Here is a 56,185-nt window from a genome sequence, read left to right as displayed (position 1 = left end):
CGCGGTAGGCATCGGGCCAATCCGCCTCCGCGGCGACAGCGCAGAAACCCTTCTCCTCGATCAGCCATTTCGTGATCTCGGCCCGCGCTTCGTAGAACTCGTGCGTCCCGTGCGAGCTCTCGCCGATCAGCACGACCCGCGCGTCCCCGATCAGTTCCTCCAGCGTCTCGCGCGGCGGAATACCGCCCGGGGCCTCGATAGCCACACTGGCGACCACTTCGGCTGCCGTCCGCGCCGCGGGTCGGCTGGTCGAGACCCCCGTCGTCGGAGTGGCGAGCAGCTGACGAACCTCGTCGTCGGAAACCTGTCGGAAGTCCCAGAACGACTCCCCGACCGCGAAAAATGGAGTGGGCATGCTCGCGCAGACAACGTCGTCGACAAGGCCGGCGAATTCCCGACAGGTGGATTCCGGAGCGGCCGGCACCGCGATCACGATCTGTGCGGGCTCGGCTTCGCGTAACGCCTGCACCGCCGCGAACATGCTCGCCCCGGTGGCCAACCCGTCGTCGACGAGAATGACCGTCTTGCCGGTCACGTCGAGCGGTGGATGTTTGCCGCGATACGCGGCCTCGCGCCGCACCAGCTCCCGACCTTCACGCTCGGCGATGGCGCGCAGCTCCTGCGGTTTAATCCGCAAGCCCCGCACCACATCGTCGTTGACCACGACGCGGCCCCCGCTGGCCAACGCTCCAACGGCGAACTCTTCGTGGCCGGGGGCGCCGAGTTTGCGCACGATGAAGGCGTCCAGCGGGGCGTGCAGCGCGGCTGCCACCTCCCACGCGACGGGTACGCCGCCCCGCGCCAAGCCGAGGACGACCACCTCGGGCCGGTCGCGGTAGGCGGTGAGGAGATTTGCCAGCACCTGGCCGGCCTCCCGGCGATCGCGGAACACGCGCCGCGGCGAGCGCCGGGTGATATCAACTGCTCTGGTCATTAGGCACCTCGGTTGGGGTCAGTTGGGCGGACTGGACCTGAATACGCCGTTTGGCAGGCTTAGGCTCGGAGACCGCCACCGAAACGGTGAGAATGCCGTGGTCGTAGGTGGCATTGATGTCGTCTTCGTCAGCGCCCGCCGGCAGCGATACGGTGCGAACGAATGAGCCGTACGAGAATTCCGACCGCCCGTTGAAGTCTTTCTTCTCGCTACGCTCGGCTTTGATGGTCAGTTGTCCGTCGCGCACCGTGATGTCGACATCCTTCGCAGGGTCGACACCCGGCATTTCCGCACGCACTACGTAGCGGCCATCGTCCAGCTCGTCCACGAGCCGCATCACGCGAGTATCGAAGGCAGGACGGAGTCTGGCCATCGAGGGGAAGCCGGCGAACAGCTCCGCGAGCTCCGGAAAGAGCGACCTTGATTGACGTTGACCGGCAAGCGTGCTCATGGATATCTCCTAGATCTCGAGATTTGCCACATTGACGATGTCCATCCGATCAGTCGGCCGCAATCGGCGGTAGGGACCGAAGTCACCGGCCTTCAGGGCCGTTCGTATGAGGTATCGGCGCGGACCGCCCGTGGTCTGGGATGATCGGGCGGCGTTTCACCAACCGACGGCGAGTCAGGCACCTCAATACATCAGTTGCAGCCACAAACTGGCAGTTAGTACCAGACCGACGCGAGGTAGGTGCCGCGCGGTTCCGAATACAGCCCAATCGTCATGAGATTCAAGACCACAAACACGCGCAAGCCGTGTGCCAGACACCAGCGCACCAACTCGGTGTTGCGCATCGGAACAAGGAACCCCGGACCCGCGAATCCCGCAGCGGCCCCGATCAAGGCCTTCAGGTCGTCGTTGGTCTCTGCCACCGCGTGCCCATAAAACCCAATTCCGCCCGTATACCCGGTGATTAGCCCATCACGCTCAACCACCCTGGCCGTCCCTTGAGCGAGCGCATCCCGCAGCCCGCCACCCCGGCCGTGGCCGTGCACGCGTACACACAGTGCGTCGCATGCGGGCAGATCGTCGGAGGTGGCTGCCCGCACCGTGTATCCCGGAGTGTGGAGAGCCAGCGGATTGCCTTGCATCGCGGCGAACGGCTCACGCACGTCGAAGCCCAGCTTGGCGTAAAGGCTCATTGAGCGGTAGTTATAGGCAGCCTGTAAGAGCCGGACGCCGGGCACCCCACGCTGTGCGCACCGCTGCAGCATCGTCTCCATCAGCGCCCGGCCGATACGACGGTCTTGGACAGCGGGATCCACCGTGACATGGCCGACTCCGGAAATCATCGCGCGCTCGTCAAGGAAGCCGCTTCCCGCGATCTGCCCGTCGGTCTCGGCGACCAGAGAAAAGAAGCCGGGATGTTCGATCAGTCCGGACAGCAACTCGGTCGCCACCTCGACTGAGGCGAAATCCGGCGAAAAGCCATGGCGCGCAGCGACATCGGCGAACGCGTCGTAACATATGTTACCACACTTGGACGCATCCGCTGCGGTCGCCTGACGGATCGTCAGAGCCGTCGACGTCATCCCGACCTCCCAGTCGCAGCAGGGCTCCGTGTACTCATGTCGTCGCGTTGGCGTTCGCCAACACCGAGCGGACCAGCGCCTGCGGTGCATTGGGATTGTGCGGCAGCCACCTCTCCAAGCCGTCACGATCTTGCGGTAACCAGCCGGCTAGGCGCCGCACGTCGGCACTATCGGGAAGCGTGGTCACAACGCCCAAACCTAACAGGAGCTGATCGGGAGTCCATTGTCGCTTGTGCGGAGGGCGAATGGCCCTATCTCAGACACCATGGCTGTCCATACATTGGCGCCAAGGGCAAAAGACGACTAGGGACAAAACCATGTACCGGACCACAAGCGTCGCGGTGGTAGGAGCCAGCGGCTATGCGGGCGGAGAAATCCTGCGGCTGCTGCTAGGCCATCCGGCCTACACCGCCGGACGTTTGACGATCGGCGTGTTGACGGCGGCCGCCAGCGCGGGCAGCCCGCTCGGCGAGCACCACCCGCATTTGCCGCCGCTCGGGCTCCGGGTGTTGCAGCCCACCGACGCAGGCCTGCTGGCCGGTCACGACGTTGTGTTCACAGCGTTGCCGCCCGGCCATTCTGCGCCGCTGGCAGAACAGCTCGACCCCGGCACGGTGATCATCGACTGCGGTGGCGATTTCCGGCTGCGCGATGCGGCGGTGTGGGAGCGGTTCTACGGTTCTCCGCATGCGGGTACCTGGCCTTACGGGCTACCCGAACTTCCCGGCGCCCGCGACCGCCTGCGTGGCGCCACCAGGGTCGCGGTCCCGGGGTGTTACCCCACCGCGACGCTGCTGGGGCTGGTGCCCGCCATCGCCGAAGGCCTCGCTGAACCGTCCGTGACCGTAGTCGCCGTCAGCGGCACCTCGGGCGCCGGACGCGAGGCTAAGACCGAGTTGCTCGGATCGGAGATCATCGGGTCGGCGCGGGCTTACAACATCGCCGGCGCGCACCGTCACACCCCCGAGATTGCCCAGGGACTACAGGCGGTCACCGAGCGCGCCGTTTCGGTGTCGTTCACCCCGGTGCTCATCCCGACGACCCGCGGCATCCTGGCCACCTGCACCGCACCCTGCACAGCACCGCTGGCCCAGGTGCGCGCGGCGTACGAAAAGCACTACAGCGGTGAGCCATTCGTTCTTCTGTTGCCGGAAGGAAAGCTGCCTCGCACCGGTTCGGTGGTCGGCAGCAACACCGCGCAGCTGGCGGTCGCAGTCGACAGGGACGCCGGAAAGCTCGTGGCGGTCTGTGCGATCGACAACCTGGTCAAGGGCGCCGCCGGAGCAGCCGTGCAGTCGATGAACTTGGCGTTGGGCTGGCCGGAGACCGAGGGCCTGTCGGTGGTTGGGATGGCGCCGTGACCGCAGTCGGTGACGTCAAAGATGTCAAAGATGTCAAAGCCCCCGCCATCACCCGCGATGTCCGGGCCACCGTGCTCGCCGAAGCGTTGCCGTGGCTCAAGCACCTGCATCACAAGGTCGTCGTGGTCAAATACGGCGGGCACGCGATGCTCGACGACAATTTGCGCCGCGCCTTCGCCGCCGACATGGTGTTCTTGCGCAACTGCGGAATCTATCCCGTCGTCGTGCACGGAGGGGGTCCACAAGTCAGCGCCATGCTCAAACGGCTTGGGATCCCCAGTGAATTCAAGGGCGGTTTCCGGGTGGTGACCCCAGAGGTGCTCGATGTGGCGCGGATGGTGCTGTTCGGTCATGTCGGCCGCGAACTGGTGAACCTTATCAACGCGCACGGCCCGTACGCGGTCGGCATCACCGGCGAGGACGCGCAATTGTTCACCGCAGTCCGCCGTAGCGTCATGGTCGACGGGGCGCCCACCGACATCGGGTTGGTCGGCAATATCCAAAACGTCAACACCGCGGCGGTCCGCGACCTTATCGCCCAACGCATCCCAGTGGTCTCGTCGATCGGCCCGGACGCCGACGGCGTGGTCTATGACATCAACGCCGACACCGCCGCGGCCGCGTTGGCGCAGGCGCTGGAGGCCGAGAAGCTACTGATGCTGACCGACGTGGAAGGGCTCTACACCAACTGGCCTGACCCGGATTCGCTCGTCAGCGAGATCGACACCGTGAAGCTGGCCGCGCTCCTGCCGTCGATGCAGTCGGGAATGAGGCCCAAGACCGAGGCCTGCCTACGCGCGGTCGAGGGCGGGGTGCGCAGCGCGCACATCATCGACGGCCGGGTCGAGCACAGCGTGCTTGTCGAGTTGCTCACGAACGACGGCGCCGGCACCACGGTAGTGCGCGCGTGACTTACACCGAAGCGCTACAGAAACGCTGGGACGCGGTAATGATGCCCAACTATGGCACCCCACCGATCGCTCTGGCCTCCGGGCAGGGAGCGGTGGTTACCGACGTCAATGGCAAGACCTACCTGGACCTGCTCGCCGGGATAGCGGTCAACATCTTGGGACACTGTCATCCCGCAGTGACCGAAGCAGCTAGACGGCAGCTGACCACGCTGGGCCACACCTCCAACCTGTACGCCCACGAACCGGGCGTCGCGCTGGCCGAAGCCCTGGTCACCCAATGGGGCGTGGCAAACGCGCGCGTGTTCTTCTGCAACTCCGGCGCCGAAGCCAACGAGTTGGCGTTCAAACTGTCCAGACTCACCGGCCGCACGAAACTCGTTGCCACCCGCCGCGCATTTCACGGCCGCACGATGGGATCGTTGGCCCTCACCGGTCAGCCCGATAAGCAGGCTCCCTTCGCTCCGCTGCCGGGCGAGGTCACACACGTGCCCTACGGGGACGTCGACGCGCTGGCGGCTGCCGTAACCGCCAAAACCGCCGCCGTTTTCCTCGAGCCGATCATGGGTGAAGCCGGCGTGGTCGTGCCGCCGCCGGGTTATCTAACCGCAGCGAGGAAGATCACCGCCCAGCATGGCGCGCTATTGGTCATCGATGAGGTACAGACCGGGATGGGCCGCACCGGAGCGTTTTTCGCCCACCAGCACGAAGCGATCACGCCCGACGTGGTGACAATGGCCAAGGGGTTGGGCGGCGGGCTGCCGATCGGGGCATGTCTTGCGGTCGGGCCGGTCGCCGCGCTGCTCAAGCCCGGCCTGCACGGCAGCACCTTCGGCGGCAACCCGATCTGCGCGGCAGCTGCGCTGGCCGTGCTGCGCACCCTGAACGACGGCGGACTGGTTGAACGTGCAGAGGTGCTCGGCGCATCGCTGCGCAGTGGCATCGAATCGCTGAACCACCGCTTGGTGGACCATGCGCGGGGCCGCGGCCTGCTGTGCGGCATGGTGTTGACTCAGCCGTCGGCCAAGGCGGTCGAAGCTGCGGCACGCGACGCGGGTTTCCTTGTCAATGCCGCCGCGCCCGACGTTATCCGGCTGGCGCCGCCGCTGGTGATCACCGACGCGCAGGTCGACCGGTTCGTGGCAAGCTTGCCAGATGTGCTGGACCGGGCCGCAGAATGATGCGGTCTCCAACCGGGTGAACATGGCTCACGCCGCCACCGACAGACCCTCGTCGGTTTCCACCAAGATGCCACTCTGAATGAGCCTTCGCACGTCAATTCCGTAGTCCGTCACATCGCCGCGCTGCGTGGCGGTGCCACCCCACTGATCGGCGAGAACCTTTGAGACTGCGTTTCTTTCCGCAACCGTAAGCGAACGCGACACCGCGGCGAGCTTATGCAACAGATTCAGTGCGCGAGTCAAACCCGTGACAGTATCGCGCCTGACAAAGGCTACTGCGGTAGCCGCGGCATTTTCGGCGAGATTCCATTCCGAGCGGCGCAACGTTAAATGCACGCGGTGTGTGGTCACGTGTGCCGCTGCCGCAGTGTGGGTCGTTTCGGTCATGTCGTCGATTTCGAGATACCCTTCGTCGAAGCAGACGACTAGGTCGCCAACCGCTTGTTCCAGCCGGTCGAGCCCGACCAAGGGCACGTCTTCAACGGATAGCTCTACCGGTTGTGGATTTACCCGGGATGCAAGTCCATGCGTCAGCGCACGCAGCGACGACTTTCGATCGTCTTGCTGGACGATCCATTCGGTGGTTTCCCACCCATCGGCCCCATTGTTCTGGATCATCACAATTCCCTCAAAGCCGCTCGCGGACGAGAGTTGTCATCAACCCGTGCATCAGGTTCATCAGGTTCCGGCAGCCGGTTCCTACCCGACGGATGACGGCGCATCGACTCGCTGCGCTCACGTGCGCGCCGTTGAGCCGCAACCCAGGCCGGGTGTGATTGCAGGACAATCACATTAGCCCCTAAAGCAGGTGCCGTCATCGGACACTCCCCTCACAGCGAAAGCCCACGAGCGGATCGGAGACACAGGGGGGAGAGTCCAGATGCCCCTGAACGGGGAGTGTTTCCATTGAATCACCCTTACGGCCAAAAGTGAGTCATTTACCACCTTTATCTCAGCAGTTGCCTGCGCTCGCCGATAGGGACTGAAGTCCCTCAAGTGGAGGCCGTTAGTTTGCTCTGCCGCTGCGATCAGAGATACACCAGCACGACCACATCCGTGTGGTATTAGCGGCCCGGCCGCGCAAAACCGACGACGAGCAGGGAGAACTCGCTGCCGCGCAAGGCGTGAGCACCAGCGGCACCGAGCAGCTGCTGCACGTCGCCGGTCCGGGTAGCACCGATCATCACCAGCTGGATAGACGCGGCATGCTCGGCGAGATGGTCGAGGAAGGAGCCCTCCAAACGGACTGTCTCGATTTCGACCTCGGGATGGTTGTCCATGCAGCGCTTTAGATGAGAATCACCGGTTATGGGACCCCGCTTCTTGTCCTCGTCGAGGTCACCGGATCGCGATTGCGCTGCTATCAGCACCCGCAAGGGAGCGCCCCTGTGCCTGGCCTCGTGGATCGCCATATCGAGAACGTCGATGCCATCGGGCGACTCATCTACCAGAGCAACGATCCAACCGCCGCTCGTCGCGTGCGTTTCGCAGCGGTCGCCCCGGACGACGACGACCGAGCAATGGCCGGATTGCGCCAGTTCCTTTGCGGTGGAACCTAACCAGGCATCCGGGTGCTGAGCGGCTCCCGTGTCTCCGACACACAGCAATGTGGTGGAACGTGAAGCAGCAATCAGCTCAGGCACCGGGTCCCCGTGGAGGACTTCCGTCTCAACCTTGAGTGGCTTGCCCATTTCATCAACAGCGTGGTACGCGTCGTGCACAACCTCCTCAGCCATCGTTAGGGCTGCCCGCGCTTCGCTCGTGCCGGCGCTCGGGTTCGCCTTGGCGATATGGAGCAGACGCAGCGGAATGTCGGTGCCGGCTACCTCGTCGACGGCCCACCGCGCAGCGCGAATTGCCGCCTGCGATCCGTCGACACCGACCACTACTGACTTCGGCGGATACCTGTCAAACATCGTGAACCCCTGGCAGTGAAAGACGTTTAGGAGAAGCTATGCAGAACCGTACGGATTACGCCGGTTCTTGATCAGAGGCCTTGGTCCTCACCTCTAGATCCCTAATTCCCACCTCCCGATCCCAAGGACGAGCCGGCAAGCCCCCCGTCTCAGGGGCGAATCTCCAACACCTCGCTCAAGGGTCGTCGCGGCGTCGGTGGCCGAACCAAGTCGCCCTCGGGTTCGATGCCGACTCGAATCAGAACCTGAGGTACCACCGCGGAATCGCTCATGAGATCCCGAATGATGTCTCGGCTGGCTTCCAGCTCGGTGATGTGCGTTATCGGGCAAGTCGCCAGTCCAGCCATCGTGCACTCGAGCAGAATCGCTGAAAGCGCCTCGCCGCATCTCAGGGCATCCCCTCGCGTGTCGCCGGGTGTGGATAGCACAAGGATTTTCGCTTGGTCGTCAGTGCCCGCAGAACTCCACTCATCCGGGTCGGTGGGGAACCGACGATTCACGTCGACTCTGCGGGCGTCCGCCTCTGACACCAGTGCGCTTTCGGGTATCCCCTCTGACTGTCTTGATGGTGCTGTCCACCAAACTAATTCTTGGTGATAGTCATCGTCGTAACGACGCATGGCTTCGGTCAGTCGAGACGCTTCCGCCAACCGCGGTCGCGCATCGGCGCCGAGCACGTCAAGGGTGACCGAATCGCTTTCGAACGAGCTCTGCACTACAGGTTCGAGCTCCGCCCAGTGCTTCGGCGGACGGAATGGCAGACGGTTGGTCCGGCGACGCGATATCGCGTCGGCGCGGTCGCGCCGGGCCTGCGGGACGTAGTCGACGGACACGAAGTCGGTCGAGGCGAGGTGGTCGAGATTGTTCGGGTTGGGAAACCGTTCGACGTTCGTGTCCCAACCGACCGCGGCCATCGCGATCCGGAAGTGATCGAGCGCGGCACCACAGCTGATGATCGCTTCGCGACCCGACCTGTCGGTCGATGTGACTGTTCGGTGTGGGTCAACGAACAGCTCGACGCTCGCGCTGCCGGCAACCCACTGCCATGGTTGGCTGTTGTGCAGCGACGGAGCGCGGCACGCTAACTTGACCGCCGTCGTGATCACCGTGGTGTCCGCCATCATTCGGGTCATCACTTTCACTTGCCTCCTGTTTGGCTACGACCCTCGCGCACGAGCAGATCTGACGCCAGAGTCCTTGGTCCCCAGCGCCAGGTCATTTGACCCTGCTGGGACACCACGTGCCGCGCCGCCGAGACAGCATGCGCAAGCGCTTCGACCCAAGGACGAAACGCGTCTTGACTGATGACTTTCTTCTCTATTGCGGGCTGGAGGGGTGGGCAAACGATAATGACGACCAAGCAACCGGTATGGAATAGGCCACATCACTAGGACGCCTTATGGATGTCATCCGCAAAACACCTAACGACTGGGGCATCCGGCCCAACCTTTCGGACTACGAGCAGACACGGGCGCAATTTCGCTGGTCTGATCTGCCGGCGCTTTGCGAAGGCATGGGGCCCGGCAAGTGCAACATCGCCTACGCCGCCCTCGACCGCCATGCCGCGGGTCCGGTCGCGCGACGCACAGCGTTACGGTTTGTCACCGATACAGGCTGGGATGGTGCGATCGCCACGCGAGATCTCAGCTACGCAGAGCTCGGCGGGCTGGCCCAACGATTCTCCGGAACGCTGCGTGCGCTCGGCATCAACAAGGGCAACCGCGTGTTCACGATCATGGGCCGCATCCCTGAGCTCTACATCGCGATGCTAGGTGCGCTCCGCAACGGCAGCATAGTTTCGCCGTTGTTTTCGGCCTTCGGGCCGGAGCCCATCGCCACCAGAGTCAACATCGGACAAGCCGATGTGTTGGTGACCACCAGGGCGATTTACCAGCGCAAGATCGCCAAGATTCGTGATCGGCTGCCGTCGGTGCGGCATATCTTTGTAGTCGACGAAGACCCAGCCGGCGCGCAGCTGCCCGCAACACTCGACTTCTGGCATTACATGAACGCAGCCGACGAGAATACGCCGATCGAGCCCACTAACCCTGACGACCCGGCGCTGCTGCACTTCACCAGCGGTACCACCGGCACACCCAAAGGTGCTATCCACGTGCACGGCGCCGTCGCCATGCACTATGTCACCGGCTTGTATGCGCTTGATCTACATCCCGACGACATCTATTGGTGCACAGCCGATCCCGGCTGGGTAACCGGAACATCCTACGGTATCATCAGTCCGCTGCTGCACGGGGTCACCTCCATCGTCGACGAGGCGGAATTCGACGCCGAGCGGTGGTATCGGATTCTGCAGGACCAGGGTGTGTCGGTGTGGTACACCGCACCGACCGCAATAAGGATGCTGATCAAAGCGGGCCCCGAACTGCCCGCGCAATACCATTTTCCGCGGCTTCGTTTCATCGCAAGTGTGGGTGAGCCGCTGAACCCCGAAGCGGTCTGGTGGGGGAAACGGGTGCTGGGCTTACCGATTCACGATAATTGTTGGCAGACCGAGACGGGCGGCATCATGATCGCGAACACCCCCGCGTTCGACATCAAGCCCGGCTCGATGGGTCGCCCGCTGCCCGGCGTGGACGCATACATAGTGCGCCACAACGACGATGGCACGACCACAGTCATCGACGAACCCGAGGTCGAGGGTGAGCTCGCGCTCAAGCCCGGCTGGCCATCGATGTTCCGCGGCTATCTGAACGCCGAGGAGCGATACCGGAACTGCTTCACGGACAAGTTCTACCTGACCGGAGATCTCGCGAAGAAAGATAGCGACGGCTACTTCTGGTTCGTCGGACGTAAAGACGACGTGATCAAGTCCGCGGGGCACCTGATCGGTCCGTTCGAGGTGGAAAGCGCGCTGACCGATCATCCGGCGGTGGCCGAAGCGGCAGTCATCGGCAAGCCCGACCCAATGCTCGGCGAAATGATCAAAGCCTTTGTCACGGTTAAGAATGGTGTGGTCGGCGACGAAGACCTGCGCCTGGAATTGATAGGCCACGCGCGCAAACGGCTTGGGGCCGCCGTGGCGCCCAAAGAGCTCGAGTTCGTCGACACGTTGCCACACACAAGCAGCGGCAAGATCATGCGCCGGCTGCTGAAGGCCCGCGAACTCGGGCTACCCGAAGGCGATACCTCCACCATCGAACAACACCATGACCACCACGCCGAGGAGGTTCCATCATGACCGATACGAAGCTGGCGCATGAACTCTTATCAGATATGGTTCGCGTGCGTCGCATGGAAGAGAAATGCGCGGAACTCTACAGCGCAGCCAAGATTCGTGGATTCCTTCATCTCTATGTCGGGGAAGAAGCCGTCGCGGCCGGTTCACTGCGCGCATTGGCCGACGATGACGCGGTCGTCGCGACCTACCGCGAGCATGCGCACGCACTGTTGCGCGGCATCCCCATGACCTCGATCATGGCCGAGATGTTCGGCAAGCAGGAAGGCTGCTCGCGTGGCCGCGGCGGGTCTATGCACCTGTTCGATGCGTCCAAGCGGTTCTACGGCGGCAACGCGATCGTCGCCGGCGGCCTGCCACTCGCGGTAGGCATCGCGCTCGCCGATGCGATGTTGCAGCAAAAGCGGGTAACTGCTTGCTATTTCGGTGACGGCGCCGTGGCCGAGGGCGCGTTTCACGAGTCGTTGAATATGGCCGTGCTGTGGAACTTGCCGGTGTTGTTCTGTTGCGAAAACAACCTCTACGCGATGGGCACCGCATTGGAGCGGGCGCAGTCGCAGACCGATCTCACCGTCAAAGCGGCGTCGTACCGCGTTCCCACGCTGGCCGTCGATGGGATGGATGTCGAGGCATGCCACGCCGCCGCGCAACAGGGCGTGAATCACGTCCGCGACACGGGTGGGCCCTTCTTCATCGAGTTCCGCACGTATCGCTTCCGGGCGCATTCGATGTTCGACCCGGAACTGTACCGGGACAAGGCCGAAGTCGAGCGATGGCGGGAGCGTGATCCTATCCGGTTATTCACCGAGCAGTGCCTGCTCGACCGCAGGCTCTCCGAGGCTGACGTGCGTGACATCGAAGATTCTGCAGCAGCCGAAATCGAGGCCGCGGTGGCATTTGCTGAGGCGGGAACATGGGAGGACGCAGCGGATCTCGAGCGTGACGTGTTGACTCCGGAGTCGGCACGATGAAGACCAGTTACCGGACGGCCGTTCACGACGCGCTTCGCGATGCTTTGCGCGACGACCCGCGCGTTGTGCTGATGGGAGAAGACGTCGGGCGGTACGGCGGAACCTACGCGGCGTCCAAAGGTCTGCTAGCGGAATTCGGGCCTGATCGGGTGCGTGACACTCCACTGTCGGAGTTGGGTTTCGTTGGTATCGGAATCGGTGCCGCCCTGAACGGACTACGCCCAATAGTCGAAGTCATGACGGTGAATTTCAGCCTGTTGGCACTGGATCAGCTCGTCAATACCGCTGCGGCCCTTCGCCATATGTCCGGTGGGCAGTTCTCTGTCCCGCTCGTTGTCAGAATGGCGACCGGGGCCGGACGCCAGCTCGCCGCCCAGCACTCGCATAGCCTGGAACCCTGGTACGCACACATTCCGGGCATCAAGGTGGTAGCTCCGGCCACTGTCGAAGATGCCTACGGCATGCTCGGGCCGGCCTTGGCGGACCCTGACCCGGTGGTGATCTTCGAGCACGTTCAGCTTTACAACACCTCGGCCGACGTCGAGGCCCTTACCCCTACTGATATCTCCCGGGCAGCGATCCGCCGCAGCGGGACCGACGTCACCCTGGTGACCTACGGCGGCTCCCTTTGGAAGGCGCTCGACGCCGCGAATGAGTTGTCACTTGCCGGAATCGATTGCGAAGTGGTCGATCTGCGGGTCTTGCGACCACTTGACGATGACACCATGCTCGAATCTGTTCGCAAGACACATCGTGCCGTCGTAATCGACGAGGCGTGGCGCACTGGCAGCCTGGCGGCAGAGGTCATCGCACGAGTGATGGAGGGAGCCTTCTACGACCTCGACGCCCCAGTTGCTCGAGTGTGCAGCGCCGAAGTTCCCATGCCGTACGCAAAGCACCTCGAACAGGCTGCCCTGCCCCAAACTGCCACGATCGTCGCCGCCGTACAACGCCTATTCGGCGAGCAACAATGATCGAGTTCAAGATGCCCGCCCTGGGCGCCGATATGGACGAAGGCACCCTGGACGAATGGTTGGTGAAGCCCGGCGACAAGGTCACTCGGGGGCAAATCGTGGCGGTCGTCGAAACCACCAACGCCGCAGTCGAAATCGAATGCTGGCAGGAGGGCACCGTCAGCGAGCTAGTCGTTCCCGTCGGTGAAACCGTCCAAGTGGGATCGGTATTGGCCACCCTCCTGGCGCCGGGTGAGCGTGCAGAACGGCGGCCTCGCACAGGGGCCCGGCCGTCGAAGAAAGCCGCCACAAAGCCGGCGGCGGCGCCGTCGAGGGGGCCGTCCGGTGCCGTCACTCCCCCGACGGTCCCGCAGCGACGTCGCTGGGTATCACCGGCCGCGCGCCGCCTGGCCCAAAGTCTGGCCGTCGATATCGACACGGTGAGCGGGACTGGTCCACAGGGGGCAGTCATCATCAGCGACGTCGAGCACGCCGCCGCCACTATCGAGCACGCCGCGGCCCCTAAGGAACCAGCCACCAAGCCGATCACCAAAGCGACGGCAGCCGAGCGCGCAGCGCAGATGCGGAAGTCGATCGCGGCCGCGATGGGACGGTCCAAACGGGAGATTCCGCACTATTACCTCGCCCACGAAATCATCTTGGACAACGCACTGACCTGGCTGACCACCCGAAACGCACAGCGTTCCATCGACGAACGGGTACTGCCGGCGGTCTTGCTCTTGAAGGCTGTCGGCATCGCTGCACAGCGGTTCGGCGAGTTCAACGGATTCTGGCGAGACGACGGGTTCCAGCCGGCGACTGGAGTTCATGTCGGCGTCGGGATCTCGCTGCGCGCTGGTGGCCTCGTCGCGCCGGCCATACACGACGTTCCGGACAAAAAGCTCGACGAATTGATGGACGATCTCACCGATCTCGTGGCGCGGGCACGCTCCTTCTCGCTGCGGAGCTCAGAGATGTCTGACCCGACCATCACGGTCACGAACCTGGGCGACCAAGGCGTCGACGCGGTCTTCGGCATCATCTACCCACCGCAGGTAGCCCTCGTCGGTTTCGGCCAGCCGACACAGCAGGTCCGCGTGATCGACGGCGGGATTCGGATCGTGACCACCGTGCAAGCCACTCTCGCCGCCGACCACCGGGCAAGTGACGGCCACCGCGGCGCCTTGTTCCTCAGCGCGATCAACGACCTGCTCCAGCAACCCGACCTCCTAGAAAAGTGATGAGCGATGAATCAAGAAGACACGCGTGGTGTGGTTCTGTCTGTGCTGACAACCATTGCCCCGGAAATCGAACCCGATGACATCCGCGACGACGTTCTGCTTCGAGATCAAGTCGATCTCGATTCGATGGACTGGCTGAATTTTCTGCGCGGAATCCACAAACGGCTGCACGTCGACATTCCGGAGGCGGACTACGCGTCACTGCGGACGCTGGCCGATGTGGTCAGCTACGTCGAAAAGAACGGCTCCAATCCCGTTGCTTAACGCCGCTAGAAGAGGGCGGGGCCGAATCGGGCCGGCGCTAGTGTTGTGTCCGTCGTGTGTTGATGAAGGGGATGCTGATGTCAGTAACCGATGATGGGGCTACCATCCTGCCGGTGCACGAATGCTGGGATCTTCTGGCAGGTGTCACGCTGGGGCGGCTCGTCACCAGCGTCGACGGCCGGCCCGAGATCTTCCCAGTCAATTACGTCGTCCAGCGTCGCACGGTGCTGTTCCGCACCGCAGAAGGCACCAAGTTGGTCAGCACCGCGATAAACCATCGCGTGCTCTTCGAGGCCGACGACCACAATGTCGCCGAGGGATGGAGCGTGATCATCAAAGGCACCGCGCGCTCGTTGCGCACCCAAGAGGAGATCGAAGACGCCGAGCGTGCCCAGGTATTGCCGTGGACGGCGTCTGAGAAGACGCACTATGTGCGGATCATCCCTGAGGCAGTCACGGGCCGCCGGTTCCGGTTCGGCGCACCGCTGGAGAAATCCGATCTCACCTGATTCCTTGGGCTATCCCGGTCGCAGATGCCGCGGGCGCGGCACGAACTCAAGCGACAACAGCACCATCAGCGCCGCTGGGATGTGGTGGACACACAACACCACGTAGCGCCGGTCGGACAGCGCGTGAAACTTGCGCAGGTAGCGGTAAAGGGACTCCAGCCGGATCAGCGGATCCAGCAAGTGGATCGCCCAAAGCGCGACCCGCTGCAGCAAGCCCGGGTGGCTGGCATCGAAGATCTCCGGGAATGCCGCGAACGCCAGCGAAAGCCGCAGCGCATCATGGCTTTTCGCATCGGTGATCATGTCCACGCTGAGCCGCTCGTCAACGCCGTTGGGCGCGTCTGGACGACGGAAGGGCACGTCGAGGCTGACTTCGGTTCCCTCGCCGGCCGTGGCGTATCGGTGAAACGCCGCGACCCGCCCGTACCGGTCACGCGCGATGGCCAGCTTGATGCCGGGGAAGCGGCCTTGCAGGGCCCCGTCAAGGTTCATGCAGAACCCGCGATCGGTGCGCGCGGCGCGGTGCGCGGCGTACAACACCTCGGTCAGCTCGGCGGCCAACGGCGGGTCGAGTTCCTGCTCGTCAACGATCTCGGTAGTGATCCCGCAGTTGCGGGTGCGCTGCACCGCTTGGCGTAAATTGCGAAAACGCCGGCCCGTCAGGGTGAAGTGACGGACATCGACGACGACATCGTGTCCGATCGGCACTGCCACCATCGGCTGTCCCACGGCCTCGCTGCGCCACAGCCCGAGATGCCGCTCACCGCCGGCCAATACGATGATCTGCCAGCCCCGGCTGCGGCACATCCGGACGAAATCGGCGACAAGTTTTTCGAATTCGGCGAGATCGCCGATCGGGTCGCCGCTGACTACGGCGAACCCAAGCCGGCTACGGTAAGCGATCGCCGCGGACTTGTCGGCATTGAAGTAATAACTCTTGCTCGAGTGCATGGCAAAAGGCGCCAACGGGTCTCCGCGTGTGGCGTTGACCAGCGCCCACACCTGCTCCAGCATCTCCGGTTGCGGTCGCGCCGTCGTCGGCCACATGAGTGCGAGCCCGCTGCCGGCGACCAGAAAGTTGCCGAGCACTCCAAGCGACAGGAAGTGCGCACACACCCCCGCGCTCACCGCGCCGGCCGCCGCCATCGCATGCCCAGTGGTCACCGGCCGGCCGAGAAAAATGCCCCGCGCAATCAAGACCACCGCGGCAAGCAGCGCCAATGACCACCCGAACCGGCCGGGGGCAACGCGGCCATAGCCGAGGTGTTCGCGGGCGACCAGCACCGCCAACCAGCCCAGGACGCACAGCAACATCGCTACGCTAATGAGGCGGGCCGCCCGGACATCAGCGCTGACCAAAACCCGTTCATGGCGCCGCGCCGTGGTTGCCCCACCGCTGTTGTGCCTAGTCTTCACTGTGGGATCGCTTTCTGACCACATACTTTGTGAATTCGTCTGGATCCCAGACAATCAACGGATAGGCCGGCAGTAGAAGCAGATCCGGGAATGGCACCGGCGCGGTGCCCAGTACGGCTCGCATCGGTAACACGGCCGGGGCCTGTTTAGACACGGGTCAACCTTTTCCTCTGGCGGTCGCAAGCACTCGTTTCGACCGTATTAGCGCGACCAACGCACCACGAGAGCCGTTTGTCCTCGGGTTATGGCCCTAAGTCCCTGGGTGGTCAGCCAACTGTCAAGGCGGCTCGACTCACGACGAATGTCCCGACGATATGGGACTTCAGGCCCTGCAACATTGGTTTGGTCAAATGCTCAGATGTCCGTATGGGATGAAAATCTCAATCACGACAACCGGCCTGTCACCGTTATGGTGCCCGGCATTCAGGAAGATACGGCTAATGAGCACTTCAGAGCAACAGCTCAGGACGCGCATGTTCGCCCGCGTGCTCGGTCCGTTTTTTGTCATCGTCGCCGCCACGACGGTGGCCCGTGCATCGGATATGCGAACACTGCTCTCGGACTTCGAGGCCAGCGCCGCGTGGCCGTGGGTGACGGGCGCCTTTCTGCTTCTGGTCGCCCTCGTCATCGTCGCGCTTCACCAGTACTGGCGAGGTGCAGCGGCAATCACCGTGTCCGTGGTGGGCTGGGTTCTCGCAATACGGGCGTTGTTTCTCATGGCTTTTCCGCATGCCTTCATGGCTGCCGCTGACGCCCCGCTCCGTGTGGGTGCCTTGTGGGTGAGCGTCGACGTATTCATCGGACTCGTCGGGCTGTATCTAGCCTACGTCGGCTGGGGTCCCGCACCGAGTCAGCCTGTGGCACAAGCCGAAACATCTACTCCGGAGCTCCCGCGCGCAGCATGATGCGCGCGCCCGGACAGCTTCGAAACGCGCCCTGATCGACGTCCTCCCCTAGGTGAATCCGGGGAGGACGCGATGGCCAAAACCAGCTTCGAGCCCGCCCCGAGTCGGCTAAGTCCAGAACCCGTCCAACTGGCCATCGTCGGCAGTGGTCAGGTCACCCCACTGATGCGGTTCGTTCCGGCCGCGGCCAGCTCGGTTGTCGAGTTGTGTTCGGTGCTGGTGGTACGCCACTAGACCGAAGACTCCGGAACTGATGCGACCGGTGGGACGTATTGCCGCGCGGCTGGTGACAAACGGCTCTGACCCAAGGGTCCCATCGTCGATACGGTCGTGTACGACCGGCCCGGCCAACGGCGGCGGAGCCAGCTAATACGCAAACGAATATGAGGACAAGCCATGTCATCGCGCAACGCACCTATGGGAATTGTCGTCGGCATCGATGATTCACCGGCCGCCAGAGTGGCCTTGCAGTGGGCGGCACACGACGCCGAGCTGCGCAAAATCCCGCTGACGCTGGTGCATGCGATTTCACCGGAGGTCTCGACGTGGCTGAGGACTCCCCTGCCTGCCGGCGTGATGCGTTGGCAGCAGGATCACGGGCGCCGACTGGTCGACGAGGGGCTCAAGCTGGTCGAAGAGGTCAGCCAGCATGGCGGTCCCGCCGGGATCCACACTGAAATCTTGTCGTCGGGAGCCGTCCCTACGTTGATCAACTTGTCCAAGGACGCCGAGATGCTGGTCGCCGGGTCACAAGGCAGTGGGCGGTGGCCTGGCCGGCTTCTGGGTTCGGTTAGTGCGGCGCTACTTCGTCATGCGCATTGTCCTGTCGCGATCGTCCACGAAGAGGATCTGTCGACGCCAACTCCGGTCCAGGCGCCGGTCTTGGCCGCTATCGACGGATCGCCAGCATCGGAATTGGCTACCGCGATCGCCTTCGATGAGGCCTCGCGCCGGCAGGTGGGATTGGTAACGCTACACGCATGGAGCGACCTGGATGTCACTGAGTGGCCGGGAATCGATTGGCCGGCAACACAATCCATGGCCGAAGAGGTGTTGGCCGAACGTTTGGCGGGTTGGCAAGAACAGTACCCCGACGTGCAGGTGACCCGTATCGTCGTGCAGGCTCAGCCGGCACGCCAAATCGTCCAGCAGTCCGAGAAGGCCCAGCTGGTCGTGGTCGGCAACCGGGGCCGCGGGGGATTCGCCGGACTGCTGGTCGGCTCAGTCGGCGAGACCGTTGCCCAAATGGCGCGGGTGCCGGTAATCGTGGCACGCGAGTCGCATTGAACTGCGGGGCATTACAGGGCTTGAGCTTTGAGTAACGGGGTGCGGAGGTAGCGTCGACCCCGCCCCGCCATTGGACGCCTGGCTGGTCAGCGACGAGCGCGCCGAGCGGGTGTTGCGTGAGAACTCTGCGCGCCGCTCACCGCCCGCGGACGACGAGCACTGAGCATTCCGGATGGTGGAAAAGTGGGTGTCCGGAAGGCCCGATGAGGCTCGCCAGCTGACCGGCCTCGGCGCCACCGATGACCGCGAGCTGAACCCGCTCGCCGTTGGCTTGCAGGAAGCTGACGATACCCTCTTTGGTAGTGATCGGATAGACGCGCACCTCCGGATGACGCTGACGCCAATCCTGCACCCGACGTTCGAACGCGCCGTCCGCGTGCTCGGTGAGGTCCTCCGGCCGTCCTCCGAGGACTAGCATGGGCGCCCTGCGCAACTTCGCTTCCTGCGCAGCGCATTCGACAATGGCGTCGTTACCGGGGATGTCGGTCATCCGTACGACGATCCAATTGATCTCCGGCGGAGGTTGGCTAGCTTTTGCACGTATCACCGCGACCGGGCACTGCGCCTTTTCAGCGAGTTCAGTTGCCGTCGAACCCAAGATCGAGCGGGCGTAGCGCCCGATGCCGACGGAGCCGACGCAGATCATCTCGGCGTTGCTCGATGCCTCCAGCAGGACTGGCCCGACCGGGCCACGCGGGATCTCGGTTTCGATCTTAACGAGCTTTCCGCTGGCTTCAACAGCGGATTGGGCCTCCCGAAGGCATTTCTCGGCATGCCGGAGATCGCGTTCGTAGTCTTCCGGGTATGGGTGCGTCGGCTTGATAACCGAGAGAAGGCGTAGCGGCGCAGCGCGGCTGATGGCCTCGTCAATACCCCAGAGCGCGGCCGTGATCGCCGTCTGCGAACCATCGATACCAACAATGATCGGCTTCATCGTCACTTCCCTCTCCCGGACATCGGCCCGATGCCGGATCACCCAGCGTTGGAATACGTTTCGGACGCGTGACCCGGTGCTGTCAGGGCCGGCCCCGGCTGGGCGAGCCGGTAGACATCGATCAACCGTGCGACATCGCTAGGAGTGACGATGCCGATCACCCCGCGCCCGTCGATGACCAGGGCACGACTGTGGGGACCGACCGGGGCCATCCGCTCAAGCAGAGCGTTCAACGGTTCCTGTGGTGCCGCGGTCGGCACGCTCTGCAGCGGCAGAGCAATCTCACCCACGCTGGTAGCGGTGCGCCGGTTCGGCGCCACATGGCGCAGTTGTGTCAGGGTGACCAGTCCCACGATCGATCCATCCCGTTCGGAAACCGGGTATGCCGAGTGGCGGTCGCCGAGCACATAGCGTTGGATGAAATCCTCGACGCTGATCCAGCCGGGAGCGGTGTGCGGTTGGGCTGTCATCGCGTCGGCGACGCGCATCCCGGCAAAGAGCTGTTGGGTCGATATCCGGGTCTCTTCCTCGCGACTGGCAGCGAAAATGAACCAACCGATGAACGCCAACCAGACGCCTCCGACAAGGCCGCCCGCCACAAACTCGGCCAATCCCAACGCGATCAAGATGAATGCGACCACGCGTCCGGCATGCGCCGCGCCGATGCCGGCCCGCACGCTGTCGCCATGGCGCCGCCATAGGTAGGCCCGCAGAACCCGGCCACCGTCCAACGGGGCCCCCGGCAACAGGTTGAACAGGCCCAACACCAGGTTGATCAAGGCCAACCATGAAGCAACGCCAACCACGATGGGGGCGGCCCGCACGGTATGTAGCGCTGCGACAAGCCCACCGAACGTCGCTGCCAACGCAAGGCTGGTGGCCGGGCCGGCGATTGCGATCCGCAAGGCCGCTTTGGGTGTCTTTGCCTCGCCACCGAGCGTGGTCACGCCGCCGAACAGCCATAGTGTCACGCTCTTCACCGCTACACCCGAACGACGGGCGACGACGGCGTGCGCGAGCTCATGGGCCAGCAGCGATGCCAGCAGCACCAGCGCTCCACACGCTCCGGCCAGCCAATAAGCCAGGGGTGCATACCCTTTGACGGTGGTCGGCAATGTGCTTGCCAGACTCCACGTAAACAACCACAGGATGACCAGCACACTCCAGTTGACGCTCACCGGAAACCCGGCGATGCGCCCCAATGGGATCGCATCGCGCACCTTAATACCTCCCAACACTATTGGACACCAGAGCTTTTGGCGCTAACATCCCGACACTACTAACTGGTGATCGCCGCGGGTGAGCAGATCGCTTTGACGAACTGCACAACGGCATGCTCGGGCAGGTGCCGGGCGATGTCGGCTTCGGTGACGATACCGACCAGGCGGTGCTCCTCTATGACCGGAAGGCGGCGGACCTGATGCTCTTCCATGACGTTGAGCATTTCCTGGATGCTAGCGTTCGCGTCTACGTAGTAGACGCTGTCCCGGGCCAGCTCCCCAGCCGAGGTGGTATTCGGGTCTAGACCCGCCGCAAGGCCTTTGATCACAATGTCGCGGTCGGTGAGCATTCCGTGCAGCCGGTCGTCATCCCCGCAGATTGGCAGCGCACCGATGTCGTGCTCGCGCATGTGTTCGGCAGCAGCGGTTAGCGTCTCGTGCTCGCCGACACAGGTCACACCGGCATTCATGATGTCACGTGCGGTGGTCATTACATTCTCCTCCAGTTGGGTTGGATTCCCGCCTGCTGCGAACTTAAGGCGACGCCGTAGCGGACACTAGGGTCGTTCGACCTTCTGGTCGCGGGCCAATGGGCCTGGTCAGAACTCGCACGTATGGCCGACGCAGCCGCCGCTGAATGTGGGGTCAACTGATAACAACGCTTGTTCGGGGGCGGGGAAGGGGGAAGCGTAGCTGAGCACCTGCCCCTGCCGACTGCCGTAACGGTAGACCGTGATCCCTTTGAGCTTCGCCTTCCATGCGGCGAGGTAGATCGCGCGGACGTCGTCGACGGTCGCATCGGCCGGCAGGTTGACGGTTTTTGACACCGCGGCGTCGACATGGCGCTGCACGGCGGCCTGCATCCGCAGGTGCCACTCCGGGGTGATTTCCGCTGCGGTCGGGAACGCGGACCGAATCTCAGCGGGCAGCTGGGGGTATGTGCGCACGCCGCCGCGCCGTGCGATCTCGGCGATCAACTCGTGGTTGTAGAAGCCCCGGTCGCGGGCGAGTCGATCAAAGCACGGGTTGACTTCTAGGAGGTGTCGCCCGATGACGGCACGGGTATAGGCGATCGCGAACATCGGTTCGATCCCCGCGGTGGTGCCGGCGATCAGCGAGATCGTGCCGGTCGGGGCGATCGAGGTGAGTTGGGCATTGCGCCGCGGCGCGGAGTCCGCAAATCGACTGTCGGCGAACGCCGAAAATGGCCCGCGCTCCTCGGCCAGCCGCGTCGACGCGGCGTGCGCCACCTGGTTGATGCTGCGGGCGATCCGGCCGGCCAGACTAACCCCCTGTTCGCTGTCATACGGAATCCCCAAGCTGGCCAGCATCTCCGCCAAACCCATGACACCCAGCCCAACCTTGCGGGTGGCCCGGGTGGCGACTTCGAGTTCGGGAATGGGGTAGCGACTGACGTCGATGACGTCGTCAAGAAAGCGCACAGCCAGCTCGGCAACCTCTGCGAGCCGGTCCCAATCGACGCGACCACCGCTGACCATCCGGGCGAGGTTGATGGAGCCCAGGTTGCACGACTCGTAGGGCAGCAGCGGAACTTCCCCGCAAGGGTTGGTGGCCTCGATCCGGCCCCGTGCCGGTGTCGGGTTAGCGCGGTTGATCGGGTCGAGGAACACCAATCCCGGATCGCCGCATCGATGCGCGGCTTCGCAGATCGCGGTGAACAGGTCGGCGGCAGGCACCCGTGCGACGGTCTTTCCGGTTCGCGGGTTGATCAATCGGTGAGCGCCGTCACGCGTGACGGCGCGCAGGAACATGTCGGTGACGCCGACCGAAAGGTTGAAGTGGGTTAGCTCGCTGAGCGAGTCGGCCTTGGTGGTGACGAAGTCGTAAATGTCGGGGTGCGAGACGTCCAGGACAGCCATGGACGCGCCGCGCCGGCGGCCGCCCATCGAGATGACGCCGGCCGCGGTATCGAAGAGCCCAAGAAACGACATCGGCCCACTCGCCGTACCGCCGGTGCGCGCCACCCGATCCCCGGCTGGCCGCAAGTGACTGAACGTGTAGCCGGTGCCGCCCCCAGCCTGGTGAATTTCCGCGCTATGCGCGAGCGTGGTAAAGATCGAGCGCAGCGAATCTTCGGCCGGGAGAACGAAACACGCGGAGAGCAGACCCAGTTCGGTAGCTGCGTTCATCAGCGTCGGTGAGTTCGGTAGGAACTCCAGGCTGCGTAGCAGCGCCGAAAACCGTTCTGCCCACATTGCCGACGAGCCGCGCCGATAGTTTTCTTCGGCCGCCGCGACACAGTTCGCGACCCGGTCCATCATTTCGCCGGTTGATTCCGTAGGCCGGCCGCAATCGTCCCGAAGCAGATAACGCTCCGCGAGCACGGTCACGGCGGCCATGCTCAACTTCAGCTCATCGCGCACACCTAGCAGCCCTTTGGCCGCGCGCAACTCGGCATGCTGTTGGCGGTAGACGATGTATGCGCGGGCAACGTCATCCAGGCCGGCAGCCACGAGCCGGGCCTCCACCAGGTCCTGGATCTCCTCGACTGTGGCAGCCCCGCCGCGGGGCCGACGCGCCAGCGCGTCGGCGACGGACCTGGCCACCGCGCCCGGTACGTCCGGGTTCCGGTGACCGGCCTCACGTGCGGCCCGAGCGACCGCACCTTCGATGCGGGCCAGGTCGAACGACACCAGGCGTCCGTCGCGGCGTCGGACGGTCGCCGACCACTCAGTGGCCCGTGGTGGCCTGGTCACCATTCGAGTATCCCCGTCATCGACCGAGATCCAACGCGCGAAACCCTCGTTTGTCCGATGCGGCTTGCGCCAACCCAAGAGCAGGGCCAGCGCTGTAGCGCTTGAAAGCCAAAGCCGAACACAAAATTGAACGACAGTTGAGGACTTCGGTCCCTACCGCGGCGCGGATTCACGTGGTCGGATCTAAGGCGCCGTGATAGCCGAATCTAAAGCACCTCAGGAGAAAACAATGACCACACTTCCCGCGACACAGAAGCCGCATTCGCTGTTCCCCGACTTCTCGGAGTTCCTCGCGGGGTTCCCGTCGTTCGCCGGACTCCGTCCGATGTTCAACACCCGGCTGATGCGGTTGGAGGACGAGATGACCGATGGTCGGTACGAGGTTCGCGCCGAGGTTCCGGGCATCGACCCGGCCAAGGACGTTGATATCACCGTCCGCGACGGACACCTCACCATCAAGACCGAACGCAGTGAGAAAAAGGAATTCGATGGCCGATCGGAATTCTCCTACGGCTCGTTCGTCCGCACGGTGTCACTGCCGGCGGGCGCCAACGAAGACGACATCAAAGCCACCTACGACAAGGGCATCCTGACTGTCTCCGTGGGGGTTTCAGAACCCGCCAACGCCGAGAAGCACATTCAGGTAGCCGCCAACTAGCCGGATTGGTAGGGGCCCGGACATTAGCCCGGGCCCCGCCCGCGTTCAGATCTGCACTCATCAAAGGCGACCCAAAGGCAAAGCCCGTCAGCTAATTTCAGCAGCCGGATGCGTCTGTGTCGCATTCGGCAAGGGCACTCGTTCGACCCGGTGCTTGATTCCAAGCAACAACCCTCGCGTACCCAGAGCGATCACGGGCCTGGCCAGCTCCAACGCGAACACTTCGCCCGGGTGGCGCAACGCGATTCTGGCTCGGGTAAGGACTCGGACCCGGTCCTCCCAGTGCGGCTGAAGGTGAAATGACCACACCGCGTTGAAGGGCAGTTCCTCGCTGGTCGCACTGAGCACGACGTATTTTTCGGGAACAATCTCGGTAACACTCAACGCCACCCCATCAGACAGACCCCCCCAGCCTTCGGGGGCCAGGCGCAGGGTGTCCCCCACAGCAAGTTGCTGCCACTCCGGGTGCACTAGGTCGGCGTCGCGATGACGAAGGCCCGCTAAATTTTTCAGCCCTTCAAACCCGTAGAAGCCACCTCGGTCCTGCCCCATTTGCAGCAGCCATGGCCAGACGGAGGATGGCGGCGCGTCGATGTACACCGCCTCGGTTGTCTGAACAGCCGGATCGCCCACCAAAGAGTCGCCGGGCAGCCGCATCTCACACTCCCCCTTGGTTGCACCCCAATTACGGTAGTACCGTCGCGCGCCATAGAGCACTGCGAACAGCGTCGCCGTCAGGGTGATCCGCTTTGCCACGTTATCCATGGCGCCAGTCTGCGGTGGACGGTGCGCTGTCCGCCAGAGTCAATGGTCCTCGGCGGCGAAAGCCGATATGCCGCGGCTCGAGGAACGCGCAGGGCGTCGACGGCGTCAGCGCAGGTTCGGCATCGCCGCATCCCGATATGTGACCTTCGACCCTATTCCGCAACCTATGCATGACGAAACGATGACCTGGTCCCCGTAACTTGGCTGTGGGCGATTACGGCTGAGCAAAGGAGTATGACGGTTATGGGTGGTAACCCACCGTTGTTGACCGATTCTGACGTCGACAGCCTCGCTTGGGAATTCCTGCGCTCGCGTTACGTCGGCCCTATCTATGCCGACTGGCCGCCCGATCGGCGCCTCGACACATTCCTGCGGCGCCGCGGCCTTCCCCGCGTCGCCGACGACGGCGATCTGTCCAACATCGTCCTGGATCGCGTCATGGGCTATGTGGGCATCGTGCCGCGCAGCCCGCATGACAGGGCGGATGAGTCGCCGGTCGGTGCCCACCCGGTTCACTGAACCAGGGCCGTCCCAATAATCGCCCCAGGTTTGGGAAGTCCGGCACCACGGGTTCGCGACCAACGGCACTATCGACCCTCTGCGGCAACGCGGATAGTGATGCTGGGAAAGGCCATCGCCACCGCCGAGGGAGACCCGCCAGATCCCCAAACTCGGCGAGTGGTACGAACAGCCCTGAGCAGACATTGTTCAACCTCGGACCCGCGGATATGTCTTGTGAGTGCTGGCCCAGTCAACGGTTATGCGGGCGAGCTCGGTCCGGAGCGATCGCCAATGAGAATGGGAAGATGCTGCGACGTTTCCTCGGCCGTGTAAGCCGGGTCAGCCGGGCAGTGCTGAATGCAGTGTCGCGGCGGGAACGAGCTTCTCCTCGGGTAGGCCGTTGGGCCGGGTGGACCTCGAGGCGTTGGACTCGCGGGTCAGGAAGCCGGTGAGCTCTCCGATCGCGCTCATCAGTGGGGCGGGGAAAACGATGGTCGTGTTTTTCTCCACCCCGAGTTCCAGCAGGGTCTGCAGGTTGCGCAGCTGCAAGGCCAGCGGATGTTTCATCATGGTGTCAGATGCCTCGCCGAGCGCCGCAGCGGCACGCGCTTCCCCTTCTGCGGCAATGATTTTGGCGCGCTTCTCCCGCTCGGCTTCGGCTTCGCGAGCCATGGCGCGTTTCATGCTGTCGGGAAGCTGGATGTCCTTGAGTTCGACCAGGGTGACCTCCACTCCCCATTCCACGGTGGTGGTGTCGAGGATCTGGCGGATGCTGCCGTTGATCTTCTCTGTCTGGGCGAGCACTTCGTCGAGGGAATGTTGCCCGACCACGTTGCGCAGGGTGGTCTGTGCGATTTGGTCGATGGCGGCGTTGACGTTTTCGATGACGACGACGGCCTTGCGGGCGTCGACGACACGGAAGTAGGCAACCGCGGCGATGTCGACACTCACGTTGTCGCGGGTGATGATCCCCTGCGACTGGATGGGCATGGTCACGATGCGCAACGAAACCCGCCACAGGCGGTCGATGATCGGGATGATAAAGCGCAACCCGGGTTCGCGAACCCCAATAACCCGGCCGAGCCGGAAGTGCACACCACGCTGATACTGCTGCACCACCCTGATCGAGGCACTCGCCAGCAGCAGCACCACGGCAAGCCCGAAACCCAGCAGAATTATCGCAGTTTGGCTCACGACGACCACCTCAATCTCTCCGGCAGCGTTGTAGTGACAACGCGGCGCCACTAACGCTAGAGCCGCCGTAATCGTCAGTCAGCGGCCAAAAGTCCCTGCCCGCCTCGCCGAAGGATCCTTACTCGTGGCGCCCCCAGCATGTCAGCAGGGTTGCGCAAAGCTGACGGAGGCCCTGAACCATCGGGACTTCGGTCCCTATCGCAGGCAACCGTGCAAACGGTCGGATAACCCTATTGGGATTTCAAAATCTCAACGATCGTGAGGTCGTCATCTAGACAGAGGTGCAGCCATGAGCTCTTCACAACAGACCTCGGCCAGGACACGCATGTTCGCCCGCGTGATGGGCCCCTTTCTCGTGATCATCACCACCACGGCGGTCGCACACGGCTCGGGCATGCGCACACTGCTGACGGATTTCCGGGCGAATCCCCTGTGGCCCTGGGTGACTGGCGCGTTTGTCTTGCTTAGCGGATTGGTCGTCGTCGCGCTTCACCAGTATTGGAAAGGCGCTGCCCCGATCATCGTGTCACTCCTCGGATGGTTGACAACGCTGAAAGGGTTCTTTCTGATGGCCTTCCCGCAAACGTACCTGTCTTTTGCCAACACCGCAGTCGACGCGGGCACCTCGTGGCGGGCAGGCTTCATCGCTATGGCCCTGGGCGGGCTGTACCTGACCTTCGTTGGGTGGGTTCCCGCACCGAGCCGGTCGACGGCACAATCGGCAAGCTCAACTCCGGATCTGCCACGCGCCGCCTGATCGCAACACTATTCGTGGCTATTCGTGCCCGAACTTGGTCAACGTAGACGGGTTCGGGGTTGCGGCATGTCCTCCACACCCACGGCGGCTTCCAGTTCGGTCAGACACTGTTCGGTCAGCGGTATCAGCATGTCGATGTCGGGCACCGCATCGTCGCCCGCGGCATAGCCGAAACCGACCCGGTCTGCGTACGAGCACGTCGTCACGTTGAGTGCCTGACCGTCGTAGACCGTCGAAACCGGGTAGATCTCCTCGACATGCGCGCCGTTCCAATACATTTCGGCACCAGGACCGGGAACATGCGAAATCGGCAGATTGTATCCGGTACGGATTTTCTGCGTGAACGGCAGCAGCGGGAAAACCGCTGTCGCGGCGATACTTCCCGCGACCGTCAGCAGCGATGCCGCCGCACCGCGCTTGGCCACCCACTGTTTTCCTTCCGACATCGACCGGTGGATCAGATCCAACCGCGCGGCCGGGTCTTCTAGATTCGTGCCCATCGGGCACAGCCAGAGACCGAACATGTTGCTGTGCCGATCATTTGCCGTATCGCACTCACGGTCACGCACCGTGATCGGGCAGATGGCTATCAGCGACTGCTTAGGCAGTTCGCCCCGGTCAAGCAACCAGCGGCGCAGAACTCCGGACACGACGGCGGTTATCACATCGTTGCCAGTCACGCCCGCTGCGTCTTGCACGGCCCGAATTCGATCCTTCGGCCAGCTGCCCGCAGATACCACACGCTCGGGCCCGAGACGACCGTTGAACCGCATGTAGGGCGCTCCGAAAGGCAACACCGTCGTGTGCCCTACCAGGCTATCGACCATATTCGAGATCTCGCCTGTGACAACTCGCCCGATCAGCCCAACGCTCGACGCTGCCGCGCCAACCAGCGACTGCAAGGGTGCTACCAGACGAGCCACCAGCCCCGGTGCCGACGAAGGCGCGGATTCGCCATGGTGGCCGGCATAGAAAGGTGGCATCGACCGACGCTTGGGATCTGTGCTCAGCGCGTCGGCGATCATCTGGAAACCGGCAACACCGTCGATGACGGTGTGATGCACCTTGATATAGAAGGCGAAGCGGCCGTCGTCAAGGCCGTCGATCAGATATGACATCCACATCGGGCGGGACCGGTCGAGGCGCTCTGCATCCAGCTCGCCAATCAGCCGCCAGAAATCACGGCCCCCAGACGCCTTGCGGCGCTGGCAATGTTGGCTCATGTCGACGGTGCCCACATCACGCCAGACCCACATGCCACCGGTATCCACACCGCGATGCGGATACCTGCGAAGCCTCGGATCGACCGGATCGTTGCCGGCGAGCGCCTCGCGGTACAGCTCGTCGACATAGTCCGGCCCAGCGTCCTTCGGCGGCGACAGGATCAGCACGGCGCCAACGTGCATCGGATTCGACACCAATTCCGCGGTCAGCATTGCCGCGTCCAACGGATCCAGTGGACTCATTTTCGTCCTCCGCAACTATGCAGGGCGGTCGCGCTGCCCGGGTGGCGTCTCGAGGAGCCCTGACTGCTGCAGCGCCTCCCACACGAACCGCTGTACCGGCTGCGACCGGAAGAACCCGGTATGTCCGCCGGGGTACCAGACGATTTCCGGTTTACCCCAGTGCTGCCAGAGGCGGATCACCTGTTCGCGTGGATGCACGAGGCGATCGGCGACACCGCCGTAGATGAAACGGCCCTGCATGGGCACGAGCGGAGCAAGCGCCAGCGGCGACGCCATCCGCCCGATGGGTTCAGCCAATTCCATCGTGCGTCGGCGCGGGTCATCGTGACTGAGGCCGGAGTGCCGCCCTAGCAGCTCGACCAGGTCGGCCACGGGAACACCGAGGATCGCACAGGTGAGGCCTTTTTCGAGGCTGGCGACCAAAGACGCGATGTAGCCGCCGAGCGAAAGACTGTTCAGTCCGATCAGCGAATCCGGCTCCTGCAGCCGGATCCAGGACAACAGCCGCCGGATATCCCACACCGCCTGAGCCGTCGCATGTACGTCGTCGAGCACATCCTCTCCCGGAAATACGACACCCTTGGGCAGCCCACGGGCCCGGGGGCCGTGCATCGGGAGGACCGGCATGACGACGTTCAGTCCAAGTTCGTCATGCAGTTTCCAGGCGCGGAACAGAGCGAGATCGAGTGCAGCCCGGCCCATCTCGGTCCCGTGTACACACACCAGCCAGGGGCGCGGCTGCGGGTGGCGCAACAATAGTGCGTACTCCCGGTTGTTCGCGGTGTAGCTCCGCCACCGTTGCGCGCCCGGTTCGCCGGGATGCGGCGCATTCCCGCTGTCGAAGAAGAGGCGATAAAAGGAGCGTCTGTGCCCCTTGATCTTTCGGACGGTGACTTCTAAAAGCGCAGGAGGTTTAGTGAAGAATCCTTTGGGCTTTTCCAGCCACCCTTTGTTCCCGTAGAACTCCAGTCCAGCGGCCACTTCTCGCGTGATGCGCTCGAACGCCTCGGGCCGACTGACCGGGCGGCGCGCCTTCAGACCCATCAGGACGACCTCGTCGCGAAAGGCCTGTGCCGCGAGGGCGATGGTGGGCCGTGCGATCGGAAGTTCATCGGTCGCTTGACCAAGGTAATCGCGCCACGATTGTGCGAAGTACAGGCCAGTGTGCACGAACGGTGTGACGGCGCCCAAACCAGCGAGACCGGGTGGGGTCAGGTGAAGAGCCCCCGGACGGGCATCGTCGCTGGCAGGTCGTGCCATAGCGGCAAAGCTAACAGCGTCGAAGACGACGCGTTAGGGACTTACGTCCCGGCAGATGCCCCGAAAGTCCTTGACTAGCAGGCACAGATCATCGACGCAGATCAGGGGCAAATGATTCGGGTGAGGAAGGACTTTAGGCACTCGTGTCGGTGACGTGGACAGCATAGTGTTTGGTTCGGCATAGTTGCCGTTCGCTGCGACAGGATTTGCAGCGTCATACGACGAAATCTGAGGAGATTGATAATGACACAGACACCGGAAAAGGTCGAGTCACGCTGGGCCGAAATGTCTGACGAGGTGCTCGAATCGGTCGAGGCAAGCCGTAAGCAGGCCATCGACGCGATCCGCAAGTTCGTCGATCAGGTGAGTGGAGACCTCCCCGATCAGGCGCGGCGCAAGAACGTCATCGACGCCGCCCTGGACTTAACTGAGGAGTTGGTGACCGGGCGGATCGAATTCTTCCGCAGCGTGGTGCGAAGCGCCGGCCAGGCAGTAGGCGGCAAACAGTCCTAACGCTCAATGCTCCAAGGCCGATGGCCGAACGGTTGCCCGCAGGACACCCGTCCGGCCATCGGTCATTTGTCATTCGACGTCCGGCTCCCCCGACAGGTCTAGGACGACGTTCCGCGCTACGCGCTGCAGTTCGACTGCCGCGGCCCAGTCGGCGCCGGAAGGCCGGATCGGCTCACCAACCGCGATGTCGACGGCTCCCCGTCGCGGAAAACGATGCTCCGGCCGCAATATTGCCCGCGTCCCGCGAATAGCCACCGGGACGACGGGCACGCCGGTTTCCGCGGCCACTAGGAATGCGCCCATGTGGAAAGACCGCAACCCTGGGGCACGCGCCAGTCGGCCTTCTGGGAAGATGACGAGCGACTGCCCGGCCCGCACCAGGCCGGCCAGTCGATCGGCGTCGGCCACGCCGTGTAGGCGCTCGTGGCGTTCGACGAACTGGTGGCCGAGCCGCCTGAGCACGAATCCGTTGAGCCCCTGGTGCTCAAGCACTTCCGCGGCGACGAAGTGAAACGACTGAGGAAGCACCGAGGCCAGCACCAGCGGGTCGATCCAGCTGGGATGGTTGGCCACCGCCATGGACGTCCCTGCAGGCAGGTGGTCGAGGCCGCGCACGGTGACCGGTGTTCCTGTAACACGAGCCAGCAGCCGGACCGCTGCCCGGGCCACCCACCAGCGCCACAAGGGTCGCGGTAGTAGCAGCAGCAAGACCGCAACCGACAACCCAAGGATCGCGTACAGCACCCACGCGTAAACGGCGAACGCCACAGCGGCCGCCGCACGACGAGCACGCCGCAGCGACGGCGCCGCGCCGCGGAGGCGAAGCCGCGCCAACTCCAACCACACCGCGCGCGGTCGCACGCCGGTCTTCCCGGCCCGGTAGATCTGCTGGCTAGCCGCCCGCCGGATCTTGCCGCTTGAGGTCTTCAGTACCGTTCGCGGTGGCGCCAAGACCACGTCGTCGGGGGCCACACCCAGCAGATCCACTGTGGTGGCCGCGATTTCTGAGCGCAATGCGGCACGGGCGTCGTCTGAAGTCTCTCGGGTCTCGGCCATCACAACGAGTCGCTCGGCGCCCCCCGACGGGTCGGGAGAAGCGAACACCGCTACACATCCCTTGCGGACACCTTTGAGGTTGCCGACCGCCTCTTCGAGCTCCGCCGGATGCAGGTTGCGGCCGGCGCGGATGATCACATCCTTTACCCGACCGGTGACGTACAAGTCGGCGTCGGCCATATAGCCCAGGTCGCCCGTGTCGAGCCAGTAGTCGTGAAACAGTGAACGCGTCGCCGGCGCGTTGTTGAAATAGCCGGTGGTTGCCGACGGACCGCGGAACTCGATACGACCTTCACGGCGATCACCCAACTCGTTGCCAGCGGCGTCGACAACGCGGATCTCGTGGCCTGGCAGCGGTTGGCCGCAAGCGACGAAACGAAGGTCCGGCTCACCGGGTTTTCCCGGCTCGGCTCGTCCGGAACGCACGAATGCGTCTCGGCGAATTCGGTCGATGAGCGGACCCCGGCCCAGCGGTGGGAAAGCCAGACCCACTGAGGACTCTGCCAGCCCATACACCGGCGTCATCGCCTCCCGTCGAAACCCATACGGGGCGAAGCGATCACCGAACCGCTCGATTGTCGCGGGACTCACCGGCTCCGCGCCGTTGTACGCCAATCGCCACGAGCTTAGGTCGAGTCCTTCGATCTCGGCGTCGCGGACCTTGGCGAGGCACAGCTCATAGGCGAAGTTCGGGCCAGCCGACATGGTTGCCCGGTTGGCGTGGATCGCCCAGAGCCATCGTGACGGGCGGATTAGAAACGATTGCGGGCTCATCACCACCAGCGGGACGCCGAAATACATGGAGCCGAGCCAGGCACCGATCAAACCCATGTCGTGATATAGCGGCAACCAACTTACGAACGTGTCCGACCCCGATGCCGCCGCGGCCTGACCCATTACCCGGATGTTGGCGAGTAGGTTCCGGTGCGTGAGCGCAACCCCTTTCGGCTGCCCTGTGCTGCCCGAGGTGTATTGGACCAGCACGAGGTCGTCGGGTCGTTGTCTTGGAAGGGATGGCAGCGCGTCTTCGCCTGCGCCCGTGAGGGATTCGGGGATGACGACGTGCCGCAGGGTTTCGACGTTCGAGCGCAGCAGGTGGCCGAGGCTAACGGCCTCGGGCACGGTGACCAGCATTGTGGCCCCGGCGTTCGCGAGGATGCCGGTGGTGCGCCGCAGGTGGTCCGCCAGCTGGGACGGCCGGGCCGGCGGGTAGACGGGAACGGGTACGGCGCCGACGAGGACCACACCGGCGAAGGTGGCGAAATACGCACGGCACGTGGGCAACATGATCGCGACCCTCTCGCCCGGCATGACGTCGTGTGCGATCAACCCGGCCGCTACCGCGGCCGCCTCGTGGTGCAGCGCGGCGTAGGTCAAATCCACAGGGCCACCGGCATCGTCGAGGATGCGGATATGCGTTCGGTCCGGGGTCGCACTGACATGCCAGTTGAGGACGTCATTCAGGGTCGATGCTGTCTCTGGTGCCAGGCCGCCCGGCGCGGTGACCGGAACTGACACGGTGCGGCGGTCCTCCAAGCGGTCCTTTCCCAGGGCGGGATGGCCGCGAGCGATGGCCGCTAAGAGGTCGCGCGGCGTCTCCGCACTGACCAGGATGTGGGGCGGCAGAACCACCCCGAATTTGTCCTGGACCCGCAGCAACAGTTCCGCCAGCTCGAGGCTGCCGATGCCCAGGTTGTCGAAAGTGCTGTCGAGCGTCACCGAGGGCGGCGTGGCGTGCGGGTGAACTTCGGCGACGAGGCCGTGCACCAGCGCCAGGATGGGAGCGGAGCGCTCTTCGCTTGCCATTTGCTCAGGAAGCAGCCTGGGAGCCTATGACCTTTTCGCGAAGCCGCGCCGCGAATTTCGAAGCCCGATCGAGGTCGCGGTCGTTAGGCCGTCCCCTGTTTATCCCGCCGATGAACCCGAATGGCCCAACGGTGTCGAGCCCGCGGCAAGAAAACGACCCGATCACCTCAAAGCCCTTCGATTCGAGCTGTTTCCGAACCGGTTTTTGGTAGGCCAACAGCGGAGCCTCCCGGGCGCCGCTGGTGAAAAAGGTGAATGCTCGGATGTGGTCAACGGCTGGGACACGACGTATTAATTTCCGCAGCCTCGCGTCCACGGCCATGTAATAAATGCCGGATCCGAAGCCGACGAGGTCATACTCGCGAATCGTTGCGGGATTGACCGACTCGGGACTTGCCACCTCGGCATCAAGCACCTCAGCCATCCGATCGGCTACGCGGCGGGTATTGCCGTGCGATTTCGAAGCGCAGACGATGAGCGACTTCATTGCTCAACTCCTTTCGGCGAACATGGCCCGGACGGGTCCATGCTGCGTGGGCAACCCACGCCAGGTAAGGGCGCAAAGACACAAAGGCCCGAGGCATAAGTCACTTCAGGGTCGCTTCCGGTCGGGTCAGTCGAACGCATTTATCACCTGACGGGCTACGTGCTGGATCTGCAGGCGCGTGTCGCAATCGAGGGGTAGCTCATCGAGCGCCGGGATCTCCCCCGTCGTGGTGATCACCCCGGGTTCTTCCTGTTCCCAAAGGGCGTTGACCTTATCGCCCAATGCACGCGCGGGCGGATTGTCGGAAAGGACCCGGGCATGAAACCGCTCAATGCCATTGACGCGTGCGGCAACCGCCAGCGCAACGAGCAGCAGTGTCCCAATCCCACGGCCTTGATAGGCGTCCGCCACGGTGAGTGCAACCTCTGCCGAGGCCGGATCGTCTTCATCCCGGATGAAGCGGGCATCGGCAACGACCGGCCCATGCACGCCGTCGGTAACGACCCAGACAAAGTGGTCGACGTAATCGACCTCAAACAGGTAGGCCAACCGCGCCTCGGTTGGGGCAACACCCTGGTACCGCCGGTAGAGAGTTTCCCGCGAGAATGCCCCGCTGGCCTCGAAGCGCGCGGCATCGCCGGGCAGAACTGGGCGCAGCAATAGCCCGGCGCCGTCTTTGGCTAATACCGGGATCGGCTCGATGTATGCGGCCAACCGCTGTCGCGCGGTGCGGACCATCCGGTCGGCGACGACCGGCATGGCCAGCATGCATTCGAAGGCGCCGTCGTATCCGACGTAGCCGTGCACATCATCTTCCGCGATCACCGTCGCCATTCTGAGTGCGTTTCGCAGCAATGCGATTTCGCCGAGAATCGTCCCCGGCGACAGCTCGGTTACCGTGACCTGTCCATCCGGGCCGACATGCCTGATCTCGACTCGTCCAGATGTGATGATGGAAAACGACACCGCTTTTTCGCCCTGCCGCATCAGGACCTCGCCGGCGGCCGCATGCAGGGGCTTCAGGTTAGCGGCCAATGCTGCCAGGTCCCGCGCTGGGACGTCGGCAAACACCTGCAGCTCCGCCAGTTCCTCGGCGCAAACGGGGCTCACGCCAGCCCGCTTGGCAGCCCGGCGTGGGCCCGATTTGTGCCGCTTCGGCGGTAACTGCCGACCGCGATCGGGTGATGCAGCGGTCATCTCACGAATTCCCGTGTCTCGGCGTTCCCCAAGCCAGATAGCCCGCAATACGCCGTCACCCGATATACGGTATGCGACCGGCGCCACCACCGCCCGGGTATTCCGCGGGTAAGTGCAGTGACAAAGGACCCTGTTGGGCTGGGACTTCGGCAGATCCGAAGCGAGACCAAAGCATTCCGGTGGTCGTGCTCTTTGCCTCTACGTCTCGGCCGGCGGCAGTGGTCGGATAGACCCGTAAGGCTAACCGGGAGGCGACGATGAATTCACCGATATTGCGGCATCATTGGCCACAGCGCAGGCCGATGACCACGATCTATCAAGTGATCGATCGTCTGCACGATGGACATACGGCCCGAGTGCCCGCCCACGCGATCACGGCCACGATTTCCGGATGGTTGGCGGAATTGGGCACCCACAGCCCGTTGGTTGACGACCTTGCCCGCGCGGTCCGGGTGGGAGATTGGCCATCAGCGCATGCCCTCGCTGAGTGCCTATCCGTCGAAGTAGCCATTGCGAGTTGACTAACACGCGTCTTCGGAATGAACGGCTGTCGCACATCAGGATGACTTTGGCCTCTATTCCCGACTTCGAGAACACAGCAGGATCGAAGGCGCTACCAGATCACCACCCCGTCTCTATTCGAAGCAACACCAACGGATTAGCAACATGAACGCATCACTTGCCTCTCTGGAGAAGCCCGACTTCGCCAAGATCGAGAACCGGGCACCGTCGGTGGGACGGATGTTCCTCGACCGCGTTGCCGCCACCCCACATGCCGAAGCCTTCCGGTACCCACAGGATCACAGCTGGGAGAGCGTGACCTGGCAGCAGGTCGGTGAGCGCGTGCATCACATCGCCGCGGGGCTGATCTCATTGGGGATCAGCCCGGAGGATCGGGTTGCGCTTGCGTCGTCGACGCGATACGAGTGGGTGCTCGTCGATTTCGCCGTGATGTGCGCCGGCGCGGCGACCACCACCGTGTATCCGACGACGATCGCCGCCGATGTCGCCTACATCGTCGCCAACTCAGGAAGCCGGGTTGTAGTCGCCGAGAATCAGACCCAGCTGGACAAGATCCTCGAACACCGCACCGAACTGCCCGACGTGAGCAAGGTAGTGATCATCGACGGCAGGGGTGACGGCGACTGGGTGATCACCCTTGCTGAGCTGGAGCAGCTGGGTAAGCAGTTGCTCGCCGACTCCCCCAACGCCGTCGAGGAGCGGGTGTCAGCCGCCGGCCCGGAGCAGCTGGCCAGCCTCATCTACACCTCCGGCACCACTGGGCGACCGAAGGGCGTGCGGCTGACCCACGGGGCATGGACGTACACCGCCGCGGCCATCGATGCGCTGAACGTCCTTGGGCCCGATGACCTTAACTTCCTGTGGCTGCCGTTAGCGCACTCATTCGGCAAAGTGATGCTGGCGCTGCCGCTGGCGATCGGATTCCCCACCGCGATAGACGGCCGCGTGGAAAGAATCGTCGACAATCTTGCGGCCCTGCATCCGACCGTCATGGGCGCTGCGCCGCGCATCTTCGAAAAGGCTCATGCCCGCATCGAGCAGATGGTCGCCGAGCAGGGCCGGCTCAAGAGGGCGATCTTCGGCTGGTCGATCGGGGTGGGCTTGAAGGTATCGGCGGCACGCCAAGCGGGAAAGAAGCCCTCGTTGGTGTCGTCGCTGGCATACAAGCTGGCAGACCGGCTGGTGTTCTCCACCATCCGGGAGCGCTTCGGCGGGCGAGTGCGATTCTTCGTCTCGGCGGCCGCCGCCCTGGACCACAACGTCGCGCAGTGGTTCGATGCTGTCGGCATCACCGTGCTCGAGGGTTATGGGCTCACCGAGACGGCAGCCGCATCATTTATCAACCGCCCCAACGCTTATCGATTCGGTACGGTCGGCTGGCCATTTCCGGCCACCGAAGTAAAGATCGCCGACGACGGCGAGATCTTGCTGCGGGGACCCGGTGTGATGACCTCGTACCACGACCTGCCCGAAGCCACCGCCGAGGCACTCGATCGAGACGGCTGGTTTCACACCGGCGATATCGGGGAGATCGACGCCGAAGGCTTCCTGCGGATTACCGACCGCAAGAAAGACATGTTCAAGACCTCGCAGGGTAAGTACGTGGCTCCATCGCCGATCGAAGTGCGATTCAAAGGCCTCTGCCCGTATGTAGGCGAGATTCTGGTCATTGGGGAGGCTAAGCCCTACTGCGTGGCGTTAGTCAGCCTCGACAGCGAAGCGATGAGCGACTGGGCTGCTGCGCATGGTTTGGCTGACAAGTCCTTCGCCGAGTTAGCGCGCAATGAAAAGACACGTGAACTCATCGCCGGATACATCGACACGCTGAACTTGGAACTGAATCGCTGGGAGCAGATCAAGAAATTCGCGATCCTCGACCGCGAACTCTCTATCGAATCCGGCGACCTGACGCCGAGCATGAAGCTGCGCCGCAAGGTCGTCGTCGCGACGTCCGCGGACGAGATCTCGGCTCTCTACGAGCAATCGCCCGGGTAGCGGTTTCACTCATCACGAAGACCCAGCAAGGATGGCAATGCCAGCACACGATCAGCCGATCACCATTTTGTCCGAAAGTGAATGTTGGAACCTTCTGGCCGGTGTGGAGCTGGGCCGGCTGATCACCAACGTCGGAGGCCAACCCGAGGTTTTCCCGGTAAACTTCGTCACCCAGGATCAGACCATTCTTTTTCGCACGGCTGAGGGCACCAAGCTAAGCAGCGTTGTGGTGAACCAGGACGTGGTTTTCGAGGCCGACCGTCACAACATGACGGAAGGCTGGAGTGTCATCGTCAAGGGTCGCGCGCATGTGCTGGATACCCGGACCGAGATCGAGGAAGCCGAACAAGCAAAGCTGCTGCCGTGGATTCCGACGCTGAAGCTTCGCTACGTGCGGGTGACAGCGAGCGAGATCAGCGGCCGCCGATTCAGATTCGGTCCCGAGCCCGACCGCGAGTCCTGCTTTGCCTGACGGCGCCTGACGGCACCCACTTCGAAAGGTGGCTGGAACAACCCGCGCTTGGAGAGCTTCTTCCGCAGGCTCCCCGAGGCCGGCCCCATCTGAGGGCTGCCGGCGTTGTCAGACGTGCTCGATTTTCTCGAAGGTTGTCAATTCCTGCCGAAAGACATTGATTACCTTCGATGATTGCGCCTGTCTACCGAGGAATTCCTGGAGTCGCTCTCCGCGGTTCGCTTCACCGGAGACGAGGATCGGTCGCGGCCCGGACTCATCCTGCGATCCCTCGGTTCGCCATTTCACGGGTCCCATCGTTCGTACGCCGGCCGCGGCGGAAGTAGGGAACAAAGTCACTTAGACAGTGGGCGTTGGTCCCGCACGAAGCGCGCTGCCGACCGATCCAGCCCGAAGATGTTCTTGATCGGGACCTAAGACCACCATCCAAGGGCTAACGACTCTCGTGCACCCACGTTTGTCCTTCCTACGTTCGAACAAGACAAACACAACTAAAGCGGAGAGGGATGGCATGCGATCAGAACGCCTCAGGTGGCTGGAAAAAGCACAAGGCCCGTTTGCCTCGGTATATTTCGACGACTCACACGACACCCTGGATGCCGTCGAGCAACTCGAAGCCAGATGGCGCGATATCCGCAAGCATCTCAAGGACCTTGGCGCGGATGTGGAAATCCTCCGTAGGCTCGAGGAAGCCGTATTGCGACATCGACCGGCCGTAGGCCGACGCGGCCGCGCGGTCATCGCGACCAGCGATCAGGTGCTTATCAACGAGCAGCTGATCAGCCCACCGCCGGCCACGGTGATTCGCTTATCGGATTACCCGTACATCGTGCCGTTGCTCGACCTGGAGATGCAGCGACCGACCTATGTATTTGCCGCTGTTGATCACGCCGGCGCCGACGTCACGCTCTATCGGGGGGGAGCCATCAGTTCCACCAGCATCGAGGGTGCCGGGTATCCGGTGCACAAGCCGGTCACTGCCGGCTGGAAAGGCTACGGCGACTTCCAGCACACAACCGAGGAAGCCATCCGGATGAACTGCCGCGCGGCCGCCGACCACCTGACGCGGCTAGTGGATGAATGGGATCCCGAGGTGGTGTTCGTGTGCGGCCAGGTTCGTTCACGCGCGGATGTGATTGCCGAATTGCCGGAGCGCGTGACGGGGCGGGTGTCACAACTGCATGCCGAAGCACGCAAAAGCGGCATCGATTCCGACGAGATCCGCCGGCTGACCGCCACGGAGTTCGCCCAGCGCCACCACACCGAGATGACCGACATCGCTGATCGGTTCGAGGCGGAAATCGACCGCGGGTCGGGGTTGGCGGCCGAAGGGCTGGCAGCCGTATGCGCGGCGCTGCGTGACGGCGACGTCGACACACTCATTATCGGTGAGCTGGGCGACGCCACCGTGGTCACCGGCAAAGCGCTTACCAGGATCGCGCCCGATGCCGACGTGCTGTCCGACTTCGGCGAACCGGTCGAACGTGTAGCAAGGGCCGATGAGGCGTTGCCGTTCACTGCAATCGCGGTTGGGGCCTCATTGATGCGAGCCGACAGCCGGATTGCACCCGCAGACGGGGTCGGTGCGTTGCTTCGATACGCCGCAACGGACAGACTGGCCAGCCAACAGGTCTAGGTTCGGACGGAATCGTCGCGATGCCAAACTTTTCGGGATCTTCGTCGCTTGAGTAGAGGACTTGTGGCCGTACCCGAGGGCGGCGATAGCACGCAGACTCGACTCATGAGGAAGTTTAGTGATCGTGCCGATGCCGGACGACAATTGGCGTCGCGCATGGATTTCTTGCGCGGTCAAGATGTAGTGGTGCTCGGTCTGCCGCGAGGCGGAGTACCTGTGGCCTTTGAGGTCGCCGATGCATTAGAAGCCCCCCTCGACATTTTGCTAGTGCGCAAGCTGGGGGTGCCCTTTCACCCAGAGCTGGCCTTCGGCGCCATCGGCGAAGGCGGTGTGCGGGTACTCAACCGCTCCGTCATGCGCGAGGCCCGTCTCAGCGGGAAGGAAATGGCTGCGGTCGAAAACAAGGAGCGCGCCGAGTTGCAACGCAGGTCCGAACGCTTCCGGGGCGATCATCCGCCGATTTCGCTGAAGGGCCGGATCGCTGTGATCATCGACGACGGCATTGCTACCGGATCGACAGCGCGGGCGGCCTGCCAGGTGGCCCGCGCCAAGGGGGCCAGCAGGGTGGTATTGGGAGTTCCCGTCGGGGCCGGCGACACCGCCGAGGAGTTCGGCAAGTATGCCGACGAGGTGGTGTGCCTGGAAACGCCCGTGCCGTACTTCGCCGTGGGCCAGGGATACCGTGACTTCGCGCAGACCTCAGACGACGAGGTGGCCGCCCTGCTCAACCGGGCGCGCAGGAGTTTTGGCGCAGCCGCCAAGGCCGGCAACGACGATCCGCCGCTGCGTGACGAGGAGATTCAGGTGACGGCCGGGCAGGTTTCGGTGGCAGGGCATCTGACCATTCCCCGGCACCCGAAGGGCGTCATCGTGTTCGCGCATGGCAGCGGGAGCAGCAGGCACAGCCCGCGCAATCGATATGTCGCCGAGGTGCTCAACAAGGCCGGGTTCGCCACGGTGCTTTCGATCTGCTGACGCACGATGAAGAACGCAACCGCGCCAACGTGTTCGACATCGCGTTGCTCGCTAGCAGATTGGTCCATGTCACGGGTTGTCTGGCCAGCCCACCCGACACAGCGTCATTGCCGGTCGGTTACTTCGGCGCCAGTACCGGCGCGGGCGCGGCCTTGGCTGCCGCCGCACATCCCAGTGTCAAGGTCGCTGCGGTGGTGTCCCGCGGTGGGCGGCCCGACCTTGCGCGAGATTCGTTGCGCGAGGTGCACGCGCCGACCCTATTGATAGTGGGCGGACGCGACGAAATGGTCCTTAAGCGCAACAAGCAGGCACGAGCAGCGATGCCTGCCGAGTGCGAGGTCGCCGTGGTCCCTGGCGCCACCCATCTGTTCGAGGAACCGGGCACGCTCGAGCAAGTGGCCGTGCTGGCGCGCGAGTGGTTCGTCGACCGCCTAGCTCACCCGGAGCAGTAGGTCCGTAAACGCGGTCGCCGAAAGTTAGCCATCAAGGCTGAACTTGAGAGCGGCGGTCCCGGACAGGGGGCGTTCCGGGACCGCCGCGGTATCAAGCGGTATCAAGGGGACCTACCCGCGTGATGTGGTACTCACTCAACTCGCCGGTGTGATGAGCCCGTAATGCCCGTCGTAGCGGTGATACAACACGCTCCCACGGTCTTTGGCGGTATCGACGAAGAACAGGAATGGCAAGCCAAGCAACCCGATCCGCTCGATTGCCTGGTCGACGCTGAGCCGCGGAGCCACCTGCGGACTGATGGACAGCAACAGTTCGAACGGCGCTAGGTTGTCAGCGAATTCCGGATTGACAAGTGCGAGACGGTATTCGGTGGGTCCCTCGCGGTACAGCACGCTGTCCTGCTTCGTGCCCGCCTCGGTGAAAAGGTGGAAGTCGTAGTTGAGCAGCTCCATTTCGAGCGCGGCCTCTGCGACCGTACAAGTTGGCAGGCTGTACGACTTGTGACGCATGATTCGGCGTTCACTTTCGGGCCGGGGGAAGTAGCTCGGCCGGTGGGTGGGCTCGGACTGGTGCCGCCATTCGTGCGGACCGACTCGAGGGGTGCCGCCTCGCTTGGCTTCCCAGTGTTCGGCGCTGCGTTCCAGTCGATGACGCAGTCGCGCCTCGAGCCGATCGATTGCTTCCCGCGCGGTGGTGCCTTCGACCTGCGCGCGGACCAGCCGACCATTGACGTCGAGGTTTGCCTGCGCGATTATCCGGCGGGCCACCGCTGGATCGCCGTGCTCGCCTAATCTGACATGAGCGTGCAGCACTGGTTGGTGGGTGAAGCGACTGAGCTCGCCGATCTTCGTCCGTGCGTAGCCCTCGGCATCGGATAGCTGCCCATGCGTCGTTACCTCGACGTCGAGAACGGCTGGTAGATCGGGTCTCTGTCTCATGATTCGTTGCTACGCTCTCTCAAAATCGTTGCTGTAGGGCGGAAGGTCGTCGTGAACGCGATAACACGGTCGCAAATCGTTTTGGCCCTTGCTCAGTGGTGCAGATCCGTGACCGGCTCGTGGGTACTGGCTTGGATATCGCTTGACGTCAAAGCGAACAGCTGATTAGCCAAATCGGACAACGCCCGGGCGATCGCAAGCTCGTCGCCGATCTGGGCCACCGGCTCGTCGGCCGGATCGAGTCGCGCCAGACCGACACCGACATGCGTCTGTCCTGCCCAGGACAGTCGCGCCTTTACCCGGGTGCGCTCTTCTTGCCCTTCGATCAGCACGTCGATTTGGCACGTCTTGGTGCGGTCACCGTTGCCTGTCATCGCCAGTCTCCTTGCCTCGGCCTCGCCAGCGGGATTGCCCGAATCAGCCGATAGCTATCTTTTACCGACGCTTTAGATGCGACCATCACCGGATAGGCGCGCGGTAGGGGCGGAAGTCCCGAGTCGCGAGGTCATTCGTCTGTTCTTTAAGCCGATCGCGGGCAGAATTAGTCTCCGTCGTCGATGATGTGAATGGCGGCCTCTTCGGCAGACGCTGCTCCCCCACTGATACCGACGTCCTCGGCCACCAGCTCTGCCTCTGTGTCTTCGCCAAAACCCCTGTCCGGCGCGACAAGTCGACCCGCTCGCACCGAACCAACCTCGCGTCGCTGCGGAAACTCGATTTCACGCTCGGCTTCGTCGGACCGCTGCTGTTCCTCTTCGTCGAGCGGGTCACCGATTCGCGACAGCGGATCTTGCTCTTCCTCTGCAAGGTGCTCATCGATGCTTTCCGACGGCCCGAAGGCACCACGTCCGTACGGTCGCTCGGGCGGCGAATATCCCTCGTCCAGTACGTCATCGACGCCACGGTCGATCAGCGTGTCCTCTGGTTGAAGCTGATCGTCGTATTCCGCGCTGTACTCGCCCGCCGCCGGCCCCAGGCCGAAATTTCGACTACTCATGACTCAACAACTCCTTCTCACCGTGAGCCGGTGGCAACCTCGAACCATCTCGGCATTCTCAACGTTCCGCCAATCCGCCCTCGGAAATAAGGGCGTAAAGACCTTTGGCCCCTGGACAATGGTCACTGGATGCGCCGACTTACAAGACGTCTAGCCCGCGGGGGTAATCAAGCCGTAATGCCCGTCGTAGCGGTGATACAACACGCTCGCGCGCCCCTGGGCGGCGTCGATAAAGAACAGGAACGGCAGACCGAGCAGACCCAGCCGGTTGGCCGCTTCCTCCTCGGTCAGACAGGGCACCGGTTGTCGGCTGATGGTCACGGACAGCCCGGCTGGGTTCACCTGGTCGGCCAGAGCGGGCGCTACCAGCGCAAGGCGGTAGCCCGTCGCACCGGCACGGTACAGCACGCCCGCAGTGCCGGTGCCTCTTTCAGTAAACAGGTGAAAATCGTAGTCGAGAAGATCCATTTCACGGGCGGCCTCGTCGAGGGTGCACGGCGCCATCGTGAACGACTTGCGACGGATGACACGGCGTTCGTCCGCCGGACGGGGGAAGTAGTCGGGCCGATGCGTCGGCTCGGAATCGTGCCGCCATTCATGTGAACCGCCCGCTGGCGGCTCGCCGCGACGTGCCTCCCCACGTTCGGCGGCGCGTTCCAGGCGGCGGCGCAGCCGCGCCGCGAGAAGATCGACCGCTTCTCGCGCGTTCTCCGCGTCGACCTGAGCGCGGACAGGCCGGCCATCGACATCGAGATTGGCCTGCGCGACCACGGGCCGCTGCACCGCCGGATCGCGGTGCCTGCTCAGCCTGACGCGGGCGCGCAGTACCGGCCGGCTGGCGTACCGCCCGAGCTCGCCGATTTTGCTGCGCGCGTATTCTGCGGCTCCCGCAAGCTCGTCATGCGTTGTCACCTCAACGTCGATGGCCTGTGGCAATTCTGTTCTGTGGCGCATACTTACGTGCTACGTCACGGAACTGGTTGCGGGCCAGGGCCAAAAGTCACCGGCCCGCGCGAGAAGAAGTGACATCGAACTAAACCGGGCGCGCAGAAGCGCGACGTCGATCCGGCCGACGCTGAAGTGAGCCAGCATCCCGTCGCGGCGCCGAACCTTAGCCGGCCACCCAACCGTCGACGCCAATTTCATCGCCCTATCCGAAAGCGCCCTAGTCACTTTTGGCGTGGGAGATGATCGACTGTACGGCCCCGAACCGGTGTCGCGCACGCTCGTCAGCGTCCGCCTGCTGCGCTGCCGTGACGACGATTGCGTCAGCGCCCGGAAATACGGTCGCCTCGTGGTCGGTGGCGAGCCACCGCACCACATACGGTGGCGCGCCATCCGGTGAGTGAACTTCGGTGATCAACCCCCGCTGGTCCGGCTGATCGATTGTGCCGGACTTGATCACCAGCCAGTCACCGACCTTCGCCTTCATGCCCTTCTCCTCTCCTTTAGAAGTTCAATCGTGCACATGTGGGCAGGTTGGCAGGAGGGGTATCACGTCACCAGCTGGGATGGCCAAAGGTCCCTTTCGCCTTGGTTGGCGGTCCAGATTTGGGCAGGTCTGTGGCCTCGGCCGGGCCACCAGTGATCGCCGATCACGGCAATGCTCTCCGTGTCGCGGCGTCTTCCGTGGCCGGCGGACGGGATTCGAACCGCCTGCGTCGACCCGTTCGACCTCGAAACACTTGGCGCGTTGGTCCGCATCGTCTGCTACAGGCCGTCGGCGGTGTGTCCATGCGGCTCGATCTCAATGGAATTGAGAATTCCGAGCATCGTCGTCACTCCCTTTGGTGATCGGCCGGCCGTTAGGAAAGCAGCGGCAACCGCCACAGGGACTGGCCGGGATCGAGCAGCCACAGCCGGCTCGCGTTCAAGCGCATCAAGCTCACGGCCCCGCCAATGAGAACGAATGCCAGGGGGAGCCCTCCCAGTACCGCGGTTAGCACCGCGGCGCGACGCTCGCCGGGACTGGCCGTCGTGATGTCGAACCACGCGTCACAGAGCAGGAGTATTCCGGTCGTGAAAGCGGGCAACACGAGCAACTGGCGATGCAGCCAGGTCAGGATGGCCGTCGCCGCCATGAACACGACCAACAAACTGTCAAAGCCCAACCACGTCAACGGCCAGTCGCGGACGGTGTAGTTCTGAGGCAGCGTAAAGCCGAGGTAGATGATCCAGGGGATCATGAACACCGCGCCGCCAGTCATCAGCCCCAGATGTGCTTGTGTTAGCTTCGCTGCGAAGCCTTTTGGGCTCAGTTCCGCCATGGGCCGCTCGAGACGCCGAATTAGCTCGCGTCGCTGCGCCGCTGTCAGCGCGGTGATCTGTGCATCGGAGAGAACGTTTTCTGTCATCGTCGGTGCCGTTTGCTCCTCCCCTGGTCAACCCGAGGTTCGGGTGGACAGGATGCCTCACTTAGGTACTCCATCCGATCGTGTCCCGGGCTTGGCGAAAAGGGACTGAAGTCCCAAACTTCTTGAAATAGGGACTTAGGGCATAGAGGCCGGTCGCATTGCCGATCGTGGGATCACCGAGTTGGGAGTCGACGACCGCAGAACACCCCCAGCGGCGCGGTGCTATCGCGCCAGCAATTTCGGCGGGCATCGCAAGTTGACCCACCCGCAGCACACCAGCAGAACGCCGGCGGTCTTCACCAGGACACTGGTCGGCCGCGGTGATGACTTTGGCCTCTACCGACGGACTACCGGTTCGAAAACGATGAAGTGGGTCACGGGTTAGGAAGGGAATGGTGATGACGTCGACTGACGGCAACGCAATGACCGGATCTCAGCTTGATGCCACCGCGTGGGAATTCCTCGCTTCCGAGTTCGCGGGACAGATCTACGTCGACTGGCCTATCGATCGGCGCCTCAACGCTTACCTACTTCATCACGGACCGGCTGCGCTGCTGACGGACGGGTCCGCATACGACGACCTGCTAAACCGGGTCATGTCCAACATCGGTCCAGCGGTCCGCAGCGGGGTCCTTCCCTCGCCAAGCAACTAGCACCCCAGCACGACTGCGACAAGGTGGCCCAACGACCCGTCCTTGTCGCGCGCCCGTCACGCCAAGCCCACCTGCACGTTCCGCCCAGCTAACGGAAGCCCCCAACCGTTGGGACCTTCGTCCCTATCGCACGCAGCGTTCAAACGATCGGATGATCCCTATGGGATGTGAAGTTGCTCAACGATGGCCGTGACTTCTTCACCTCGGTCAACGCGAGATGCTCGACAAAGGTGCGGCCATGAATGCTCGACAATAGGTCCGAGCCACGACGCATGGGCGCACGCCTCAGCAGCGGGCGGGTCGGTTCGGCTTCGGCGGTCCACGCCGAGGAACTCATCATGAGCAATGAATTGTCGACACACTTGGCAACCGAGTTTGACGACGCTGTCGGCCGCACTCGAGAAGCACTCACGCAAAACGGGTTTGGCGTGTTGACCGAAATAGACGTCAGAGCGGCGTTGAAGTCCAAGCTCGGCGTCGACATGGAGGACTACCTCATCCTCGTTGCATGCAATCCGGCGTTGACTCACCGGGCTATCAACGAAGACCGTGAGATCGGGCTGCTGCTCCCCTGCAACGTGTTGGTGCGCACCGACCCGGGTGACCCAGTTCGAGTGATCGTCGAGGCGATGAATCCGGGTTTGTTGCTCGAAATAACCGGCGACCTCACGCTCAAGGCGATCGCCGATGAGGTCACCAAGAAGCTGTGCGCCGCGATCGCCTCGCTGGGTCCCACCGTATAGCCCAGAGCTACCTGCCGGAAGTTGCTTGGCTGCACCTGATTTCGCTTACTACCATGCCGACCAGTTCCGGCACTGAACGTGCGACCTGTGGGGTCAAGCCGAAGCCGTGACGGGTGTCAGCCACTTCGACGGTGAATACCACAAGTGCGTCGGGCACTCGTCGAAGTACGTGTCCCAAGGCATGAGCGCGACCGATATCGACGCTGTGCGAACTCAACCCGTCGCATGGGGTAACTACATCACTCAACGTGCAGCGACGGATGCGGCCCGGCGTTGGCGAAGTCACGACCGCGGCGTCGATAACCACGGCAAGCTTGACACCCGACCATGCCTCGAGCAGACTCATGGGCTCCGCAACGTCGATCACCACCCGAACACCAGGCAACGCCAGTTCGTCTAGCGCGACGGCGGCGGCGATGCCCACGCCGTCGTCGGTGCGGTAGGTGTTGCCGAGACCGATGACGACGATCCCACCGGTCATCCCCGCTGCACCGTGAGCCTCAAGAAGTGCGCCGAGCATGAAATACAAGGGTCGTGGCTGCGAATCAATTGCTCGCAGAGCGTGGTCAGCGCAGCGTCCTCGAGAGAGATGTTGTCGGATACGAGGCGGCCCAGGTCGGCTTCGATCGCCGCTTGGTTCTGCGAAGTCGGCGGGATCAGCGTCGCCGCGGAAACCAGTCCGTCCTCGTCGATCTGGTATCGGTGGTAGAGCAGTCCGCGGGGTGCCTCACTGACGCCATGCCCGACGCCGGCACGCGCCGGGACGTCGACGAACGGCCGCGACGGACGCTGGTAGTCGTCGATGATTCGCAGTGCCTCTTCGATCGCATAGACTACTTCGACAGCGCGGACAATGATGCTGCGGAAGGGATTTCGGCATTCGCCGGATAGCCCGGCTCGAGTGGCGGCCTGCGCTGCAATCGGTGACAGCGCCGACGAGTTCAACGAAAACCGCGCCAGCGGGCCGGTCAGATAGCGGCCGCCATCGAGTGTCGCGTGCAGGGCGGTCGAGTACGGGACCTGGGACTCGACGACATGGTCGGTGAAATCGGCAACCGGAAACGGCGGGCCGGCGCCGCGCGCGATGGAGCCGTTCTCGATCGGGTATCGGCCGGGTGCCGAAAGTGCCAAGAACTCGTGCTCAAGCTCGAGGTCGGGGAAATCGAATCCGGATACCCAATCGACGGTGGCAACTGCGTTGTCCAGCGCACGCCGCAACAGTTCGGCGACCGGATTGAACTCCAAGCGCGTTGGCACAGAATAGAATCCGCCCAGCCGCACATTGACGGGGTGTATGGCCCGCCCGCCAACGAACTCCATCAGCTGGTTGCCCGCCTTCTTCAGCGATAGCCCACGCTCGACGGTCGCAGCGTGGTCGCGCGCCATGCCGATAATGTCGGGATATCCCAGGAAGTCCGGCGCGTGCAAAAGGTAGATGTGCAGAGCATGACTGTTGATCCATTCACCGCAATACAGCAGGCGCCGCAACGCGATGAGCTCCTCATCCACTTCGACGCCGCAGGCGTCTTCGATCGCGTTGCAGGCGCTGACCTGATAGGCGACCGGGCAAATTCCGCAGACCCGCGCGGTCAGGTCCGGCGGTTCGGTGTAGGCGCGTCCGCGCAGGAACGCTTCGAAAAACCGTGGTGGTTCATAGATGTTGAGCTGGACACTTTCCAGCGCTCCGTCCTTCAGCGTGACGTGCAGCGCGCCTTCGCCTTCCACCCGCGTCAGCGTGCCGACACCCAGAGTACGAGTGGACGGGGTCACTGCTTGCTCCGCTCGGAGGTGAAACTGGTCACGTTGAACGTCGAGAACACCCGGTCGACTTCGCCGTCGGACATGCCGTCGCGGCGAAGCAGCGGGATCAACGTTGCCGTTCTCGGGGCCGCGGACGGGCCGAAACACCCGTAGCAGCCACGATTGTGCCTGGGGCACAGCGCTCCGCAGCCGGCGTGGGTGACCGGGCCCAGACAGGGAGTGCCGTTGGCGACGACGACACACGTCACCCCGCGGAGTTTGCACTCAGTGCACACCGTCTTCGCCGGCAGCCGCGGTTTGCGTCCGATCAGCAGCGCCGCCAGAGTGTCGAGCAGTTGGCCGCGGTCGATCGGGCAGCCCGGCAACTGGTAATCAACCTTGACGTGCGCAGAGGCCGGCGTGGAGGTGGCCAGCGTATCGATGTACTCGGGTCTGGCATACACGACAGAGGTGAATTCGGCAATGTCGGCGAAGTTGCGCAGTGCCTGCACTCCCCCGGCGGTCGCGCACGCACCGATGGTGACGAGCACCTTCGACTGATCGCGGATTTCGCGGATGCGCTCCTCGTCGTGCCGGGTGGTGATCGAACCCTCGACCAGTGACACGTCGTAGGGCCCGCCGACCATTGCGCTGGACGCCTCGGCGAAGGTGGCGATCTTGACCTGGCCGGCAAGAGTGAGCAACTCGTCCTCGCAGTCCAGCAGGGTCAGCTGACAACCATCGCAAGAAGCAAACTTCCACACGGCCAGCGTGGTTGGGCTCATCTAAAGCTCCTTCACCTGCAGCAACGGGCCGGCAATGTCGTAACCGACGACGGGGCCGTCGCGGCAAAGCAATAGCGGGCCCAACTGGCAGTGACCACACCAGCCGATTCCGCATTGCATGTTTCGTTCCAGCGAGACTCGAATGTCCTGGGCGGCCACGCCTTTGGCCAACAGGGCCTCGGCACCGAAGCGCAGCATCGGCTCCGGCCCGCACAGGAACGCCGTGGTGCGATCGGGGTCTAGCGTCAGCCGGTTCAGCGGCCCGGTGACCAGGCCGACTTCCCCATGCCAACCTTGGACTGGGACGTCGACTGTGACGTGTAGTTCGATCTGCGGGTCTTCGGCCCACTTCTCGAGCTGGGCGGCGAACACGAAGTCTGCCCGCGAGCGAGCACCTACGATGAGCGTCACCTTGCCATAGCGCGACCGCTCGGCCAGCGCGACCAGCACCGCCGGACGCAATGGGCACAACCCCACGCCTCCGGCCACCATGACCAAATCGCGGCCGACGGCCTCGGCCAACCCCCAGGTGGTGCCGAACGGACCCCGCACCCCGACAACGGCGCCCGGTTCGGCATTGTGCAAGGCGCTGCTGACCGCCCCAACCGCGCGAATCGTGTGCGTGATCGAGCCGTCAGCGACGGTGGGATCGCCGCTGATCGAGATCGCAGCCTCACCGACACCGAACGCGTAGAGCATCATGAATTCACCCGGCTCCGGAGACCGCAGGGTCTCGTCGACAGGTACCAGACATAACGTCGCCGAATCCGGGCTCTCCACCATGCGGCTGCGCACCCGGTACGCGACCGGCGCCATCGGAGAGCGGTTCCACGCCGGTGCAGCGGAGCCGATCGCCCCGTCACCCATCGCCGGCCATTTTGTTCATCTCCGCGGTGATGTCGATGCCGGTCGGGCACCAGGCGATGCATCGCCCGCAGCCCACGCAACCTGACATGCCGAACTGGTCGTGCCAGGTGCCCAGCTTGTGGGTCAACCAATGCCGGTAGCGGGATGCGCCGGACTGACGGACGCTGCCGCCGCCGTGGACGTAGGTGAAATCGAACTCAAAACACGACGCCCAGTGCCGCCAGCGCTCGGCGTGCTCACCGGTCAGGTCGCTGACGTCTTCGGTGCTGGTACAAAAGCACGTTGGGCACACCATCGTGCAGTTGCCGCACGTCAAGCAGCGACTGGCCACCTCGTCCCACTGCGGCGACTCGCGTGACCGGACAAGCAGTTCCCGCAGATCCACGTCCGGCATCCGGCGGCCCATCCGATCGGCCGCGGCCTCGACGTCAGCACGCGCACAACGGCTTTCCTCGCTAACGGCCGTCCGGTGCGGCACCTCCGCAAGCACATCAGCACCCTCTTCACTGCCGACGTCGACGTGGTACGACGGCACGTCACCTCCGAGCAGCTCCGTTAGGGCCAAGTCGTAGCCCGGTCCGACCGCAGGGCCGGTGCCCATCGATGTGCAGAAGCACAGCCCGCCCGGTTCCGTGCAGTTTACCGCGACGACGAAGGCCTGGCGGCGACGGCCGACAAAAGAGTTGTCGGGATAGGCAGACCGGCCGAGCACCCGGTCGAGGGTGGCAATTGCGGCCAAGTCGCATCCTCGCACTCCGAGGAATGCGTACCTCGGGATCTCGTCTTCGGTTTGGGCGCCGTCCGCGCCGTCCCGCGTACCGGCCCACAGCCGTTGGCGTGGTGGGTGAAGGAACTGTTTCCAGGACTGGGGCCCGGCCGAATGCCCGAACACCGCGTCATCGGCGCGGCGACGCAGCCGGTAATGCCCCGGGGCTACATCGACACCCCAGCCCCGCGGAAGATCGTCTGCCGATTGCAGTTCGGCCAGCACGATCGCGTTGTCCCGCAACGTCGGACCGACTACGCGATAGCCTCGCTCGATCAATACCTCGACAAGACTGTGCAGCCCGGCCGTGTCCAACAACGCGGCATCGGAGGCTTCATCGTGTCCAGTCATCGACACATCATCCGCCCGAATAACGCACTCTGCATAGGGGCGATTGTTCCATCAGCCTGCGCCCGGCGAGCACTAGTGCTGACTCGTCCGGCCGCCGTCTTCCTGCAAGCACCTGATCTCACGCTCCCATTGAGCGTCGCGTGCTCGATCCAGCCGTGAGCGCATGCTGGTCACGAGGAATGTCAGCCAAAAACCCACACTCAGCATTATCGCCAGTGCGGTGGCAACCGCATCGCTCACGGCACGCCACGTCGGGGTTGGCGCGGCAACTGGGTTGCCGTCGTTGTCCACCCAGATTTTGATGCGATCGCCCACCTTGCCCGCGCTGGTGAGTTCCAGCACTCCGGTGCGCTCGCCGGCCGCGACCGGCCACCTCGCCTGCGCCACTGTTGCAGCCGACCGGTCGGTTCCGGCGTCGGTAACCGTTGCCGTGACCGCGTGTCGCTGATGCGCCTCCTGGGTGTATTTGCTGTCACGAGCGCCATAGACCACTGCGCCCGCCACACCGGCGACGGGAATCGCGATCAGCGAGACGATAAGGGCGACCAACGTGACCAAGGCTTCAATGCGATCGGTACGCCGAAGCAACGGATTGCGGCAGAAGATGCGGCCGATCCGCCAGCAACGCGGATCCAACACGTATGTCTCCATCACAAACCCCTTAGCCCCTTTAGGCCCCAACGATTCCGATGTTTCATTAGTTACTCCACGTTGTGTTCGCGGTTCGCCATCCACTCGACGAAATCGGCGAGCTCGCGTCGCGGCGTCGACGGCAACGGGTCCGCATTGATCGGCGCCCAGCCCACACGTAGCAGCATCTGCGGATAGGAGTCATCACCGAACACATCCGCGCGGATCGCCTCGCGTGTTTCGGGCACCTCGAGCGGTTCAGTGACCGGGCAACTGGCCAAGCCCATCGCGGTCGCGGAGAGGAGCACGACGCTGGTGGCCTCACCGGCGCGCAACTGGGCCAACCGGTCGTCGGCCCGAGTTCCGAGCGCAAGCACCACGGCATTGTCCTCGTCGGGCGACGAGCCCTCCGCCATAGCCAGCGCAGGGCCGGCAAAAAACCGACCCGGTATCTTCGCCGTCGGGTCGGATTTCGGCGCATTACGGGCCGGAACGCCGGCCACCGACGCGTAGCGTCCACTCCACGCGGTGATTTCGGCGAGATAATCATGGCTCATGTGATCCCAGATAGATTGAGTCACAATCTTTCTCAACTTGTCGGTGTCTTCAACTTGGCACAGCGTTATCCCATTGCGAGCTGCCCGCGCGGCCATTAGTGCAATATCGCCCACCGGAACGGGCCAGGAACTATAGTGGCGCCGGTCGGTTCGTCGCCGCGGTATCGCCGCGGCAAGAGCGATATCGACGGAATCAGCGGTTGAGCGGGCCAATTCGATCGCGGCAAGGTGACTGGGCTCGGCCGGATTGGGCAGGCGAGCCACCTTGGCTTGCCACCCAACAGCCGCGAGAGCAACAACGCAGTGGTTTAGCGCTGCACCACAACTCACGATCAAATCTCTGCCATCGGGATCGGTGTTGGGCAGTTGCCGGTCCGCGTCAGCGTAGAGATGCAGGCTCTCCGCACCCACGAGCCACCGCCACGGTTGTGTGTTGTGGACGGAAGGAGCGCGAGATGCAAGAGCCAGGACCGTCCGGATTGTGCCGGCGTCGGGAAAGCGCACGTTCATGGCTATTGACCCCTTCCTAGAACGTCGTTCTTTCAACGATCGCGTAATCACACCGGCTGCACGAGAGCACGACGTCCCCAGTCCAAAAGGACTTTGTGCCACGACCGGTCCGCGCAGACACGATGAATTCGCTGGAAAGCTACGCTGCGGCTGCAACGGCCACATCGACGGACAATTGGTCACCGACGGCATAGGCTGCGGCCCAGTCACCAGAGCGCGCCGCCGGTGCGAGATCCTCGACCAGCGGGCTGTGCACGTCCAGCTCCGCAAGCCAAGCCGAGACTATGGGTGCGATCTGGTGAACGGGGACCCGGACGGTGCGCTCTCCGTGCAAGCGGTCGGTCACGCGGTACATCGTCTCAACCCGCCTCACATACGATGCGAACCTCATCGTGGCCTCCTCGATCAGCCTTACGATCGATCCCACCGCACGACTGATCCGGCCAGTAGAGCCGAACGAAACCGGACAGCAGTGCTTCGGTCGCAGTTTCCAATACGCCGAAGTCCCAGCCCCAAGGGCCTTTCGTCACCGCGACCCCAAGGTCTAATGGCCCTGTAGTCTGGCACCCCAATAGCTATGCAACACTGGCGTTTCAGCAGGGTGCGATGACCGATAGGTCAATGTATGACGCATTTGCGGCCAGGGAACTAGCACAGGAGCGCGACACGGCCGAATAGCGGCCTGTTTGAACACCGGCCACGCTAGTTGGACTCGTCGGTCTTGGTGGGCTTATCCGCGTCTCCAGTGCTCTGGCCTCGCGCCGCCAACGCGCCGGCGATCGAGGCGCACGCGATCGTCAGCAAGGCGCCGAACATCAAGGCCGAAGCTTCGCCTGCGACTAGGAGGTGCTCCTCGGTGCCGATGGTGGCCGCGGCCACCGGCACGCCGAGCTGCGCGGCCGACAGCACCCCAAGCGGCAGTGGCTGGCCGAGTAGCCTTCCCGCGCAATGCGCCAGCACAGCACCCAGCCCCAGGCCTGCGCCAAGCAAAATGAGTTTCGGGTGCGCACCCAGCTCGCGCACTTGCAGCGAGGCGCCCAGCCAGACGAAGAACAGTGGGCTGAAGAACCCCTCGGTGATGCCGAACAACTGACGCGCCAGCCGCCGCGGCTCGCCGGCCAAGGCGATCACCAAACCCAACGAGAAGCCGGCGAGCATGATCGACACATGGGTGCTGGAGGCCAGCGCCGCCAGCGCGAACAGAACGAGCAAGTTGCTCCGCAATTCCAGCGCGAACCGGTATTTCTTGGAGTAGTCGTGCGTGCGCTGACGCCAGCCTTTTCGGTCGACCGCGCGCAGCAGCACAAAAAACACCATCGCGCCGGCCGCGATCGCAAGCCCTCCCAATGCCGCCGTCGGCGCTCGCGGGAGGTCGATCACCAACGGCAGCAACACGATGCACGACGCGTCCGCAATCGCGATCTGCACGGTCACGGACAGCACTTGAGGCCCCTGCAACCGCAGCGAATCGATCGCCGGTAATGCCATCGCCGCCGACGACGAAGCCATCAACACCGCATACAGCCCCGCGTGGCCGGTGCCGAACACCGCTGCTACCCCGACACCGAGCGCCGCCGCGACGGCACCAACCAGAACCGCCCGGGCCAGCGCCCGCGGCGCCGCCGAGCGCATCGCGGGGTCGCGGATCGGAACATGTGTTCCCACGACAAACATCACCAGCGCGAATCCGATATTCGCCAACAACTGAAATGTCGGGTTGGCGTCATCGACGAGACCGAAACCGGTTCTGCCGATGACGAGTCCCGCGAGCAGCTCACCGATGATCACCGGAATCCGCAAGCCCGGCACCGCCGCCAGTAGCGGACCGGCCAGCCCAACGGCGGTCAGCAACGCCAGCGTGTGGAAGCCGAACCCCCCCACCTCAGCTGCCCTTCTGCGGCGGCGAGCTCACTAAGTCTCCAGTTCCGTAGGGGTCATCTTCCCGGTCGCCACCGTGCCATCTTGCGTCCTTCGATCATCGGATTCGAGACTCGGAGTTCGAGTTGTCTTGCTAAAAGGACCGGTCGATGCTTGCACGACAAGGCTCTTCGCCCTTGGAGCAGGGCCGCCGAACATGGCTGATTGGAGTCGATTCTCAATCATTGTCGATGGATTATACGAAAACCGCGTTGGATCTAGCGGAGTTGCGTGTTCTTGCCAACAGCAATCAGCGGCCGCCCTCGCCAAGAACCCCAACACACGCACGGACTGCAAAATGTCCAGCAGCGGGATGAGCACCTTCCCGGCGCGGCGCGATCGCGCCGCGTTATACGGCAATCAAAATGGTCAGTGGAAACCGACGCGTCCCGACCACACTCATGCGGACATCACCCGGCTTCACGGTGTCCAAGACAGCAATGTGGTCAGCGACCTATCAACATTGCGGCTCAATATGTTACGAGCCGTTGATGATCCATTGCCTTGCTTGCTCGATCTGCTCACCGGGAAAATGCCGAATCGTCGCTGACACAAAGTGCGATGCCAGATGCTCGGCGACATCCCCGAGGTGCGAGTCGGTGACGACCGCGACTCTCTTGATGTGCTTCTGGTGATCCCGGACGAAGCGAAAGTGGGTCACCATCGCGCCGAAACTGTCCCAGCCCGGGAACGCCGGAGCGTTGATGATGAGGCCGGCAAGATCGCCGGTTGCCTCGATCTGGGGGTCAACCGCGTTTGCCAGCTCAACGAAATCGTCTTTGCCGAGCGCGGACTTCGGTCGTACCTCCAGGATGGAATGGGCGGTATCCAGGTCGTACTCGATCATGGTCTGCTCCTAGACGATCGTGGCGGTTGAAGGCCGCAAGCGGAGATGGAATTGGCCTCCCTTTTCGAAATGGTGCCTGCTGCCGCCATCCGCGGGTAGGGGCCAAAGTCATCGATGAAGAACTCAATTGGGCTCTACCGTGCTCGCCGTCCAGGGCGGTTTGGGGGTTGGCGGCCACCGCTTGTGCCTCCGAGTGATGACCTTGCGGCCTTAAGGCACCGCCGGACGACTCGATTGGACAGCGGCCTAGGAGACTCCTGAATAATCCCGCGTGGCGGTTGGCTGGTTGATCGTGGGTTTTTGGGATGATTGTGGGGTGCAGGGTCGCTCTGATGATCAGCGGGAAATCCTTGATGCGGAGTCGGTGACGG

The 56,185-nt window shown here is 63.5% G+C and carries 57 protein-coding genes and 1 pseudogene (1 of these 58 cut by a window edge); 23 read left to right on the top strand and 35 right to left on the bottom strand.

Annotated features, from left to right (window positions below):
- The 4 genes from ACLP9N_RS14480 to ACLP9N_RS14465 form a co-directional block, all read right to left on the bottom strand.
- A protein-coding gene (locus ACLP9N_RS14480) for an erythromycin esterase family protein (RefSeq protein ID WP_442408064.1) crosses the window boundary here: on the bottom strand, positions 1-934 show its beginning. 1,109 nt of this gene lie to the left of the window's left edge; only the first 934 of its 2,043 coding nucleotides appear in the window; the start codon lies at positions 932-934; the stop codon falls past the left edge of the window.
- Positions 918-1,385, bottom strand: a complete 468-nt coding sequence (locus ACLP9N_RS14475; protein ID WP_442408063.1) for an Hsp20/alpha crystallin family protein — start codon at positions 1,383-1,385, stop codon at positions 918-920. Before ACLP9N_RS14475 ends, ACLP9N_RS14480 begins: the two co-directional genes overlap by 17 nt.
- A 215-nt stretch (positions 1,386-1,600) precedes the next feature.
- Entirely contained in the window at positions 1,601-2,467 is an 867-nt protein-coding gene (locus tag ACLP9N_RS14470) for a GNAT family N-acetyltransferase (protein ID WP_442408062.1), read from the bottom strand.
- A gap of 34 nt (positions 2,468-2,501) precedes the next feature.
- Positions 2,502-2,654 (bottom strand): hypothetical protein, encoded by a 153-nt coding sequence (locus tag ACLP9N_RS14465; RefSeq protein WP_442408061.1) that lies wholly within the window; start codon positions 2,652-2,654, stop codon positions 2,502-2,504.
- Between the two features lie 130 nt (positions 2,655-2,784).
- Between ACLP9N_RS14465 and argC the strand changes: the two genes are divergently transcribed.
- Genes argC through ACLP9N_RS14450 form a run of 3 tightly spaced genes read left to right on the top strand, consistent with a single transcriptional unit; the run spans position 2,785 to position 5,917 of the window.
- A complete protein-coding gene (gene argC / locus ACLP9N_RS14460) occupies positions 2,785-3,828 on the top strand; it encodes an N-acetyl-gamma-glutamyl-phosphate reductase (RefSeq protein ID WP_442408060.1) in 1,044 nt (347 codons plus the stop codon).
- Positions 3,829-3,875: 47 nt separating this feature from the next.
- Entirely contained in the window at positions 3,876-4,739 is an 864-nt protein-coding gene (gene argB / locus ACLP9N_RS14455; RefSeq protein ID WP_442408071.1) for an acetylglutamate kinase, read from the top strand.
- Positions 4,736-5,917: an acetylornithine transaminase gene (locus ACLP9N_RS14450; protein ID WP_442408059.1), complete on the top strand. Its 1,182-nt coding sequence runs from the start codon at positions 4,736-4,738 to the stop codon at positions 5,915-5,917. The genes argB and ACLP9N_RS14450 overlap by 4 nt, the downstream gene beginning before the upstream one ends.
- Positions 5,918-5,944: 27 nt before the next feature.
- Here the strand turns inward: ACLP9N_RS14450 and ACLP9N_RS14445 are convergent, their stop codons facing one another.
- The 3 genes from ACLP9N_RS14445 to ACLP9N_RS14435 form a co-directional block, all read right to left on the bottom strand.
- Entirely contained in the window at positions 5,945-6,535 is a 591-nt protein-coding gene (locus ACLP9N_RS14445) for a hypothetical protein (RefSeq protein ID WP_442408058.1), read from the bottom strand.
- 446 nt (positions 6,536-6,981) lie between these two features.
- Positions 6,982-7,803, bottom strand: coding sequence for a universal stress protein (locus ACLP9N_RS14440; protein WP_442408057.1), 822 nt, complete (start codon positions 7,801-7,803; stop codon positions 6,982-6,984).
- A gap of 179 nt (positions 7,804-7,982) precedes the next feature.
- On the bottom strand, positions 7,983-8,969 hold the full coding sequence (locus ACLP9N_RS14435; protein ID WP_442408070.1) for an Acg family FMN-binding oxidoreductase: 987 nt from the start codon (positions 8,967-8,969) through the stop codon (positions 7,983-7,985).
- Positions 8,970-9,232: 263 nt separating this feature from the next.
- Here ACLP9N_RS14435 and acsA point away from each other — a divergent pair, with 263 nt between their 5' ends.
- The 6 genes from acsA to ACLP9N_RS14405 all read left to right on the top strand — a co-directional run bounded on the left by acsA (position 9,233) and on the right by ACLP9N_RS14405 (position 14,967).
- A complete protein-coding gene (gene acsA, locus ACLP9N_RS14430; protein WP_442408056.1) occupies positions 9,233-11,032 on the top strand; it encodes an acetate--CoA ligase in 1,800 nt (599 codons plus the stop codon).
- The gene (pdhA, locus tag ACLP9N_RS14425) at positions 11,029-12,000 is read left to right on the top strand and encodes a pyruvate dehydrogenase (acetyl-transferring) E1 component subunit alpha (protein WP_442408055.1); all 972 of its coding nucleotides are present in this window, start codon (positions 11,029-11,031) and stop codon (positions 11,998-12,000) included. Before acsA ends, pdhA begins: the two co-directional genes overlap by 4 nt.
- Positions 11,997-12,974, top strand: a complete 978-nt coding sequence (locus ACLP9N_RS14420; protein WP_442408054.1) for an alpha-ketoacid dehydrogenase subunit beta — start codon at positions 11,997-11,999, stop codon at positions 12,972-12,974. The genes pdhA and ACLP9N_RS14420 overlap by 4 nt, the downstream gene beginning before the upstream one ends.
- Entirely contained in the window at positions 12,971-14,194 is a 1,224-nt protein-coding gene (locus ACLP9N_RS14415) for a dihydrolipoamide acetyltransferase family protein (protein WP_442408053.1), read from the top strand. Before ACLP9N_RS14420 ends, ACLP9N_RS14415 begins: the two co-directional genes overlap by 4 nt.
- 6 nt (positions 14,195-14,200) lie before the next feature.
- Positions 14,201-14,458, top strand: coding sequence for an acyl carrier protein (locus ACLP9N_RS14410; RefSeq protein WP_442408052.1), 258 nt, complete (start codon positions 14,201-14,203; stop codon positions 14,456-14,458).
- 77 nt (positions 14,459-14,535) lie between these two features.
- Positions 14,536-14,967 carry a pyridoxamine 5'-phosphate oxidase family protein gene (locus ACLP9N_RS14405; RefSeq protein WP_442408051.1) on the top strand — a complete coding sequence of 144 codons (432 nt, stop codon included), beginning with the start codon at positions 14,536-14,538 and terminating at the stop codon, positions 14,965-14,967.
- Between the two features lie 9 nt (positions 14,968-14,976).
- Here the strand turns inward: ACLP9N_RS14405 and ACLP9N_RS14400 are convergent, their stop codons facing one another.
- Positions 14,977-16,383, bottom strand: a complete 1,407-nt coding sequence (locus ACLP9N_RS14400) for a bifunctional lysylphosphatidylglycerol flippase/synthetase MprF (protein ID WP_442408050.1) — start codon at positions 16,381-16,383, stop codon at positions 14,977-14,979.
- A gap of 473 nt (positions 16,384-16,856) precedes the next feature.
- Here ACLP9N_RS14400 and ACLP9N_RS14395 point away from each other — a divergent pair, with 473 nt between their 5' ends.
- The 3 genes from ACLP9N_RS14395 to ACLP9N_RS14385 all read left to right on the top strand — a co-directional run bounded on the left by ACLP9N_RS14395 (position 16,857) and on the right by ACLP9N_RS14385 (position 18,575).
- The gene (locus ACLP9N_RS14395; RefSeq protein ID WP_442408069.1) at positions 16,857-17,288 is read left to right on the top strand and encodes a hypothetical protein; all 432 of its coding nucleotides are present in this window, start codon (positions 16,857-16,859) and stop codon (positions 17,286-17,288) included.
- Between the two features lie 72 nt (positions 17,289-17,360).
- Positions 17,361-17,522: a hypothetical protein gene (locus ACLP9N_RS14390; protein ID WP_442408049.1), complete on the top strand. Its 162-nt coding sequence runs from the start codon at positions 17,361-17,363 to the stop codon at positions 17,520-17,522.
- Between the two features lie 162 nt (positions 17,523-17,684).
- Entirely contained in the window at positions 17,685-18,575 is an 891-nt protein-coding gene (locus tag ACLP9N_RS14385; protein WP_442408048.1) for a universal stress protein, read from the top strand.
- Between the two features lie 136 nt (positions 18,576-18,711).
- Here ACLP9N_RS14385 and ACLP9N_RS14380 read toward each other — a convergent pair whose 3' ends face one another.
- From ACLP9N_RS14380 to ACLP9N_RS14365, 4 genes are all read right to left on the bottom strand, one after another.
- On the bottom strand, positions 18,712-19,509 hold the full coding sequence (locus tag ACLP9N_RS14380; protein ID WP_442408047.1) for a universal stress protein: 798 nt from the start codon (positions 19,507-19,509) through the stop codon (positions 18,712-18,714).
- Positions 19,510-19,547: 38 nt separating this feature from the next.
- Positions 19,548-20,729, bottom strand: coding sequence for a site-2 protease family protein (locus ACLP9N_RS14375; protein WP_442408046.1), 1,182 nt, complete (start codon positions 20,727-20,729; stop codon positions 19,548-19,550).
- Positions 20,730-20,788: 59 nt separating this feature from the next.
- Positions 20,789-21,220, bottom strand: a complete 432-nt coding sequence (locus tag ACLP9N_RS14370) for a CBS domain-containing protein (RefSeq protein WP_442408045.1) — start codon at positions 21,218-21,220, stop codon at positions 20,789-20,791.
- Positions 21,221-21,328: 108 nt separating this feature from the next.
- Positions 21,329-23,446, bottom strand: coding sequence for an adenosylcobalamin-dependent ribonucleoside-diphosphate reductase (locus ACLP9N_RS14365; protein WP_442408044.1), 2,118 nt, complete (start codon positions 23,444-23,446; stop codon positions 21,329-21,331).
- A gap of 229 nt (positions 23,447-23,675) precedes the next feature.
- Between ACLP9N_RS14365 and ACLP9N_RS14360 the strand changes: the two genes are divergently transcribed.
- Positions 23,676-24,104: an HSP20 family small heat-shock protein gene (locus ACLP9N_RS14360; protein WP_442408043.1), complete on the top strand. Its 429-nt coding sequence runs from the start codon at positions 23,676-23,678 to the stop codon at positions 24,102-24,104.
- Positions 24,105-24,191: 87 nt separating this feature from the next.
- On the opposite strand, the gene ACLP9N_RS14355 is transcribed toward ACLP9N_RS14360, so the two are convergent.
- Positions 24,192-24,869, bottom strand: coding sequence for an SRPBCC family protein (locus tag ACLP9N_RS14355; RefSeq protein WP_442408042.1), 678 nt, complete (start codon positions 24,867-24,869; stop codon positions 24,192-24,194).
- Positions 24,870-25,112: 243 nt separating this feature from the next.
- Between ACLP9N_RS14355 and ACLP9N_RS14350 the strand changes: the two genes are divergently transcribed.
- Positions 25,113-25,388: a hypothetical protein gene (locus ACLP9N_RS14350; protein ID WP_442408041.1), complete on the top strand. Its 276-nt coding sequence runs from the start codon at positions 25,113-25,115 to the stop codon at positions 25,386-25,388.
- A gap of 321 nt (positions 25,389-25,709) precedes the next feature.
- Here ACLP9N_RS14350 and ACLP9N_RS14345 read toward each other — a convergent pair whose 3' ends face one another.
- Complete coding sequence (locus ACLP9N_RS14345; RefSeq protein ID WP_442408040.1) at positions 25,710-26,564, bottom strand: SPFH domain-containing protein; 855 nt, start codon at positions 26,562-26,564, stop codon at positions 25,710-25,712.
- A gap of 289 nt (positions 26,565-26,853) precedes the next feature.
- On the opposite strand from ACLP9N_RS14345, the gene ACLP9N_RS14340 reads away from it, so the two are divergent.
- On the top strand, positions 26,854-27,321 hold the full coding sequence (locus tag ACLP9N_RS14340; RefSeq protein WP_442408039.1) for a hypothetical protein: 468 nt from the start codon (positions 26,854-26,856) through the stop codon (positions 27,319-27,321).
- A gap of 38 nt (positions 27,322-27,359) precedes the next feature.
- On the opposite strand, the gene ACLP9N_RS14335 is transcribed toward ACLP9N_RS14340, so the two are convergent.
- A complete protein-coding gene (locus tag ACLP9N_RS14335; protein ID WP_442408038.1) occupies positions 27,360-28,787 on the bottom strand; it encodes a wax ester/triacylglycerol synthase family O-acyltransferase in 1,428 nt (475 codons plus the stop codon).
- A gap of 15 nt (positions 28,788-28,802) precedes the next feature.
- Positions 28,803-30,047 (bottom strand): alpha/beta hydrolase family protein, encoded by a 1,245-nt coding sequence (locus tag ACLP9N_RS14330; RefSeq protein ID WP_442408037.1) that lies wholly within the window; start codon positions 30,045-30,047, stop codon positions 28,803-28,805.
- 243 nt (positions 30,048-30,290) lie between these two features.
- Between ACLP9N_RS14330 and ACLP9N_RS14325 the strand changes: the two genes are divergently transcribed.
- The gene (locus tag ACLP9N_RS14325) at positions 30,291-30,560 is read left to right on the top strand and encodes a hypothetical protein (RefSeq protein ID WP_442408036.1); all 270 of its coding nucleotides are present in this window, start codon (positions 30,291-30,293) and stop codon (positions 30,558-30,560) included.
- Positions 30,561-30,629: 69 nt separating this feature from the next.
- Here the strand turns inward: ACLP9N_RS14325 and ACLP9N_RS14320 are convergent, their stop codons facing one another.
- From ACLP9N_RS14320 to ACLP9N_RS14310, 3 genes are all read right to left on the bottom strand, one after another.
- On the bottom strand, positions 30,630-33,422 hold the full coding sequence (locus ACLP9N_RS14320; protein ID WP_442408035.1) for an AMP-binding protein: 2,793 nt from the start codon (positions 33,420-33,422) through the stop codon (positions 30,630-30,632).
- Between the two features lie 4 nt (positions 33,423-33,426).
- Positions 33,427-33,909, bottom strand: coding sequence for a flavodoxin family protein (locus ACLP9N_RS14315; RefSeq protein WP_442408034.1), 483 nt, complete (start codon positions 33,907-33,909; stop codon positions 33,427-33,429).
- A 126-nt stretch (positions 33,910-34,035) separates the two neighbouring features.
- Positions 34,036-34,980 carry a GNAT family N-acetyltransferase gene (locus ACLP9N_RS14310; RefSeq protein ID WP_442408033.1) on the bottom strand — a complete coding sequence of 315 codons (945 nt, stop codon included), beginning with the start codon at positions 34,978-34,980 and terminating at the stop codon, positions 34,036-34,038.
- 383 nt (positions 34,981-35,363) lie between these two features.
- Between ACLP9N_RS14310 and ACLP9N_RS14305 the strand changes: the two genes are divergently transcribed.
- The 5 genes and pseudogenes from ACLP9N_RS14305 to ACLP9N_RS14285 all read left to right on the top strand — a co-directional run bounded on the left by ACLP9N_RS14305 (position 35,364) and on the right by ACLP9N_RS14285 (position 41,158).
- Positions 35,364-35,627 (top strand): hypothetical protein, encoded by a 264-nt coding sequence (locus ACLP9N_RS14305; protein WP_442408032.1) that lies wholly within the window; start codon positions 35,364-35,366, stop codon positions 35,625-35,627.
- Between the two features lie 145 nt (positions 35,628-35,772).
- The gene (locus tag ACLP9N_RS14300; protein ID WP_442408031.1) at positions 35,773-37,623 is read left to right on the top strand and encodes an AMP-dependent synthetase/ligase; all 1,851 of its coding nucleotides are present in this window, start codon (positions 35,773-35,775) and stop codon (positions 37,621-37,623) included.
- Positions 37,624-37,660: 37 nt separating this feature from the next.
- Positions 37,661-38,095, top strand: coding sequence for a pyridoxamine 5'-phosphate oxidase family protein (locus tag ACLP9N_RS14295; protein ID WP_442408030.1), 435 nt, complete (start codon positions 37,661-37,663; stop codon positions 38,093-38,095).
- A gap of 511 nt (positions 38,096-38,606) precedes the next feature.
- On the top strand, positions 38,607-39,731 hold the full coding sequence (locus ACLP9N_RS14290; RefSeq protein ID WP_442408029.1) for an Rv2629 family ribosome hibernation factor: 1,125 nt from the start codon (positions 38,607-38,609) through the stop codon (positions 39,729-39,731).
- Between the two features lie 105 nt (positions 39,732-39,836).
- Positions 39,837-41,158 (top strand): annotated as a pseudogene (locus tag ACLP9N_RS14285) (alpha/beta family hydrolase).
- 135 nt (positions 41,159-41,293) lie between these two features.
- On the opposite strand, the gene ACLP9N_RS14280 reads toward ACLP9N_RS14285, so the two are convergent.
- The 6 genes from ACLP9N_RS14280 to ACLP9N_RS14255 form a co-directional block, all read right to left on the bottom strand.
- Positions 41,294-42,097: a ribosome hibernation promotion factor gene (locus ACLP9N_RS14280; protein WP_442408028.1), complete on the bottom strand. Its 804-nt coding sequence runs from the start codon at positions 42,095-42,097 to the stop codon at positions 41,294-41,296.
- 92 nt (positions 42,098-42,189) lie between these two features.
- Positions 42,190-42,471, bottom strand: coding sequence for a DUF1876 domain-containing protein (locus ACLP9N_RS14275; protein WP_442408027.1), 282 nt, complete (start codon positions 42,469-42,471; stop codon positions 42,190-42,192).
- A 167-nt stretch (positions 42,472-42,638) separates the two neighbouring features.
- Positions 42,639-43,094, bottom strand: a complete 456-nt coding sequence (locus ACLP9N_RS14270; protein ID WP_442408026.1) for a DUF5709 domain-containing protein — start codon at positions 43,092-43,094, stop codon at positions 42,639-42,641.
- Positions 43,095-43,244: 150 nt separating this feature from the next.
- Complete coding sequence (locus ACLP9N_RS14265; RefSeq protein WP_442408025.1) at positions 43,245-44,048, bottom strand: sigma 54 modulation/S30EA ribosomal C-terminal domain-containing protein; 804 nt, start codon at positions 44,046-44,048, stop codon at positions 43,245-43,247.
- Positions 44,049-44,259: 211 nt separating this feature from the next.
- Entirely contained in the window at positions 44,260-44,526 is a 267-nt protein-coding gene (locus ACLP9N_RS14260; RefSeq protein WP_442408024.1) for a DUF1918 domain-containing protein, read from the bottom strand.
- A 373-nt stretch (positions 44,527-44,899) separates the two neighbouring features.
- Positions 44,900-45,448, bottom strand: a complete 549-nt coding sequence (locus ACLP9N_RS14255) for a hypothetical protein (RefSeq protein WP_442408023.1) — start codon at positions 45,446-45,448, stop codon at positions 44,900-44,902.
- Positions 45,449-45,846: 398 nt separating this feature from the next.
- Here ACLP9N_RS14255 and ACLP9N_RS14250 point away from each other — a divergent pair, with 398 nt between their 5' ends.
- The gene (locus ACLP9N_RS14250; protein WP_442408022.1) at positions 45,847-46,101 is read left to right on the top strand and encodes a hypothetical protein; all 255 of its coding nucleotides are present in this window, start codon (positions 45,847-45,849) and stop codon (positions 46,099-46,101) included.
- A gap of 338 nt (positions 46,102-46,439) precedes the next feature.
- On the top strand, positions 46,440-46,844 hold the full coding sequence (locus ACLP9N_RS14245) for a DUF302 domain-containing protein (protein ID WP_442408068.1): 405 nt from the start codon (positions 46,440-46,442) through the stop codon (positions 46,842-46,844).
- Positions 46,845-46,851: 7 nt separating this feature from the next.
- Here ACLP9N_RS14245 and ACLP9N_RS14240 read toward each other — a convergent pair whose 3' ends face one another.
- The 10 genes from ACLP9N_RS14240 to ACLP9N_RS14195 form a co-directional block, all read right to left on the bottom strand.
- Entirely contained in the window at positions 46,852-47,325 is a 474-nt protein-coding gene (locus ACLP9N_RS14240) for a hydrogenase maturation protease (protein WP_442408021.1), read from the bottom strand.
- Positions 47,322-48,614: a Ni/Fe hydrogenase subunit alpha gene (locus ACLP9N_RS14235; protein WP_442408020.1), complete on the bottom strand. Its 1,293-nt coding sequence runs from the start codon at positions 48,612-48,614 to the stop codon at positions 47,322-47,324. Before ACLP9N_RS14235 ends, ACLP9N_RS14240 begins: the two co-directional genes overlap by 4 nt.
- The gene (locus ACLP9N_RS14230; protein WP_442408019.1) at positions 48,611-49,369 is read right to left on the bottom strand and encodes an oxidoreductase; all 759 of its coding nucleotides are present in this window, start codon (positions 49,367-49,369) and stop codon (positions 48,611-48,613) included. Before ACLP9N_RS14230 ends, ACLP9N_RS14235 begins: the two co-directional genes overlap by 4 nt.
- Positions 49,370-50,236 carry an FAD/NAD(P)-binding protein gene (locus ACLP9N_RS14225; RefSeq protein ID WP_442408018.1) on the bottom strand — a complete coding sequence of 289 codons (867 nt, stop codon included), beginning with the start codon at positions 50,234-50,236 and terminating at the stop codon, positions 49,370-49,372. It abuts the gene before it with no gap.
- Positions 50,229-51,353 carry a 4Fe-4S dicluster domain-containing protein gene (locus tag ACLP9N_RS14220; protein WP_442408017.1) on the bottom strand — a complete coding sequence of 375 codons (1,125 nt, stop codon included), beginning with the start codon at positions 51,351-51,353 and terminating at the stop codon, positions 50,229-50,231. Before ACLP9N_RS14220 ends, ACLP9N_RS14225 begins: the two co-directional genes overlap by 8 nt.
- Positions 51,354-51,425: 72 nt before the next feature.
- On the bottom strand, positions 51,426-52,004 hold the full coding sequence (locus ACLP9N_RS14215; RefSeq protein ID WP_442408016.1) for an Rv1733c family protein: 579 nt from the start codon (positions 52,002-52,004) through the stop codon (positions 51,426-51,428).
- A gap of 50 nt (positions 52,005-52,054) precedes the next feature.
- A complete protein-coding gene (locus tag ACLP9N_RS14210) occupies positions 52,055-53,050 on the bottom strand; it encodes an Acg family FMN-binding oxidoreductase (protein ID WP_442408015.1) in 996 nt (331 codons plus the stop codon).
- A 139-nt stretch (positions 53,051-53,189) separates the two neighbouring features.
- On the bottom strand, positions 53,190-53,441 hold the full coding sequence (locus ACLP9N_RS14205) for a hypothetical protein (protein WP_442408014.1): 252 nt from the start codon (positions 53,439-53,441) through the stop codon (positions 53,190-53,192).
- A 311-nt stretch (positions 53,442-53,752) separates the two neighbouring features.
- Positions 53,753-54,931 (bottom strand): cation:proton antiporter, encoded by a 1,179-nt coding sequence (locus tag ACLP9N_RS14200; protein ID WP_442408013.1) that lies wholly within the window; start codon positions 54,929-54,931, stop codon positions 53,753-53,755.
- Between the two features lie 514 nt (positions 54,932-55,445).
- Entirely contained in the window at positions 55,446-55,814 is a 369-nt protein-coding gene (locus ACLP9N_RS14195; RefSeq protein WP_442408012.1) for an STAS/SEC14 domain-containing protein, read from the bottom strand.
- Positions 55,815-56,185 lie beyond the last annotated feature (371 nt).

The organism is Mycobacterium sp., assembly GCF_052144515.1.
Lineage (GTDB): Bacteria > Actinomycetota > Actinomycetes > Mycobacteriales > Mycobacteriaceae > Mycobacterium.
Note: the sequence above shows the minus strand (reverse complement) of the source record. Positions and strands in the feature narration are given on the sequence as shown.

Excerpts from the sequence above, each read along its gene's own strand:
- ACLP9N_RS14245 (WP_442408068.1), top strand. The coding sequence starts at position 46,440 with ATGAGCAATGAATTGTCGACACACTTGGCAACCGAGTTTGACGACGCT.
- ACLP9N_RS14290 (WP_442408029.1), top strand. The coding sequence starts at position 38,607 with ATGCGATCAGAACGCCTCAGGTGGCTGGAAAAAGCACAAGGCCCGTTT.
- ACLP9N_RS14420 (WP_442408054.1), top strand. The coding sequence starts at position 11,997 with ATGAAGACCAGTTACCGGACGGCCGTTCACGACGCGCTTCGCGATGCT.
- ACLP9N_RS14275 (WP_442408027.1), bottom strand. The coding sequence starts at position 42,471 with ATGACAGGCAACGGTGACCGCACCAAGACGTGCCAAATCGACGTGCTG.
- ACLP9N_RS14205 (WP_442408014.1), bottom strand. The coding sequence starts at position 53,441 with ATGAGGTTCGCATCGTATGTGAGGCGGGTTGAGACGATGTACCGCGTG.
- ACLP9N_RS14320 (WP_442408035.1), bottom strand. The coding sequence starts at position 33,422 with ATGGCAAGCGAAGAGCGCTCCGCTCCCATCCTGGCGCTGGTGCACGGC.
- ACLP9N_RS14215 (WP_442408016.1), bottom strand. The coding sequence starts at position 52,004 with ATGGAGACATACGTGTTGGATCCGCGTTGCTGGCGGATCGGCCGCATC.
- ACLP9N_RS14385 (WP_442408048.1), top strand. The coding sequence starts at position 17,685 with ATGTCATCGCGCAACGCACCTATGGGAATTGTCGTCGGCATCGATGAT.
- ACLP9N_RS14250 (WP_442408022.1), top strand. The coding sequence starts at position 45,847 with ATGACGTCGACTGACGGCAACGCAATGACCGGATCTCAGCTTGATGCC.
- ACLP9N_RS14405 (WP_442408051.1), top strand. The coding sequence starts at position 14,536 with ATGTCAGTAACCGATGATGGGGCTACCATCCTGCCGGTGCACGAATGC.
- ACLP9N_RS14300 (WP_442408031.1), top strand. The coding sequence starts at position 35,773 with ATGAACGCATCACTTGCCTCTCTGGAGAAGCCCGACTTCGCCAAGATC.
- ACLP9N_RS14370 (WP_442408045.1), bottom strand. The coding sequence starts at position 21,220 with ATGACCACCGCACGTGACATCATGAATGCCGGTGTGACCTGTGTCGGC.
- ACLP9N_RS14280 (WP_442408028.1), bottom strand. The coding sequence starts at position 42,097 with ATGAGACAGAGACCCGATCTACCAGCCGTTCTCGACGTCGAGGTAACG.
- ACLP9N_RS14410 (WP_442408052.1), top strand. The coding sequence starts at position 14,201 with ATGAATCAAGAAGACACGCGTGGTGTGGTTCTGTCTGTGCTGACAACC.
- ACLP9N_RS14230 (WP_442408019.1), bottom strand. The coding sequence starts at position 49,369 with ATGAGCCCAACCACGCTGGCCGTGTGGAAGTTTGCTTCTTGCGATGGT.
- ACLP9N_RS14475 (WP_442408063.1), bottom strand. The coding sequence starts at position 1,385 with ATGAGCACGCTTGCCGGTCAACGTCAATCAAGGTCGCTCTTTCCGGAG.
- ACLP9N_RS14330 (WP_442408037.1), bottom strand. The coding sequence starts at position 30,047 with ATGGCACGACCTGCCAGCGACGATGCCCGTCCGGGGGCTCTTCACCTG.
- ACLP9N_RS14335 (WP_442408038.1), bottom strand. The coding sequence starts at position 28,787 with ATGAGTCCACTGGATCCGTTGGACGCGGCAATGCTGACCGCGGAATTG.
- ACLP9N_RS14270 (WP_442408026.1), bottom strand. The coding sequence starts at position 43,094 with ATGAGTAGTCGAAATTTCGGCCTGGGGCCGGCGGCGGGCGAGTACAGC.
- ACLP9N_RS14355 (WP_442408042.1), bottom strand. The coding sequence starts at position 24,869 with ATGGATAACGTGGCAAAGCGGATCACCCTGACGGCGACGCTGTTCGCA.
- ACLP9N_RS14305 (WP_442408032.1), top strand. The coding sequence starts at position 35,364 with ATGAATTCACCGATATTGCGGCATCATTGGCCACAGCGCAGGCCGATG.
- ACLP9N_RS14415 (WP_442408053.1), top strand. The coding sequence starts at position 12,971 with ATGATCGAGTTCAAGATGCCCGCCCTGGGCGCCGATATGGACGAAGGC.
- ACLP9N_RS14295 (WP_442408030.1), top strand. The coding sequence starts at position 37,661 with ATGCCAGCACACGATCAGCCGATCACCATTTTGTCCGAAAGTGAATGT.
- ACLP9N_RS14360 (WP_442408043.1), top strand. The coding sequence starts at position 23,676 with ATGACCACACTTCCCGCGACACAGAAGCCGCATTCGCTGTTCCCCGAC.
- ACLP9N_RS14390 (WP_442408049.1), top strand. The coding sequence starts at position 17,361 with ATGGCCAAAACCAGCTTCGAGCCCGCCCCGAGTCGGCTAAGTCCAGAA.
- ACLP9N_RS14470 (WP_442408062.1), bottom strand. The coding sequence starts at position 2,467 with ATGACGTCGACGGCTCTGACGATCCGTCAGGCGACCGCAGCGGATGCG.
- ACLP9N_RS14445 (WP_442408058.1), bottom strand. The coding sequence starts at position 6,535 with ATGATCCAGAACAATGGGGCCGATGGGTGGGAAACCACCGAATGGATC.
- pdhA (WP_442408055.1), top strand. The coding sequence starts at position 11,029 with ATGACCGATACGAAGCTGGCGCATGAACTCTTATCAGATATGGTTCGC.
- ACLP9N_RS14340 (WP_442408039.1), top strand. The coding sequence starts at position 26,854 with ATGAGCTCTTCACAACAGACCTCGGCCAGGACACGCATGTTCGCCCGC.
- ACLP9N_RS14240 (WP_442408021.1), bottom strand. The coding sequence starts at position 47,325 with ATGACCGGTGGGATCGTCGTCATCGGTCTCGGCAACACCTACCGCACC.
- ACLP9N_RS14255 (WP_442408023.1), bottom strand. The coding sequence starts at position 45,448 with ATGACAGAAAACGTTCTCTCCGATGCACAGATCACCGCGCTGACAGCG.
- ACLP9N_RS14220 (WP_442408017.1), bottom strand. The coding sequence starts at position 51,353 with ATGACTGGACACGATGAAGCCTCCGATGCCGCGTTGTTGGACACGGCC.
- ACLP9N_RS14260 (WP_442408024.1), bottom strand. The coding sequence starts at position 44,526 with ATGAAGGCGAAGGTCGGTGACTGGCTGGTGATCAAGTCCGGCACAATC.
- ACLP9N_RS14195 (WP_442408012.1), bottom strand. The coding sequence starts at position 55,814 with ATGATCGAGTACGACCTGGATACCGCCCATTCCATCCTGGAGGTACGA.
- ACLP9N_RS14265 (WP_442408025.1), bottom strand. The coding sequence starts at position 44,048 with ATGCGCCACAGAACAGAATTGCCACAGGCCATCGACGTTGAGGTGACA.
- ACLP9N_RS14395 (WP_442408069.1), top strand. The coding sequence starts at position 16,857 with ATGTTCGCCCGCGTGCTCGGTCCGTTTTTTGTCATCGTCGCCGCCACG.
- argC (WP_442408060.1), top strand. The coding sequence starts at position 2,785 with ATGTACCGGACCACAAGCGTCGCGGTGGTAGGAGCCAGCGGCTATGCG.
- ACLP9N_RS14350 (WP_442408041.1), top strand. The coding sequence starts at position 25,113 with ATGGGTGGTAACCCACCGTTGTTGACCGATTCTGACGTCGACAGCCTC.
- ACLP9N_RS14325 (WP_442408036.1), top strand. The coding sequence starts at position 30,291 with ATGACACAGACACCGGAAAAGGTCGAGTCACGCTGGGCCGAAATGTCT.
- ACLP9N_RS14225 (WP_442408018.1), bottom strand. The coding sequence starts at position 50,236 with ATGGGTGACGGGGCGATCGGCTCCGCTGCACCGGCGTGGAACCGCTCT.
- acsA (WP_442408056.1), top strand. The coding sequence starts at position 9,233 with ATGGATGTCATCCGCAAAACACCTAACGACTGGGGCATCCGGCCCAAC.
- ACLP9N_RS14315 (WP_442408034.1), bottom strand. The coding sequence starts at position 33,909 with ATGAAGTCGCTCATCGTCTGCGCTTCGAAATCGCACGGCAATACCCGC.
- ACLP9N_RS14210 (WP_442408015.1), bottom strand. The coding sequence starts at position 53,050 with ATGAACGTGCGCTTTCCCGACGCCGGCACAATCCGGACGGTCCTGGCT.
- ACLP9N_RS14380 (WP_442408047.1), bottom strand. The coding sequence starts at position 19,509 with ATGAAGCCGATCATTGTTGGTATCGATGGTTCGCAGACGGCGATCACG.